We start from the raw sequence: 57,671 nt of genomic DNA on the forward strand, positions 1-57,671 counted from the left end.
AAGCTTAGCCCTATATTTTTATTTGTTGACAAAAAATCAAATAAATCATTGGCCTTTCTTCCCTTTTCCAAAACCCTCACCGGATTCGGTATAATTGTTAAGCACACTTTATCAAATCCATTTTTTAAATAATAGGAATTGATTTGGTTTAATTGCTTTTCTAAGGAAACTTTTTCCATTTCACTTAAATAAGAAAATGAATTTCCTACCTGACTACCTTCTACGGTTTCTGACAAATACATAAAGGATCCATCAGAAGAATACCGGACACCAGGTATTTCTTTTTTCAAGAAGTCCTTCCAAATATAAGTTTTCAATTCTTTGAATGGCCTAAAAAATGCATGATCAAACAAAATAGCTTCTAAATTATTTTCCACTAAAAATGGATTTTCTTCGTTTAAAGTGGTACCCGATTTTTCAGGAGATAAACGTTTTTTGGTAAAAGATAATTGCAAATGATCAAATGCATTTCGTTCAACAACCTCAATCAGCAATATCCTTTTTCGATTACTTTTTGGAGGTATTTGCAAATTTGTTTTATCCGACCAACGAACAAAATCAAATTGTTTAATTCGTTCAAAGTTATTGGCATTAGTTTGAAAAAAACTATAAAAATAACTATCTCCCAGCATTACCAAATCTAAATCCTTTGAATCTACAACAAAGCTATCCAACAATTTTAAGGTATTTTCAGGTTTGGGTATTCTAAATTTAGCATCATTCGAAAGTCCATAAAGATCCCCGTATTGATATCTGGTAGATGCAAATACGCCACCATTTTCTCCAAAAAAATGGGCTGTTCTTTTTAACAATTCAGGACTGTAACAAATTAAAAGCAACAGACTTGAAAAAATTAAAATAAAATATGCACCAATTTTTTTCATATTAAAACTGGAAATAAATAAACTGCTTGGCATTGAACACGCCAAACAAATATATAACAAAAATGGCAAGGCTTGCTTTAAACCAAAATCCCCCTGCTGGCCACTTTAATTTACCCTTATCAACTAAAAATAAGCCCCCTATCAACAAACAAGAAAAGCCAATTTCTCGCAAAGAAAAATTGCTCTGAAATGGTAATTGCCAATTATGCCAAAGGCCTTCAAAAAACAACTTGATATCTGAAATATGATTTAAGCGAAAGAAAACCCAGGTGAAATTAACCAACAAGAAAGTCCAAATTTGATAAACTAAAACTCCAAATTTAGATTGCAAATTAGCTACCGATAAAGATGGAAAAATGCGATTTATTTGCAAGCCCACAATTTGTAAAATGCCATGTAAGATTCCCCATATCACAAAATTCCAATTCGCACCATGCCAAATTCCCGACAATAAAAATACAATTAAAATATTTCCATACCATTTTGGAATAGAAACCCGATTCCCCCCTAAGGAAAAATATACATAATCTTTGAACCAGGTACTTAATGAAATGTGCCACCTTCTCCAAAAATCGGGTAAGGATTTGGCTAAATACGGAGCATTGAAGTTTTTCATTAAATCAATACCCATCACTTTAGAGGCACCAATGGCAATATCAGAATACCCCGAAAAATCGCAATAAATTTGGAAGGAATAAAATATTGAAGCCAGCAATAAGGAAAAAGAACTTTGATTTGAAATATCAGAATAGGTAAAATCAACAAACTGTGCTAAACGATCTGCGATGACCACTTTTTTGAACAAACCTTGCAGCATTTGCAAAATTCCGGAATGAATTCTAGCTTTATCAATGGTATGTTTTTGATAAAATTGGTGAATTAAATTTTGGGGACGCTCAATAGGTCCTGCCACCAATTGTGGATAAAACATCACATACAAACTATAAATCCCAAAATGCCTCTCTGCTTTTTGATTACCACGATATACCTCAATCGTATAAGACATGGCTTGAAATGTATGGAAAGACAAACCAATCGGCAATACTATTTCCCAAGTTGGCCAATGTAAATCACTACCTAAAAGATGTGAAAATTTGACAAAAATATCTCCCGCAAAAAAATAATATTTAAAGACGGCCAAAACCCCAACATTGGCTAATAAACTAAGTGACAAAAAAGCTTTCCGTTTTGCGCCTTTTGCATTTTCAATTAGTATGCCAGCATAATAATCGATGAGAATTGTAAAGCCCAAAATAAGAATATATTCGGGCTTAAAAATCATGTAAAAATAGCATGAAGCTATCAACAAAAGTACCCAACGAAATTTATGGGCCAATAAAAAATAGGCAGATGTTACAATTCCAAAAAATACTAAAAAGTGTAAGGAATTAAATACCATATTTTATTTTCGAATTTGGACGAATAAATTCACATCTTCCATATTCACTTCTGTTGCTCCTTCCAATTGGTTCTTCCATTCAATATCCAATGCCTGAACCTCTTGAGAAATATAGCTTTTAAACTCGTTAATACTTTCTTTCCAATCCAAAGGACCTTCTTGAATAGTGATATAAATTTTATCCGTCACTTCAAAACCTGAATCTTTTCTCAAATTCTGGATTCGATTCACAAACTCCCTAGCCATCCCTTCGCGAACTAATTCAGGGGTAAGCTTATTATCCAAAGCGATGGTCAATCCACCTTCAGATGCCGTCAAATAACCTGGCATATCTTCCGTCATAATTTCAACTTCTGCCAAACCGATTTCAAATCCATTCATTGTTACAACAGAATTTGCTTCTAAATTGGCTAAGGTTTCTGCATTCATTTGGGAAATTAAATCTGCCACTTGCTTCATATCTTTTCCAAACTTAGGACCTAATGCTTTGAAATTTGGTTTCACTTTTTTACTCAAAACCCCTGAGGCGTCATCTAAATAATTCACCTCTTTCACATTTACCTCTGTTTTGATCAAACCATCCACACGGCGAATTTGCTCACGGGTTTGTTCATTCAATACAGGCACTAAAATTTGTGCCAATGGTTGTCGAACCTTTAATTTATGGGTCTTTCTTAAGGAGTGTACCAAAGAACAAATTCTTTGTGCTAAATCCATCGATTGCTCCAAGGATTCATTTTGTAAACTTTTATTTACCTGTATAAAATCTGATAAATGTACAGATTCTTTTCCTGTCAAATTTTTATACAACCACTCACCATAAAATGGCGCAATTGGCGACATCATTTGTGCCACTGCTTCCAAACAAGTATACAAGGTTTGGTAAGCCGCTATTTTATCATCACTTAAGCCATTTGCTGCTGATTCCGGATTCCAAAAACGACGTCTCGACAAACGAACGTACCAGTTAGACAAATGATCACAAACAAAATCTTGAATTGCACGACCTGCTTTAGTTGGTTCATATTGTGCATAAGCCTCGTCAACCTCTGCAATCAAGGTCATTAATTTAGACAATACCCAACGATCTAATTCTGTCAAATTTGCCTCATTCAGTGAACCTAATTGTTTCGGATCAAAACCATCCAAATTGGCATAAAGAGCAAAGAAATTATAGGTATTTGTTAAGGTTCCGAAAAACTTATTTCGAACCTCTGTGATACCAGCTAAATCAAATTTTAGGTTATCCCACGGTTGAGCATTGGTAATCATATACCAGCGAGTAGGATCTGCACCGTATTTTTTAAGGGTTTCAAATGGATCAATTGCATTGCCTAAACGTTTAGACATTTTATTGCCATTTTTATCCAAGACCAATCCTGTAGAAACTACATTTTTGAAAGCTACCGAATCTTCCACCATACTTGAAATGGCATGAAGTGTAAAGAACCAGCCTCTTGTTTGGTCAACCCCTTCTGAAATAAAATCAGCTGGATAATTAGCCTTAAAAATCTCTTGATTTTCAAATGGATAATGCCATTGCGCAAAAGGCATCGCGCCTGAATCAAACCACACATCTATCAAATCTGCCTCTCTGCTCATAATTTGGCCATTAGGACTGATTAAATAAATATCGTCGACGTACGGGCGGTGTAAATCGGCTTCTCCTTTGGCAGCCGCCGCAAGGAAAGCTTCATTTCCTTTTATTTGGCCTGCATCCAATTTACCTGATTCCAAAGCTTTTTTCAATCCTGCTAGTAAATCGGCTAAAGAACCCATACACACTTCTTCGCTCTCATCTTCAGTTCTCCAAATTGGAAGTGGGGTTCCCCAATATCTTGAGCGCGACAAATTCCAATCCACTAAATTCTCTAACCAATTGCCAAAACGACCCGTACCGGTTGATTCTGGTTTCCATTGAATAGTTTTGTTTAAAGCAATTAACTTATCTTTTACAGCAGTTGTTTTGATAAACCAAGAATCCAATGGATAATATAAAACAGGCTTGTCGGTCCGCCAACAATGTGGATACGGGTGATCGAATTTCTGTACATTGAACGCCTTATTTTCCGTTTTCAATTGAATGGCAATTCGTTCATCAACCGATAAATATTTATCTCTTCCCTGCTTTGCCTTTTCAATCTCTTTTTCTTCCTCACTCAAATAGGCTTCCTTTACAAATTCCAAGGCATAATCTGTCACTTCTTTCACAAACTTACCTTGTCGATTCACTAATGGTACTTCTTTGCCATTTTCATCCTTTACAACTATGGCTGGAATTCCATTTTGTTGGGCTACTCTAAAGTCGTCTGCACCAAAAGTTGGAGCTGTATGGACTATACCTGTACCATCTTCGGTAGTTACGAAATCTCCTAAAATCACACGAAATGCTGGCGCTTCCGGCTGAACATAAGCCATCAATTGCTCATATTCTACACCTTCTATTTCACTTCCTTTAAAGGTTTTTAAAATCTGATAAGGAATAGCTTGAGGCTTTTTATCTGCAGCAGCAAAGGCATCAAAATCTCCATTTTCAGCCTCAGCTTTAAAATAATTTTTTATCAAATCTTTTGCCAAAACAACATTGACAGGCAAAAATGTGTAGGGATTAAATGTCTTTATTAAAACATATTCAATGTTTTTCCCCGCTGTTAGGGCAGCGTTAGAGGGCAAAGTCCAAGGGGTAGTTGTCCAGGCTAAAATGTAAACCTCTGAACCTGCAGCATCAAACAAGAAAGTTGATTTTTCCGTATTTTTCACCTTAAATTGGGCCGTCAATGAAGTATCCTTCACATCTCGGTAACAACCAGGCTGATTCAATTCATGAGAAGAAAGTCCTGTGCCGGCTGCTGGTGAATAGGGCTGAATGGTGTAACCCTTATACAACAATCCTTTTTCGTACAATTTCTTCAACAAATTCCAAACTGATTCAATATACGTTGCATGATAGGTTACATAAGGATCTTCTAAATCTACCCAATAACCCATCTTTTCAGTCAAATCATTCCATTGATCGGTAAATTTCATTACCGTCTCGCGACATTTTTGATTGTATTCTTCTACTGAAATACTCTTTCCAATATCTTCTTTGGTGATGCCTAATTCTTTTTCTACTTGCAATTCAACCGGCAAACCATGGGTATCCCAACCGCCTTTTCTTTTTACTTGTTTCCCTTTTAAGGTCTGGTATCTACAAAAAATATCCTTGATGGTACGCGCCATTACGTGGTGAATACCCGGAGTACCATTGGCTGAAGGTGGACCTTCAAAAAAGGTAAAAGTCGGGTGTCCCTCGCGAGATGTAATTGATTTTTCAAAAATTTCGTTGGATTTCCAAAACGATAAAATTTCATCAGCAACTTGGGCGTAATCAAGATTTTTGTATTCCTTAAAACTCACAGTAATTCCTTTTTAATTTAATTGGTAAAATTACAAAAAATTAAAAAGACTTCCTTGATTATTTTTGCCAAAAAAATCGATTGAAATTTTTCTGAAACAAGATAGAGGTTCCAAAGGTTTGATTAATTTGATAGGAATTTAAAGACCCTGCCAAAGTAGTTTGAACGTTTCTGTTGTAGGCTTTCAAGCGGAGGGTTCCCTCTTTGTTTGCAAACCACTCCATGGCCCAATCCCCTAATAACAATTGTGGACTCGTCTGATTTCTTGCATCGGTAAATCCGCCACTTCTTGTTATTCGTAAACGATCATTCAAATTATAAGAAGCACGCAATTGCAAATTCGATAACAAATCAGTTCCAAAAGTTCCTCCTCCTAGGTATACATCTACATTCAAATCTTTGTCAATCTTTGAGGCTAAGTTCCCTAACTGATTAGAGAGCATCTCTGTAAAATTTCCCATCAAATTCCCCAAAGTCAATCCAGACCCTCCAAATGGCGAGGCCAATTGCCCAAACAATAAAACATTACTAACCTGTTTGGTCAACTCTTGCTCATCCGTTTTAATTCGATTGGCAAATGCAGTTACAGAACCATTAAAGGCAACATCTTTGGGATAATCTCGGATGTTGATGTCGAAATTAATATCCGGACTCAACAACCTATTTTTAACTAAAATAGATACATCCACCGGATATCTTTTTTTGTATTCTGGCAAATGTCCTTTATTGGTTGTATCTAACAAAATTGGAAATAATGAAGCATATTGCGTATAAACGGCCTTAATATCTACTTGGGCACCTAAAGGATCTCCCGACCAAGAAATTTTAGAATTTCGTTCAATGGCAAATTTCTTATTGATGATGTTTTGCAAAGAAAAAGTATAATCTCCCTGCTCAATTTTATAATCCCCATTCATCAAAAATTTACCTTGTTTATCCAAAGTCATTTTAATTTGACCATTTCCATACAAACGCATTAGGTCTCCTTTTTGGGAATCAAACAAGACCTCTCCATAGGCCTCAGGGGTCAAGCGTAAATTCAAATCCAGCTCTATTCCGTCTTGTTTCAATTGAGTACTTACCGTTTCTTTTTTCTCAATCTCATTTTCGGCCTTGATGTATTGGCTAAATAATTGATAATCCTCGGTGCCAGAAGTACCATAATCCCTGTCTAAAGGAATGAACAAACGCGTACCTTTTTCGGTTTTTAAATCGGCAAATACTAACAAATCTTTTAAAGTTCCACTTACTCTAAGGGGACCCGTGCCATATCCTAAACCATAGTAAATAGAGTTCAGACTTCTCTTGGTATTCATCAATTTGAACCGATTCAATTCGGCCTTGACATCCAAGTTAAAGTCTTGTCCTTTCGGAAATTCTACCAACACATTCAATTTAGACTGGTTGCCATCCGTGTCTTTCACGGTCCAGTTATTAGCTACTATTTTTCTAGGCAAAAATTGAACCGTATCTGAAACGGTCAAATTTGTATTCAGGTAGTCAAAGGTTACTCCACCTTTATTTACCCATACTTTTCCTTCCAATTCAGGCTCTTGCAAATGGCCTTTGATTTTTATTTTACCTAATGCGGTTCCCGTTAATCCAGAAAAAACACCTTCTGTAAAGGGTTCTAAAATTTTCAAATCTGTCCGATTCAAATCTGCTTGCAAATCTAATTTTTGTTCGCCGCCACTGGGTTTATACAAACCTGTAACCGTCAAAACGGTGGAGTCCATTCGAGTTACATTCATATTCAAATCCATAGCATTTACCTCTGAAGAGAAGTTTCCAATGGCCTGCACATTTCCTATATAAACCTTCCCAAAATGCAAAGAATCTATTTTAAACCAAGAATCCATTTCAGAATTTTGGTACCAATTTTTTAAATTCAATTCGCCATTTAAAACGCCTGTAGATTTCACCTTAAATAATGGCCCTAAGGTAGACAATTGAAAATTATTTGCTTGCAAACTTAATATAGCAGAAGAGTCTTTCGACAATCGTCCGTTCATAGCAATCGACTGATCTTGATTGCTCAAATACAAATTTTCTGCCTTCCAATCACGGCCCATCAAACTCAATTGATTTCGTGGATCAATGGCCCAATCTTGCCCCAAAATCCGGAAATAAGAATCTTTGAATTTTAATCCAAAACCTTCATTTTCAAAATCCCAAGCACCCGTCAAATGAGCAGAATTTTCCTCCCCTTGCTGCTTTAAATCCACATTAAAATTGATCCGGTTTTGATCCCACAAGGCATCCACTTTCAGCAATTCGGTAGGTGATAAAAAGTTTAATTTTTGTTTTCTCGACTGAAATAACAAACTGCTTGACAACTCAGGAGACCCTAAAAACTTAGAGCTTTGGGAAGAAAAAATAGTTTGATAAAACTTATATGCTCCAAAAACTAGCGTATCTGGATAGGCCTCCAAACTCACATTAAATGCTCTTGCCGAATTAACTACTCCAAACAATACGGTATTTTTCGACATCTGCATCGTAGGGAACCAGCGATTCAAAATAGGTTGAGGTTCATGTAAGGTAAGCGTAAAATCGGCATTGTATTTTTGAAAAGCATTGGGTTTTGATTCGGCATAATAAGCCAATCTTTCCAATTGATTTTGTTTAAAATACAAACTAATTTCTTTTGTAAATTGCTGCAAATCGCCAATTAATTTACTCGGAACAAAGGTGCCGTCCAATTGGGCAGAAACTATATCTGAGTTAAAATGATATTTTCTTTTACCTGTCTCCGACAAATCTGCATGGAAAGATCCTAGTCGAATTGGCAAATCTGCCATCCCTGGTTTTGACAAAATTATATCATTCATATTCACTTTGCCTTCCAAATCATCGATATCATTCATCAATAAATCCAATTCAAATTCAGAGGCTATTCCCATGGGCTGATCCATCCATTTCAGGGCCTTCAAATCTGCTTTGTTTATAATTCCATTCATTTGATAATGCGCTTTCGAACCCCGCAAATTAACCTCTCCAATCATGTTTCCAATTAAATTAGAATCACGAACCGACACAATCCCTTTAAATAGTTGCTTCTGCAAATTGCCTTTAAGGTTTACCCTTTTGTAGGCATAATTATGAAAATTAATTTCTGAAATTTGCCCATCAAAATCAATTTTAGCTGATTTGTTCGAAAACCCTGTTCCTTTGATATTGCCCTTTAAATCTATGGTTCCCAAATAAGGTTCCAAATCAACCATTTTGCCTAACTTAAATTTGCGCAAATTGATTTGCCCTTCATAAGCAGAAAGTGCCATAGAATCCTTCAAATTCATTTTCACTTTTCCATCCAAAAACCCTAATCCAGTTTTTAGTTTACCAGTGGTAAAAAAATTATTAGGTATACCTGAGAAAGTTCCTGAAAATGCTACAGGACCCAATATTTTCATTTTATTAGCAGCAGAACTTGAAATAAAAACTGCCAAATCATTCGGCAAAAAAACAGAAGAATTCATCTTAAAATCCATCTGGGTTTTAGCTAAATTCGGTAGACCCTTGAACGAAAAATCCCCTCGTAAATTACTTTGTTTGCCAAACTGCATATTGAAATTTCGCAAGCCTAATTTTTCAACTGTGCCTGCCAAATTTCCATTCAATTTATACAATCCAGGATATTGGTACATTGCATTCACAAACCTTCCCAAATCTTCTCCCCGTAAACGAGCAGATTTGAAATTTGCTTGCATAAAAACCTTATGATTCCAGTCGGTTAAATCTGAGAATTTTTTATACGTCATCGTCACCTTATCACCCAACCAAGATTGATTGAAAAATAAATTCAATTGGTCAAAACGCATTTGTTTTTCACAAATCATAAACCTAGTATCCAAACGATGTACCTTGAATTTTGTCAAGGGCTCCAAAGCATGGAACCCCTGGGTTTGCAAACCAAGAGAATCTCCCAAGACCCAAAAATTCTTCACCTTTGAATTGATTTGAACAACAGAAAAATGGGAAATATCGAAATTTTTAGGCGTGCCTAAATTTTTCACTTGATCATCATCCAACAAAAACGTTCCGTTGATTACATCGACCTCTTTGATTTTAAACAAGGCACTTGGTGCATCAGGTTTTGCCTTCGGATCCGAAAGCCATTTGGTAAGTCGAACAATGAATTCATCCATGTTCATTTTACCATCCTTTTTATCAAATATCAAATGAACTCTAGGTTGTACTAATCGGGCGAATTCCATGGTTGGTTTGTTTCCATGAAGAATCAAATCGGTCAAATTAAAATTGACATCTATTTGTTCAATTTTAATCATCTCTTTACCCCAAGGATCTTTAACCTGTAAATTCCAAAAGCTTAATTCATCGAAAAACTTAAATTGAATGCGCTCAAAGGTTAATGGATACCCAATAGCTTGTTCTAATTTGGGAGAAAAATACTTAGCTAATAACGTTTGATTGGCAGGAGCTTTGAGTAAAACTGTTACCGAAAATAACAAGAAAAATACGATCACTAAGAAATAGAGAACCGTTTTTGCCAGTATTTTGATAATTTTAACCATCTTTGCCGAATGATTCTTTTAGCCATCGAATCTTCTTGTGATGAAACTTCTGCTGCTGTAATGGTAAACGGAGAATTGATGTCAAATGTTATTTCGACTCAATTAATCCATACCCAATGGGGCGGTGTTGTGCCCGAACTTGCCAGCAGAGAACATCAAAAAGCCATTATTCCGGTGGTTGAAGAAGCCCTACATAAAGCAAATATAAGCAAAAATCAACTGAATGCGATTGCTTTTACACGTGGACCCGGATTATTAGGTGCACTTTTGGTAGGAACTTCATTTGCAAAATCTCTTGCGCTTAGTCTGAATATCCCTTTAATTGAAGTAAATCACATGCAGGCGCATGTATTAGCCCATTTTATCGAAGAGCCTAAGCCGAAATTCCCTTTCATTTGCCTGACGGTTAGTGGGGGACACACCCAATTAGTTTGGGTTAAATCGGCCCTTGAAATGGAAATCATCGGAGAAACTTTAGACGATGCAGTAGGTGAAGCTTTCGACAAAACTGCCAAGTTAATTGGACTTCCTTACCCCGGCGGACCCCTAATTGACAAATTGGCAAAGGAAGGAAATCCCTTAAAATTTGCATTTCCCATGGGAGAAATCCAGGGTTTAAATTATTCCTTTTCAGGCATAAAGACTTCCATTCTTTATTTTTTACAAAGAGAAACCAAAAATAATCCCAATTTTATTGAGGAAAATAAAGCTGATATTTGTGCATCGGTGCAACATACGCTCATCGAAATTTTGCTAAAAAAAGCCAAACGTGCCATGCGCGAAATGAATTGCAAACAAATCGCCATTGCTGGCGGAGTTTCCGCCAATTCAGGCCTTCGAAACCGTTTGCAGGAAATGGGAAGTAAAGAAGATTGGGATGTATTCATTCCTGCATTTTCTTACTGTACAGATAATGCAGGAATGATTGCCATGGCCGGACACTTCAAAGGTTTAGCCAAAGAATATTGCGGACAGGATGTAAGTCCTATGCCGCGTATGGAAATTTAAAGGCTTCCTATTTTTTCCAGTAATTCAGCTGCATGTGAATCACTCACCGGAATTTCTATTTCACCAATTTTAATTCGTTGGTGCTTAATAGAATTTATTTTGCGAAGATTTACAATGAAAGATTTGTGCACACGCATAAACATAAAATCCACCACACGTGCCTCAATAGATTTCATGGTCATCTTGGTCAATATTGGCCTTTTTTCTCCTTCCAAATAAATTTTAATGTAATCCTTTAGGCCTTCAATATGGGTAACTTGTGGAATAGGTATTTTAACTAATGAGTATTCAACATTTACAAAAAAGAAATCTTCTTTGGAGGCTTTCTGACTGCCAACAACTGACGCATGTTCCGTTTTTTCAGCTAAAAATATTTTATAAGCCTTGTGACAGGCCAAGCTAAAACGCTCCATAGAAACAGGCTTCACCAAATAATCCACCACATCCATTGAAAAACTTTCCACAGCATATTGATCATAAGCTGTAATAAAAATCACCAAGGGTTTATTCGTTAAAGATTGAATAAATTGAGTGCCTAACATACCTGGCATTTGAATGTCTGAAAAAATCAAATCTACTGGCTCCTTGGCCAAAACTTCCATAGCTTCGAAAGCATTTTTACAAGAACCTACTAAATTCAAAAAAGGAATTTGTCGTACATTTTCTTCTACCAATTTACGACCCATGCTTTCGTCGTCCAGCACAATACAATTCATTTTTTCCATATTAAATCTTTTTGTCTAAAGTCATATTTAACTTAACTCTAAAATCTTCACCCTTTTCGCAAATTTCCAAGGTATGTTTTTCAGGATAAAGTAATTGCAATCGCCTGCTCACATTTTTCAAACCAATTCCTGAGCTCGGCTCCTGAGAATCATTATGCGTTACTCCCTTTTGGTTCTGAACAATAAATTCCAAATCTCCATCTTCAATCGAAAAAAATATCTCAATTTTAGGGTTCAAAACTTGATTAATTCCATGTTTAAATGCATTTTCCACAAAAGGAATTAGCAACATCGGCTCAATCATGCAGGCCCGAACAATCCCATTTTCTTTAAAACTAATTTCTACATCCTCGCCAAATCTAACCTTTTGCAAATCAATATAATTTTTCAAATAATCCAATTCCTTGCCCAATGGTATCATCGTTTGATCTGAATCATATAACATATACCGCATCAAAGAAGACAATTTCAAGGTCACCGATTCGGCTTCTTGATGTGCCTTGGTCCTCACCAAATAAACAATACTGTTTAGCACATTGAAAATAAAATGGGGACTTATTTGTGATCTCAAAAAAGACAATTCCGATTTCAATTGCTCTTGAGTTTCTTCTGCTTTAATGGCTTGAATTTTAATAAACTCAAGCAAAAGTCCATAGGTTGAACCAATCCCAGCTATAAGCACTAAAGGAAATAAACCTTGAGGCCCTAAAATATTTCGTTCATCATGTTCAAATTGAATCACGTAAGTTTGAATGAAAGATTCCAAGTAAAAAAAGGCAAGTACAGATAAAACCAATCCGCCCAAGTAGAAAAACACGCCTCTCGTTTTAAATATTTTTGGTACTAAAAATAAGGTAATCCAATAAAAAAGAGGAACAACAACTGACAATTCAATGTAAATATGTTCCGAAAATTCTGGACTTGCATGCGGATGTGGATGGGTATTCTCATGGGGTTGGTGTACTGGACTTAAAAGTGGAAGCCCAATCCACATACTCCAAAGTATGAGATTGAATAATATTTTAAAAGTTGTAATGGTTCTTCGGGAACTCCAAACTTGCCACATAATTGATTTATTCTATACAAAACTACCTATTTAAGTCAATTTAGAAAAAGGTTACATCTCCACAATAACCTAATTTGTCCACATGGCCTATGATAAACATATTTCTTTTTTAGATTTGTAAAAATTTAACACCTAATACAAATGAAAAAATTAGCCTTAGTGATGCTTGTCGGAACTCTGTTTACACATTCAGTTTCTGCCAATTTAGTACAATTATCGGACACTGTTAAAGTAAGTCATAAAAAAGATGAAATGAAAACGCTAGTTGGGGTTGGAAGCAAATTGAAATCTTGGGGAATTTCAGCTGGGCCAATGGCTCAATTTGGATCCATGGGATCACAATCTGGATTTCAGGTTTCTTTCCATGCCAACAATAAACTTTCAATTGGTATGGCAGGTTTGTTTTCAACAAAAAGAAACAATACTCCAATGATTGGTGCTTATGGCCCTGAACTTCGCCAACATTTCATGGGTTTGAATTTAGAATATACACCGAAAGCAAATGCTTTGGTACATTTAAGTTTCCCATTAATGATAGGTACTATTGCCCAAGAAGACCCTTTGGCATATATTCAAAACAGAATAGACCCAACAGGTCAACCTGTCTATGATTTTGTCGATAACATGTACGGCAGAAATGATTTCAATAGACATTATTTAAAATCACTAGGCGTACAACCCGGTATAAATTTAGAAGTAAATTTATTTAAATATGCAAAGTTGTTTGGAGGCCTTAATTACCGTTTTGCTTTCGGAGAAAATGCTAATTCGGATATTCAAGGAGTTTCTGGACAATTTGGATTCAAGTTTGGCGTTTTCAACAAAAAAATCAAGAAATAACCTTTCTACTCTTAATAAACAAAAATAGCCGGGTGACCGGCTATTTTTTTGTTTTATATCTTCTAGAAATTCCGATCTCCGACCTCTCGCTTGCCCAGCATAACCGAGCCCACCATGGCTACAAAGAAAAGAACTGTTACCAATTCAAATGGCAATAAATACTCTGAATAAAGTACCTTTCCTAGATTTTCAACCATCCCATTGTTAGGGTTAAAAGTTGATTCGTCTGGGGTAGGATATTGAATAGTTCTAAAAGCAGCTACCAAAATAACCAATACAGAACCTGCTACAACCGTACCTGCCAATTTGGTTAGGTTGGTTTTAGAATCTGGAATATTCTTTTTCAAATCAAACATCATGATCACAAAAAGAAATAAAACCATAATAGCACCGGCATAAACAATGATATTTACAGCCATTAAAAATTGTGCATTTAACAACACATAATGTCCGGAAATACAAAAGAATGTAAATACCAAATACAATACACTATGAATAGGATTTTTTGAAAGTACAACCATCAATGCGCTCAAAAGCGTTAATCCAGAAAGAAAATACCAATAATTTGAAACTTCCATATTTTTTTATTTCCAACCGTCGCGTAAATAGCGTTGGTCCATTTTTTCAACTAATTTATCTTTTCCGTAAATAACCTCATCTCTTTCAAGGAAGGCTGGAACAATTTTATCATGACGTAGGTAAATTGCCTGCTTTGGACAAGCCTCTTCACACAAGCCACAGAAAATACAACGCAACATATTGATTTCATAAACCTGCGCATATTTCTCTTCACGATACATATTTTCTTCTCCTGCCTTTCTTTCTCCTGCAACCATTGAAATGGCTTCAGCCGGACAAGCAACTGCGCAAAGTCCACAAGCTGTACATCTTTCAGCACCATTTTCATCACGTTTCAAAATATGGTGACCGCGATAAATTGGTCCTAAATATCTTTGTTGTTCAGGATATTTAATGGTTACAGGTTTTTGGAAAAAGTGTTTCAAGGTAGTAGCCATACCTCCCACAATTGCCGGAAAGTACAAACGCTCTGCCAAGGTCATTTCACCTTGCTCCAAAACTTTAGTTCTATTCGTTAATTTCATATTAGGCAATTTTTTTCTTTACAGTTAATTGGTCATAAATGATCAGTCCTAAGATCAACAAAACAAATCCAGCTATACCTGCAATAATTGGCTGACCAGACAAGATACCAATGCCTGTTACTAAAACGTTATAAATAGATAGAGGGATTAAACCTGTCCATCCTAAATTCATTAATTGATCATAGCGGAAACGAGGTAAAGTCCAACGCACCCACATAAATACAAATACAAAGAATAATGCTTTACCAATTAAGGCGCCCGCACCAATGAAGGCAGCCGGAGTTTCACCCAATTTATTTGCTACGAACTCATAACCTGGATAATCATAACCTCCGAAGAACAAGGTTGCCATTACAGCTCCAGAAATGAACATGTTGATGTATTCTGCAAATAGGTAAAAACCTAATTTCATGGAAGAGTATTCTGTATGGTATCCACCAATTAATTCAGTTTCGCATTCTGGCAAGTCAAATGGTGTTCTATTACACTCGGCAAAAGCGCAAACAATGAAAATGATGAATCCGAGCGGTTGGTAAAAAATATTCCAATGTCCATTTTGTTGTGCCTCCACAATTGTTTTGGTGGAAAGCGAGCCAGAGAACATCAAAATGGCAATGATGGAAAGTCCCATAGCCAATTCATAGGAAATATTCTGTGATGCAGCACGTATACCACCCAACAAAGCATATTTGTTATTGGATGCCCAACCACCAATTAAAATCCCATAAACGCCCAAAGAAACGATTCCAAATACCCATAAAATTCCGATATTCACGTCAATTCCTTGTAAATCAAATGTTACTCCGGCAACGGTTACAGTATCACCAAATGGAATAACTGCTGAAGTCATTAGAGCTGTTAACATAGACAAACAAGGCCCCATGATAAACAACCACTTATTGGCATGAGAAGGAATAAAATCTTCCTTCATGAACATTTTAACCGCATCTGCTAAAGGTTGTAAAATTCCGAAAGGACCCGCTCTATCTGGACCCACACGGTCTTGCATAAAAGCTGCAATTTTTCTTTCGAAGTATGTAGAATAAGCTGCGACTCCTAAAGTGATTGCAAACACCACTAGGATAATAACAGCTTTAGCCATAAATAATGTATTTGTAGGTTCCATAGTTTATTTTTCAGCTGCTGGTAAAGATGTTGGAATATTCAAAAAGCTTCTGTCTCTATCATCTTCAATTTGCTTGAAATTCTGAGCAGCATGTTGAATTGGAAAAGCAGGACGAATCAAATTTGCACCATATTTATTTGCAGAAATGACTGAGTTTCTTGAAATCTTAGATGGTCCTTCAATCGTCCAATCAGAGGTCTTTTTCCGATCAAAACGACATGTGTTACAAATAAATTCTAAGGATTCACCCCACTCATTTTTACGGGAAGTAACGCGAATGACTTCATCTCCACGATACCATAAAATCACATTTCCCGAGCATTTATCGCAACTACAATGTGCATCTACTGGCTTGGAGAACCAAACACGACTTTTGAAACGATAGGTTTTATCTGTTAATGCTCCAACCGGACAAACATCAATCATGTTTCCTGAGAAATCATTATCTACTGCTTGTTCGATATAAGTGGAAATTTCGGCATGGTCTCCACGGTGCATAACCCCATGAACACGTCCGTCTGTAATTTGGTCAGCTGTATAAACACAACGGTAACACAAAATACAACGATTTTTATTCAATTTAATATGAGGTCCTAAATCTGTTTCCTCAAATGTATTTCTCTCTTCTACGGTACGCGTTGAGGCAACGCCATGTTCAAAAGAAAAGTCTTGTAAATGGCATTCTCCTGCTTGGTCACAAACAGGGCAATCTAGTGGGTGATTTAACAACAAAAACTCCACTACTCCTTTTCTTGTTTCAATTACCTGCTCATTGATTGCATTTTCAACAATCATCCCATCTTGAACCTGCGTAATACAAGCTGGAACTAATTTAGGCATTGGTCGAGGGTCTTTTTCAGAACCTGCAGTAACCTTAACCAAACAGGCACGACATTTTCCACCTGAGGACTTTAATGGCTCATAATAGCACATTGCAGGCGGGGCAACCTCCGGGCCAATTTTCCTTGCGGCCTGCATGATCGTTGTACCTGCTTCTACCTCAATGGTTATATTGTCTATGGTAACTTTCATATTTGTTTCTTTATAACCTTATTTAAACTAACTCACTTTCTATTTTTTCCCAACGAGCTACAAATGATTGCAATTCATACCCTTTCACTCGTTGTTTTAATTCATTTGAAATTTCTTCTTTTTGTTTCTGAGAAATATTCAATTGTTGCCAAATTAATTCAGCTGCATCGTTTTCTTCTAAATTTTCCACTAACACATTTTCCAAGCCTTCTGAAAAATCTTCAATCCCCCCTGTTCCTCTAAATCCAACTATTTGTAATCCAATGGAAGCCGCCTCCAACATTACCAAAGGGAATGGATCTTCACGTGAAGACAAGAAAAATATATCTGCCAACTCAAAATATGGTCTAGCATCAGATTTTACTGGCACCAAATGTATTTTTCCGTCAGTATCAAACTTTCGAATTTCAGCTTTAATTTCTTCAGAAAATAAATTATCACTAATACCCAACCACACAAAATGCAAATCAGGACTTTTCTTAATCAACATTCTGGCAACTCGGATAAATACATCCGTTCCCTTTCTCCATTCGGCCAAACCACAACCAAAAACTACTTTTGCTTCCTCCGGAATTTCCAATTCCATTCGCAATATCTCAGCAGATTTTGCCTTTGGATTCTTAGAGAACTCCACCATTGGCGACAATAGTGTTATTTTATTTTCATTTATTTGGCACCTTTTTTGAAGAACATCTCCTACTTTTTTAGACACCACCCAAATATGTTTCACTTTTTCGGCTAAAAATTTCAAATCAGCCTCAGAAGCATACATAGACAATGAAAAATCTAATTCATGCACATAGCAAGCAAGATTTGCACGCAAACCTTGAATTTTCTGCATGACATTCAAGGAGGCTACCGTATTGCCAATAATTAACTCAAAACGTTCCTTTCGAAGTTCCCGAATCAATATGGCGATTTCCTCTCTGGATGGTTCTTCAATCACCATTTCCTCTCGTTTGAGAAAAGGTATTTTCTTTAAAATTTTATTTCCTTTATCTCGCTCAACCTGCCAAACCCAAACTTTGGCATATTTTTGGTATTGTTGCAAAAGTACTCCTCCTCTTTCCAACAACAAATAATTCTCAATACCTCTTTTCTTTTGTTCTTTAAGCCAATTCAATAACACAAGCTGTGCTCCAGCTCGGTTTGCATCATGGCCTATAAACAAAATCTTTTTAGACATATCAAAATTAATTAGACCAACTAGCGCCGGGTCTCATATAAACAGCTCCTGGTTTTGTTGCCAATTCTGGGTGCTCAATATGCCATTCAAATTCATCCCTAAAATGTCTAATAGCTGCTGCTACCGGCCAAGAAGCGGCATCTCCTAGTGGACAAATTGTATTCCCTTCAATTTTTTTGGCTACATCCACCAATAAATCTACATCCTCTTTTCTACCTTCTCCACTTTCTATTCGGTGCAACACCTTGTCCATCCAACCTGTACCCTCTCTACACGGAGAACATTGTCCACAAGATTCATGATGATAAAAACTTGCAAAGGTTAAGGTATTATGAACGATACAAGTAGTTTCATCCATTACAATAAATCCGCCAGAACCTAACATGGTTCCTGTTGCAAATCCACCATCAGAAAGTGACTCATACGTCATTCTTCTTTTCTCTCCATTGGCAGTAGTCAAAATTAATTCTGCAGGTAAAATAGGTACAGAACTTCCTCCAGCAATTACTGCTTTTAGTTTATGACCATCTCGTATGCCTCCACACCATTCCTCTGAAAAAATAAAATCTTCAACAGTGATACCTAAAGGAATTTCATAAACACCTGGCTTTTTCACATGTCCTGAAACCGAAATCAATTTCGTTCCTGTGCTTCTTCCTTCTCCTATAGCTGCATAGGCATCGCCACCGTTATTTACAATCCAAGAAGTCGCAGATATAGATTCAACATTATTAACAACTGTTGGGCATTGCCACAATCCTTTTACTGCTGGGAATGGTGGTTTGTTTCTAGGATTTCCTCTTTTACCTTCTAAAGATTCCAATAAGGCTGTCTCTTCACCACAGATATAAGCTCCTCCACCAGGTTGAACATATAAATCCAAATCATAACCTGAACCTAAAATATTCTTCCCCAAAAATCCTTTATCATAAGCCTCTTGAATGGCTTTTTCCAAAATATGGATCACATACATCAATTCACCTCTTACATATATATAAGACGTGTTGGCACCTAAAGCGAAGGACGATACAATCATTCCTTCAATTAAAGTATGAGGACTTTTTGCCATCAAATAATGGTCTTTGAAGGTCCCTGGCTCCGATTCATCCGCATTACAAACCAAGTAACGAGGTACCCCTTCTGGCTTTGCCAAAAAAGACCACTTCATTCCTACTGGAAATCCTGCACCACCACGACCTCTCAATCCGGACTTTTTCACTTCTTCCGTTACCTCATCCGGACTCATATTTTTCAATGCCTTAGTTACTGCTTGATAACCACCGTGCTTCATAAAAACATCGATTGTTTCAATATTGGGGACATCAATATGTTCAGTTAATATTTTCATTCGAACTTATTTTCCTAATTCATCAATAATTTGATCCACCTTTTCTTTGGTAAGGTGCATGTAATATTTTTCACGGATTTGAAATACAGGTCCCCAGCCACATGCAGCCAAACACTCAACTTCTTTGATAGTAAACTTTCCATCAGCAGTTGTTTCACCCGTTTCAATACCCAATCTTTTTTTCAAGTGGTCATATACTTCTACCCCACCCATTAAGCAACAAGGACCCGTTCTGCAATATTCAATCACATGCTCACCCACTGGCTCCAAATGAAACATGGTATAAAATGTCGCCACTTCATAAACCTCCACTGGTTGAATATTTAACAAGCTTGCCACATAGTCCATTACCTCCGGACTACACCATCTCCACTCAGCTTGTGCAAGATGTAAAATTGGCAACAAAGCCGATTTCTGTTTTCCCTCCGGATAACGGGCAATAATTCTTTTAACTAATTCTAAGGTCTCTGCCGGAAAGGCTACCTGTGTTTTCGCTTCCATCCTTTTCAATTATGTATCTAATTCTCCTGCAATCACATTCATTGACGACATCGTAACGATGGCATCTGACAAAGTTGTTCCTTTAATCATTTCTGGGAATGCCTGATAATAAATAAAACAAGGTCTTCTAAATTTCAAACGGTAAGGACTTCTTCCTCCATCTGACAATAAGTAAAATCCTAACTCACCATTTCCACCTTCTACAGAATGATATACTTCCCCTACGGGTGCATCTATCTCACCCATAATGATTTTAAAATGGTAAATCAAAGCTTCCATGTTTTTATAAACATCTTGCTTTTCTGGTAAATAATAATGCGGAGCATCTGCATGGAAAGGACCTTCAGGCAAATTTTTCATTGCCTGTTCAATAATTCGCAGACTTTGCCACATCTCCTCCTGGCGAACCAAGAAGCGATCATAGGTGTCTCCTTTCGTTCCAACAGGCACCTCAAATTCAAAATCTTCATACGATGAATAAGGATTCATCACACGAACGTCGTAATCAACTCCGGCAGCACGTAGATTGGGTCCTGTAAATCCGTAGTTCAAAGCTCTTTCTGCTGAAATACCTCCCACGTTTTGCGTACGATCCATAAAGATTCTATTACGCATTACTAAGCCTTCAAATTCCTTTAAAACCTTGGGAAGGCCTTCTATTACCTTATTTATTTTTTCAATCGCTACTGGAGAAAAATCTCTTTCCATTCCTCCAAAACGACCCATATTCGTAGTCAATCGTGCTCCACACAATTCTTCGTAGATTTCATAGATAAATTCTCTCCACTGAAAAATATATAAAAAACCCGTTAATGCACCAGTATCTACTGCCAAAACTGAATTACAAATGATGTGATCAGCAATACGTGCCAATTCCATCATAATCACACGCATGTATTGTGCTCTCTTAGGTACCTCAATACCTAACAATTTTTCCACAGTCATGTGCCATCCCATGTTGTTGATGGGAGCCGAACAATAATTCATTCGGTCAGTCAAGGTGGTAATTTGGTATAAGGGTTTTCTTTCTGCAATTTTTTCAAATGCTCGATGTATGTACCCTACTGTTTGCTCTGCATCTACAATTGTTTCTCCATCCATGGTTAGGATATTCTGGAAGATACCATGTGTTGCAGGGTGTGTAGGACCCAGGTTCAAGGTTGTTAACTCATTTACATAAGGACCACCTGTTGCCGTTTTGTCGATACCTACATTAGGATTATTTACTAAACTTATTTCCGACATATCTTTTCCGTCTTATCTACCGAATAATTCATCAATTTTATCATGACGCGTAGCATCTTCCACTGGATATTCCTTACGCATTGGGAAGTAATCCATTTCGTCCATATTCAAAATACGCTTTAAATTGGGATGACCCTCAAAAATGATTCCATAGAAATCAAAGGCTTCTCTTTCCATCCAGTTGGCAGTAGCATAAAGCCCTGTAATGGTAGGAAAAACTGGATTTTCGATAGGTGCATACGCTTTAATCCAAATACGCACATTGTTTTCCAAGCTGTGCAAATGGTATATCACACCTAATTCTTGACCTTTTGCATCTGGAAAATGAATTCCAGCCAAATCGGTTAAAAACTGAAATTTAAATGCAGAATGTTGGTATAAATAATGAATCAGGGGAACAATTGTATCTGTTCCTACTGTCACCTGCAAAATACCATGCGATTCACCAATTCCATAAATAGCAGTTTCCCCAAATTGCGATTGAAGGTCTGCGATGATTTGTTGATTTGTAATCTTCTCCATCTTCAATTATTCAATGCCATAAGAGGCTAATAAAGCTTTATATTCGGGAGTATGGCGACGACGAGTCGATTCATTTTTCGCCAATTCCTGAATTTGCATAAATCCTTCTAAAATTTGTTCTGGACGTGGTGGACAACCTGGAACATAAACATCCACTGGAATTACACGATCAATACCTTGCAATACAGAATAGGTATCAAATATACCTCCAGAGCATGCACAAGCACCTACAGACAACACCCAACGAGGTTCTGCCATTTGTAAATAAACTTGCTTAACAACCGGAGCCATTTTCTTGGAAATGGTTCCCATTACCATTAACACGTCTGCTTGGCGAGCCGAAAAACTCATACGCTCTGAACCAAAACGAGAAATATCGTAATGTGCGGCCATGGTTGCCATGAACTCAATTCCGCAACAGGAAGTAGCAAAGGGCAAAGGCCACAAAGAGTTTGACCTCGCCATACCCACTAAATGGTCTAAACTGGTTGCAAAAAATCCTTGCCCCTCAATTCCTGGAGGCGCTTCTGCCAACTGGATATCTGAATTACTCATATTTTGAATTTACTTTGTCTTAATAAATAGGGATTATTTCTCCCACTTTAAAATTCCTTTCTTAATCACATAAACGAAACCTGCCAATAACAAGCCCATAAAAACAGCCATTTCCCAGAAACCTGTCCATGACAATTGCTTGAAATTTACAGCCCATGGGTACATAAACACAATTTCAATGTCGAACAAGACAAATAAAATAGCCACTAAAAAATACTTGATTGAGATTGGGGTACGGGCATCACCTTGTGACTCAATACCACACTCAAATGCCTCATCTTTTAATTTCGTGCTTCTTCTTGGGCCTAGAATATGAGTTACAATCATTGTAAAAACAATGAAACCCATAGCCGCTGCCAATTGAACAAAGATTGGCAAAAAATCAGAAGGTTGGTAATTCATAAAAATCTTATCTTAAATCAAGACGCAATTTACTCACTAAAATTCAAATATGAAGTTTTTTCATTAAAAATACTTTGTTTTTCCAGGGACAGCCACTGGATACAATCCGTTCTCATCTGGCTTCAATGGCATTTCAGCATCCCAAGTGAATTGAGAAGGTGCCAAACTTAAACCCGAATTAATTGCAGCATCCCATTCAATCTCCTGTCCGGAATAGGTTGCCATTCTTCCTAAAATGGATGTCATTGTAGAATAAGCCCCATTTTCTGCATCAGCAAACTTATAATTTCCAGCGGCAACTTCGGCCCATAATTCATCATGCTCTGTTTGATAAGGATTATTTTCCAATGTTTTTTTATCATACCCAAATTTCAGATTTCCTTTTGAATCTAAAATTTTTGCCGCATCAAATTCCACCTTCCCTTTAGTCCCGACTAAAAGTTCATCTACTTTGGTCCAAGTTCCAGGTATGTGACGACATTGGCTATTCAAAATTGTCCCGTCTGCATATTCAAATTCAACTAAGTGATGATCGAATATCTCCCCATAATTTTTTCCTTTTCTCACTTCTCTTCCGCCTGTTCCTCTAGCACGTACAGGATATCCGTTTTTTGCCCAATTTATTACATCTATATTATGGATATGTTGCTCAGTAATATGATCCCCACAAATCCAATTGAAATAATACCAGTTACGTAATTGGTATTCCATTTCAGTTTGACCTGCGGTTCTTGGTTTTACCCAAACACCATCATTGTTCCACCAACAGGAAGCAGAAACAATTTCGCCAATCTGTCCATCCTGAACCCGCTTCATCAACTCTCTGTATGAATTTTGGTAATGTCTTTGCAATCCTACCACCACATTTAATTTTTTCTCCTTGGCAATTTTAGCAGCAGCCAAAACTCTTTGAACTCCTGCAGGATCTGTGGCAACAGGCTTTTCCATAAATATCTGCTTGCCTTGCTTTACAGCTTCCTCAAAATGAATAGGTCTAAATCCAGGAGGAGTAGATAATATTACCACATCAGCCAATTCCATGGCTTTTTTATAAGCGTCAAATCCTACAAATTTATGATCTTCGGAAACTTTAACCTTCTGGTTAACCATAATTTCCTTAGGCGATTTATCTTTTACCTTAGAGGTCATTATGCTCTTATAACATCCGTCTAGTCTATCCTTAAAAACATCTGCCATCGCAACCAATTGAATATTCTCCTTAGTTGACAATGCCTGTACAATTGCACCCGTACCACGCCCACCGCATCCTATTAGTGCTACCTTAATGGTATCATTCACATTGCTCTGCGAAAAACTAACATTGGATAACCAAGGAGCAATCGTTAAACTACTAGTAATTAAACTAGATTTTTTCATAAAATCTCTTCTTGAATTTTTCATAGATATAGTTTTAAAGGTTTTTATTTATTCATCTAAATATTTTGAAAAAAACGCATTAATTTCCTCTTTACTAGGTTGCTTCTCAGGTCTAAGCACCCTAAATCCAACAAATGGAGAGTCTGCATTCCACCATTTACTTTTAGGGATTTGTGGATCTCTCCTATTCCAAATTGGATCTGCAGCCTGTCGAAAACCTTTTGTTAGTTCTGATTTGGGCGACCTAAAATTTCCTCCTTTTACCAAGGCATCAGCATCCTTTTCAATAAATACAGCCTGATTAGGTGGCAATGTGGATTTTTTTGCTTGATAATGATCCAATACCCATTCCGAGACATTACCCATCATATCATAAATACCTAAAGCATTAGGCAATTTTTGAGCCACTTTTCTGTATTTATTTCCTGAATTTTCCTCGAACCAAGCCTCATTCATTACATTAGAAATCGCAGCACCTTGGGTACCCAAGTCATAGGCATATTCCCATTCGGCTTCCGTAGGAAGTCTGTAAAAAACATTTGTTTTGGCATACAACCACTTACAATACATTAATGCTGCAAACTGTTGCATGGAATTAGCGGGGAATCCTCCTACTTTTCCCATCCCCAAAGTAAAATCAATGTAAGGTGGACTTGGCCGCGTAATTGCATCGGGACCCTCGATAGGTGGCTTGGGTTCAGGATCTCTTTCTTCTTCAAAAAACAATTGGTATTCATCATAAGTTACCTCAGTTTTTCCAATCCAAAAAGCACTCATCGACTGATTGTCTATTTTTCCCGAGGGAACAGCAATCATTTCAAATTTTACTAATGTACCAGGAATTTGTTGAACATAGTTTTTATTCGATTGAGCATACAATTGAATGCATAAAAAAAGCCCAAGAACAATGCATAAAACTCTTAAATAAACAAAATTCATTCTTTATAATAGGTTATTATTAAAATTGATTTCTAATTTACCGGCATTTTTTTGCCAAACCAAAATTTTCAAATCTTTAAATTTACCAATAATTTCTTTTAATAATTCAATTGGTACAATTGTTGCAGCTGTGGCTATCCAATCTGCTCTTGCACCATCATCTGAAAGTACAGTTGCTGATTTTGAATGCTCAAGTGCCCAACCCGTTGTAGGGTCTAACACATGTGAATACACCTTCCCATTTAATGAAAGAGTTTGGTAGGTATTTCCTGAACTTGCAATGGCAGAATTACTAACTAAGATGAGTTTGTCTGCAAGTTCTTTACTTTGAGGCAACTCTAATCCCACCTTCCATTTTTCCCCATTTTCGTTTACTTGCGTGCAAACTATTTTACCACCTGCATCAACAAGTACCTGAGGAAATCCACTTTTTACTAAAAAATTCACCACCTCTTGAGCAACAAAACCTTTCCCAATTGACCCAAAATCTATTTGACAAGTAGAATTTATTAAACGAATCGAGGAACTATCTTTTGAAAATTCAATACAGTCTCCGGCGATATCCTTACTCATTCGAGCAAGCATCAGAGAGTCCGGTAAAATTTTGTTTTTTCTGGATTTCCTCCACTCCTGAACCAATTTACCTGCAAACACATTTAATCGACCCTGGGATAAATTCTTAGCTTCTAAGGATTCAATAAGAATAGCTTTAAATTGCTTTTTTATGGCATAAAAATGTCCCGTTCCCGCCAATTTATTAACGATTGATACATCCGAAGTAGCCCGATAATCACTTAATTGATTTTCTAAATCCTCAGCATAAGAAAAAGCCTCTCCTACAACCTTAGCTAAACCTGTGGAATCTGCCGTTGAAACAATAATTTTAAAGGGCGAACCCATCTTACCTGTTTCAAAATCATACTTTTTAAATTGAGTAAACCCGGTATTACATAAGAAAACTAACAAAATAGTACAGAAAGTTAATTTTTTCATCATATTCGAAAAATTACAATTTTTTTTTCGTAATTTTGTCCTGCAAATAAGGGTATGATTTCCCTACATCAACATTAGTACCATTACCCAATACAAATTATTTGCCATGTTAGATACATCCAAATTCCTTTTTGAAGCTTTAACCTACGATGACGTATTGTTATTGCCTGCCTATTCTGAGGTTTTACCCCGTGAAGTAAGCACTCAAACTCGACTGACAAAAAACATTTTGCTAAACACGCCAATCGTTTCAGCAGCAATGGATACAGTTACCGAAGCTGACTTGGCAATTGCCATGGCACAAGAAGGTGGAATTGGAATTATCCACAAAAACATGAGTATTGAAAAACAAGCTGCTCAAGTTAGAAAGGTAAAAAGATCTGAATCAGGAATGATCATTGATCCAATTACTTTAAACGATTCACAAAACATTGGCGATGCCCAGCGTTTGATGAAAGAAAATAAAATCGGTGGAATCCCAGTAATCAATAGCGCAGGTATATTAGTAGGTATTTTAACTAATCGCGACCTTCGTTTCCAAAAAGATGCTTCCTTGAAAATCTCAGAAATCATGACCAAGGAAAATCTAATTACTGCTACTGAAGGAATCAGCATGGAATCTGCAGAAAGCATTTTACAAGAACATAAAATCGAAAAATTACCTATTGTTGATAAATCTGGAAAATTAATCGGATTAATTACGTATAAGGATATTTTAAAGCGTAAAAGTCACCCTTTAGCTTCTAAGGATTCTCTGGGACGTTTACGTGTAGGTGCAGCTGTTGGAGTAACACACGATTTATTAGACAGAGTTCGTGCCTTAGTACAAGTGGGTGTGGATGTGGTTAGTATTGATACCGCCCATGGACACTCATTAGGCGTTATTAATGCCTTGAAATCCGTTAAAAAAGAATTTCCAAACTTGGATGTGATTGTTGGAAATATTGCCACAGGTGAAGCCGCAAAGGCATTAGCCGAGGCTGGTGCTGATGCAGTAAAAGTGGGTGTAGGACCAGGTAGTATTTGTACAACTCGTATCATAGCTGGTGTTGGAATGCCTCAATTAACTGCAGTATATGAAGCAGCTAAAGCAACTGAAAAATACAATGTACCAGTTATTGCCGACGGAGGAATTCGTTATTCTGGAGATATTGCCAAAGCAATTGCTGGTGGAGCTAGTACTGTGATGATCGGTTCTATGTTGGCCGGAACGGAAGAGGCGCCAGGTGAAATGATTATTTTAGAAGGAAGAAAATTCAAATCATATCGGGGAATGGGTTCATTAGAAGCCATGGAAGATGGTTCTAAAGATCGTTATTTCCAAGATGCTGAAGATGATATCAAAAAATTAGTTCCCGAGGGAATTGTAGGTCGCGTACCTTTCAAAGGCTCAGTTGTTGAAATCCTATACCAAATGGTAGGTGGTTTAAAAGCTGGTATGGGCTATTGTGGTGCTAACAGCATTCCAAACATGCAAAAAGCAAAATTTGTTAAAATAACTGCTGCAGGAGTTAAGGAATCTCATCCACACGATGTAAGCATTTCAAAAGAAGCTCCAAATTACTCTGCCAAGTAAATGAATAATTTAAAAAACGACTTATTAATTCGCGCCGCAAAAGGTGAAGCTGTAGAACGTGTGCCCGTTTGGGTAATGCGACAAGCTGGTCGAATATTACCCGAATACCGTGAAGTGAGAGCCAAAGCCGGTTCTTTCATCAACCTTGCAACTACCCCAGAACTAGCCGCAGAAGTGACTATTCAACCCGTAACACGATTTGGAGTTGATGCTGCTATTATTTTTTCAGATATTTTGGTAGTACCAGAGGCAATGGGACTACCCTACCAAATGGAGGAACAGAAAGGCCCCGTTTTTCCTGAGGTAATTCGATCAGCAAAAGATCTTGAAAAACTTCGTTTAGCTGAACCAGAACAAGATTTATCTTACGTATTGGAGGCAATTAAAATTGTAAAAAAGGAATTAAACAATAAAATCCCTTTAATCGGTTTTGCGGGTGCCCCCTTTACCATTTTTTGTTACATGGTAGAAGGCAAAGGATCCAAAACATTTTCTCAAGCAAAGAAAATGCTTTATGCTGAACCTGCCTTAGCTCATCAATTATTGCAATTAATAACGGATTCAACCATAAAATACCTAAAATCTCAAATTGCTGTAGGAGCTAATTTGTTGCAGATTTTTGATTCTTGGGCTGGCATATTAAGTCCAGCGCAATACTCAGAATTCTCTACCAAATACCTTTGTCAAATTTGTGATGCAATAGAGGAAGTTCCAGTAACCTTATTTTCAAAAGGCGCATTTTTTGCCCGGGAAGAAATGGGCAAATTAAATTGCAACACAATCGGTTTGGATTGGAATATGGACATTGCTGAGTCCAGAAAATTAGTTGGTCCAACAAAAACCTTACAAGGCAATTTAGATCCATGTGCCTTATATGGAGATTTTGCTACTATTAAAAAAGAAACAATTCACATGTTAGAACAATTTGGCAGACAAAGAACCATTGCCAATTTAGGACATGGAGTTTATCCAGATATTGACCCAGACAAGGTTGCTTGTTTCATAGATACAGTTCAATCTTGGTAAAATAAAAACAACATGGAAATTAAAAGTGCAAAATTTGTGATGAGTAATTCGGAATACCAAAAGTGTCCCCCACCTCATCGTGCTGAATTTGCATTTATCGGAAGATCCAATGTGGGAAAATCCTCTTTGATCAATTCACTGACCTTTACCAAAGGATTAGCCAAAACTTCACAGACACCAGGTAAAACCCAATTAATTAACCATTTTCTAATCAACGATCGCTGGTTTTTGGTTGATTTACCAGGATACGGATATGCAAAGGTAAGTAAGGAGATTCGTCAAAAATTTGAAAAAATGATTTTTGACTACCTTTTAAAAAGAGAGAATCTAGTTTGTTTATATATTTTGGTAGATATCCGACACAAACCTCAACCCATTGATGTAGAATTCATGAATCGAATGGGGGAGGCACAAATACCATTTTATGTTGTATTCACAAAGGCGGACAAGCTGTCAAACAAACAAATTCAAGAATCAGTAGAAACCTATCAACAAATATTAGGGGAAACCTGGGAAGAGCTTCCAGAAATGTTCATCACTTCCGCTGAGAAACATCTGGGACGTGAAGAAATTCTTCAATCCATTGAGGATTTAATTAAATCTTCGCCATACAAATAAAAAATTCTTATTTTTGCATCGAAATAAACAAATTGAATGGAATTATTAAATGAAATCGCCCATATATCTGGGAAAAGTGGACTTTACAGAGTTTTAAAACCTACTCGTACAGGAGTTATTGTTGAAACATTAGACGCTGCTAAACAAAAATCTGTGGTTGGGGGACAAACTAGAATCTCAGTGTTAAAAGACATTTCTTTGTACCTAGATGACCACCAAGACAGCACTTTACCATTAGGCGATTTATTTCTTGCATTACATGCAAAGTTCAATGGAGTTTTACCATTGGATCCCAAAAAAGCAAATGATGCAGAATTATTTGGACAATTAGAGCTTGTAGTTCCCAACTACAATCAAGACAGAGTTTATGCCTCTGACATCAAGAAAATCCTTTCTTGGTATGTAATTTTATTTAACAACCTTCCTGAATTATTTCCTGCCCCTGAAAAGAAAGTGAAAGTGGAAAAAGAAGAGAAAGCAGAAAAAACTGAGAAAGCTGAGAAAAAAGAAGCTAAGCCTAAAAAAGCAGCAGCTAAAAAATAAAAAAAGGAGCCAATTGGCTCCTTTTTCTTTTATGATTCAATTTCTTATTTCAAAGAATTAATCCATTTTGCAATTTTCACTGCATCATCCTTAGGTACAGTCATGGGTGCCATTGGAGGATAACCTGGCCAATTAGATGGCTGAGGTTTAGCCATTAAACCTACAATTTTATCAACAGAATATTTCTTTTTTGCTACGTCTTTATAAGCAGGACCCACTAAACGTGCATCTACTTTATGACAAGCAAAACAAGTATATTTTTGCATTAAAGGCTTGATATCAGCAGGAAAATCTTCTGCTTTTGCCTGATTTCCAAATGCTACTAAAGCAATTACGGCGGAAAAAATAAGTTTAGAAATCTTTTTCATCAAAGGTATTTGTTTAATTAATATGCAAATAAAAGAGTTTTTTATGAATTATGAGTTATGGGTTATGAGTTATGAGTTAAAAAATTAAAAAAATATCCATAACCCATAACTCATAACTCATAACCCATAACCCATAACTCATAATTCATAATTCAAAACAGCCTCCCGCACACTACCATATTTCTCCAGCAAGTCAGCAGCTGTTTCATCATCCGCACCTGTTGCCTCCTTCACCATTCGAATCGCACGAAGCACCAATTTATGGTTACTCAATTGCATGTCGAACATTTTATTCCCCTTCACACGACCCAATTGAATCATAACAGCTGTTGAAATCATGTTTAAGACTAATTTTTGTGCCGTACCTGACTTCATGCGAGTACTTCCTGTTACAAATTCGGGACCAACCACTACCTCAATTGGACACTCAACTTCTTTCGACAAAGCTGAATTTTCATTGCAAACAATACAAGCCGTAAAAATCCCTTTCTGCTTTGCGGTTCGAACACCTCCAATTACATAAGGAGTTCTTCCCGAAGCAGCAATACCAATCACAGAATCTAATTCATTGATTTGATGGGCCTCCAAATCCTTCCAAGCTTGTTCTAAATCATCTTCTGCATTTTCAACAGCTTTTCGAATAGCCTTGTCACCGCCTGCAATCAATCCAATCACCCATTCGTGTGGGACGCCAAAAGTTGGGGGACACTCAGAAGCATCCACAATTCCTAATCGACCACTGGTACCAGCACCTATGTAAAACAAACGTCCCCCTTGCTTCATTCTTGTAGAAACTTCTTCTACAACTTTAACAATCTTTGGAATCACTTTTTCCACTGCCAAGGGTACTGTTTTGTCCTCGGCATTGATATTTTGTAACAAAGTTAAAATACTCTGTTTTTCCAAGTCTTCGTATTTGGAAGAAGATTCGGTAGCCAATTGTCCTAAATTTTCTATCATTAGGAATGTAATTGTTTAAATTTTTGAAAGAAATAAGGAATTGTTTCAATCCCTTTATAAAAATTAAATAAGCCAAAATGCTCATTTGGCGAATGGATATCATCTGAATCTAATCCAAAGCCCATTAAAACCGACTTAATACCTAGTTCTTTTTCAAACAAAGCCACAATAGGAATACTTCCACCACCTCTGGTTGGAATAGCTGGTTTCCCGAAGGTTATTTCCATAGCCTCGGATGCCGCCTGAAAGGCCACATGGTCTGTTGGCATAACATAGGCCTCCCCACCATGATGAGGTGTTACCATAACCTTTACTCCCTTAGGTGCAATTGATAAAAAGTGCTTCGTAAACAATTCCGTAATTTTATTAGACGATTGATTAGGAACTAAACGCATAGAAATCTTCGCATGGGCCACTGAAGGAAGCACCGTTTTTGCACCTTCACCAATATACCCTCCCCATATTCCGTTTACATCCAAAGTCGGACGAATAGAGGCTCTTTCCAAAGTTGTATAACCTGATTCACCATGAACCGCAGCAATATCTAATTCCTTTTGGTAGGCTTCTAGGTCAAATGGAGTTTGAGCCATTGCTGCACGATCAGAAGCACTCAATTCTTCCACATCCTCGTAAAACCCTGGAATGGTAATGCGATTAAACTCATCTTGTAATGAGGCAATCATCTGACACAAAATGTTTACGGGATTGGCCACTGCACCCCCATAGACTCCTGAGTGCAAATCTTTATTAGGTCCTTGAACTTTCACCTCCAAATAACTCAATCCGCGCAAACCACTTTCAATTGATGGTATATCATTTGCGATCATTGCAGAATCAGAAACCAAAATAACATCTGCCTGCAATCGTTCTTTGTTATTTTTTACAAAAACTTCTAAATTATCAGAACCAATTTCTTCCTCTCCTTCAATCATAAATTTTACATTACAAGGCAATTCTCCTGATTGGTTCATGGCTTCAAAAGCCTTGATGTGCATATAAACTTGTCCTTTATCATCACAAGAACCACGAGCATATATTTTTTCATCTCTGATGGTCGGTTCAAAAGGTGGGGTTTCCCATAAATTCACTGGGTCTGCAGGCTGCACATCGTAATGTCCATAAACTAAAACTGTGGGTAAGGTAGAATCAATTAATTTTTCCCCATAAACCACCGGATGTCCTGGTGTTTCTTCTAAACGAACATTATCTGCACCTGCTACTCTTAATTTTTCTACAATCCACTCGGCCGCTCTTCGAACATCTCCCTTATAGGCAGGATCTGCCGACACTGAAGGGATGCGTAAAAGCTCAAAAAGTTCTTGTAAAAATCTTTCTTTATTGGAATTTATAAATTGTTGCGAAGCTTGCATTTTGTGACATTTAATTCGTCACAAATATACAAAAATGATTACTGCTTTTTGGGAATAAAATACATTCTATTTTCAGTACCTTTTAAAATCCTACTTATATTCTTTCGGTGTGTGAAAAGAACTAAAGAGGTTACAAAAAATCCAAAAATAATCATCAATGGATATTCTTTTCCAAAGGTTTCAAACAGTAATAAAATGGGAAAGGTAAAGGATCCAACAATAGAGGCTAAGGAAACAAAATGGAAAATAACAAAGGTAATTACAAAAAATAAAATACTTAGGAAGGCTGCGAGCGGATGCAAACAAATGACCATTCCCAATAAAGTGGCAACACCTTTACCTCCTTTGAAACTGTTAAAAGCAGGCAACAAATGACCTAATACAGCCAGAAATCCAAAAATAATTTGTAGAGTAATACAAGTTTCCAAATCTACCAAACCAATCCTATATAAAATTACAGCTTGAGCAGTTGCAAAAAAGCCCTTCCAAGCATCAATTAATAAAACAATAGTTCCAGCTTTTTTACCGAAAACACGAAAGGTGTTAGTGGCTCCTGCATTACCTGACCCAAGCGTTCTGATATCCACCCCATAAAATCGTCTTCCATACCAAACAGCTGTAGGAATGGAACCCAATAAATAACAATAGACAGAAATTAAAAGAATGAGTAAAATTAATGCCATAGAAAACGTTTAAAAAGAGAAATTAATTGAAGCCATCAATCGAAAGGCTGAAACATTGGGTCGATCCAAATAAGTCAATCGGTGGAAGGCTTGCACCCTAAATAACTTAAAAATATTATCAATTCCATAACCTGCTTCAACAAAAGGTTTGTTAGGGTCTAAGGAATCAAATGCATAATTTTCCAAAAACTTAGATCGCAAAGGATTATTCACATCCTTCATTAATTCTTGATTTGAAGACGTTTGTGAACCTACAACTGCATTTGCACTAGCGATAAATCGCCATTTCAATTTTTTAATCAATGGAATTCGATTGAAAAACAAACCTTCAAAATTATGGTTTATTTGTATGCTTGCATACTTATCACTGACAAATTCAAAGTAATTCATTGTAGAAAATGCGGATCTCACAAAAAAGAAAGTTTCATTCCCTAAGTGTGGAAATAATAAGGGAGCGGGTAAGGTAGATGGGGTATATCCTGCTGAAAAGGTATAATCTGAGTGTCCAATTTTTCCAAAATTAAAGGTCTGATAGGCCTTAAATGTCCACTTTTGATAATTAAAGTCTCCACCAAACAAATCTTTAAAACCTTGCTGATAAGTCAATGTCAAAACCGGAATACGCTTGGTGGCCAAGGTAATTCGCTCATTGCCATTCATGATAAAAGTCTCATTTTTCGCATAACGAGCCTGAATGGTCAAAAATGTTTCGTTCAAATTATCTTTAACCGGCGAGGCCAACCCTAATTCAGGTTGTATTCGATAATGGAATCTAAACAATGGATCAAAAGACCTTGTTGCCATGGAGGTATTAATAGAGAAACCTTTTACCAATTCTGAATTAAAAAAGATTTCTGAGGATCTTCTAAAAAATGCTCCGGAAAAAGCGCCCCAACGAGTAAAGGCATAGAACAGCCGATTATCCCCTATCAATTCTGGAGTCAACCCTACACGTTCAATATCATACGAATGTTTTATTCCACCTATTGTCCATTTTTTCTTTGAAAACAAATAATTAACTTCTAATTGGTACTTAGGAATTAGGTCTTTCGTTCCAAAACCAACATTACCCCGCAAAATCCAATTCTTATCAAATTTAGCATTGGTTCGAAAACCCACTCTAAAACGGGCTCCTTCCACTTTGTTTATGGCAAAAGATGAAATATAAGGTCCAACTTCAATGTCATTGAATTTTTTGTAACCACTTAAAATTAATTCGGCGATTTCAACATAAGTCTTTACCGTTGGCAAATTTTTCACAGAATCGACTAATGCAAAAGCCTCATAATCTTGGGTACTTAAGGATTCATGTCGTGCGTATTTCCAAAATTCTGGATCGGGTTCTCGGGCATCTTCTTTAACCTCCGACATCAAATCATAAAAGCCTGTTTCGTGCGGTTTATTCACCACAAAATTTTTATTAGAAACAAAAATCTTGAGAAGCATTCCAGCAGAATTTTTAGTCAATTCCTCCACATCAATCATAAATCGAGTTTTGGCAGGCAGCCAAGCACCTTCTTTAGTTTCTTCTAATTCTTGGGAAATTTTAATTTTATCAATGAAATTCAAATTCGCTTCTTTACCTACTGTTGCATCAATTTGAACCAATGCAAACGAAGTGGTATCCACCCAAATTTGTCCATTAAACAAGAGGTCCATTGAATTTTTGGGCTCATAATCAATTTGATAACACGTATGGTTATCCACTTTGACTGTGTCGCCTATGAAATACCGGTAATTTGATTTCCAGGTTTCGCCAATGGGACTAGCAAAATCCTTTCCGAAAAAGGGAACAAAATTGCTATAGAAGTTATAATTGGCAAATAGGTTACCTCCCAATAATTGAGAAACAAAGCCACCATCTTGCACACCAACACCTTTAATATTCGTTTTTAAAATATCTTCTTTTTTCCGATTAGGACTATTCAGAAAATAAAACTTAGAAATCGTTTCAGAAATATAGGTCGGGATAACCAATTTACCATCTTCTCCAGCAATTTTTTGAAATTTTCGAATAGAAGATTCCACCTCTTTCATAAATTTCTTTTCCCTAAATTTTTCTGAAATATTATCAACATCCAATTCAATTTTGGAATAGGAATCGTATTCAAACGCATCTAATTTAGCTCGATCGTTTTTTGATTTATGCGCTAAAAGTTTTTTAATAATTTTATGTGCTGGATTTTCGCCTGAATATACAATCACCTCCTCTAAGGCTTTTTGTGCAGACTCTAATTGGAAATCAATTGTTTGCGAAGCAATGCGAGCGACACTTTTCACTCTTTTTTTATACCCAACAAAGGAAACGAATAAGGAATCAGAAAGACTTTTAGCTTTCAATTCAAAAAAGCCATCAAAATTCGTGTTGGTACCATAAGGCAGCCCTTTTAAGCCAACAGAGGCAAACGGAATGGGGTCGCCATTGGAGGCGTCCGTCACTCGGCCTTTGATAGTAAATTGTGCATTTAAACCAAAAGTTATGAATAGCGTAACTACCCATAAAATAGATTTAAAAAACCTACACGACATATTTAAGAATCTAATTTTTACCTAAATAAATAAAAAATTATAACAATTTTACTCAAAATTGCTAAAATTTGTCTGTTCGTCGATAAATTTCAAGAACTTATCCAAGGCTTTTGCCCGATGGGCGATAAGATTTTTCTCCTGCATAGACATTTCTGCAAAGGTTTGGTTGAAACCTTCGGGAACAAAAACAGGATCATAGCCAAAACCACTATTTCCTCTTTCCTCTTCGATAATTTTACCTTGAATTTCGCCTTCAAATTGAATAAATTGACCCCGGTTGTGAAAGGTTAAAACGGTTACGAAACGCGCATTTTTGTTCTTATTAGTAGCTAGTTTATTTAGTAATAATTGAATGTTGGCTTTATCATTTTTTTCTGGTCCTGCAAACCGAGCAGAATAGACTCCTGGCGCCCCTCCTAATGCTTCCACTTCTAAACCAGAATCATCTGAAAGACAGGTTACGCCATATTTTGAAGCAATAAATTGGGCCTTTTGAAGCGAATTTTCCGAGATTGTTTTTCCTGTTTCAGGAATTTCTTCCTCAAGACCTAAATCAAAAACTGATTTTATTGAAAAACGGCCCTGTAAAAGGGCCGATAATTCTTCAATTTTATGTTTGTTTTGAGTAGCCAGGTAAATTTCCATGGTTAAGGAATTGGGACTTCTAATTCGAAATAGATTGGACAATAACCCGGAATAGTGGAATTTCCTGTCGTTCCGTAAGCTAAGTTATAAGGAATAATTATTTGAATTTTTTCCCCTTCATTCATCAGCAAAAGTGCTTCTTCAAATCCTTTAATAAAACTACCTGAATTCACAGATAAAGTTAAACCTGTTCCTTTATCAAAAATTGGATTATAAACTACTGCACTAGTTGCAGCATCGTAATGGTTATAGTTGAATCCAAATTTACCAACATAATTGAATTTCCCCGTATAACCGTAATCTAATTTTTTCCCTGTAGGATTCTCCTTAATTTTCTTATAAATCAAACCAGAAGTTGTAGTCTTAGCATCCAACATATTGTTGTCCGATTTCATTCGTTCTAACAATTGTGCTTGGGTCAATATTTTTACAATTTGAACATCTACTCGAAAGCAAGAATAAGCTGGGTATTGGTCTGTCGAATTACCTCCATAGGCCAAATTTGAGGGTAAAAGAAAAATTCCTTTTTCTCCAACATTCAAATAACTTAAAGGCAAATTATAAATACTATTGCTAAAACCACCTGCTATTAATGTCCTAGGTTGATTTTTTGAAGTAAATGAAGAATCAATTAATGAACCACTTAGGAGAGTTAATTTATTGTAAAACTCTATCAAATCCCCCACTTGCGCCTTTCCAGTTTGTCCGCTTGGAGTAATTTGGTAATACATTCCATCAGTAGTCTTTTGTACAGTTAAATTCTTAGACTTGATATAATTTTGAATTTCTTGATCATTATCCAAAATTTGAGCTTGATATTCATCTTTAAGACAAGATGTAAGCAATAAAGTAAGGGAAAGTAAAAAGGCGTATTTCATTTTATTTTATCTTCAACAAATTCAATTCAAATACCAATGGGGTGAAACCAGGAATGGAACTGCTTCCTTTTTCTCCATATCCAACAGTAGATGGAAATAGAATGACAGATTTTTCACCTAATTTCATTTTTTCAGCCCCCAATTGAAAGCCAATTACAGTAGAGGTTCCTCCTGAAGTCACTTGAAAAGTATCCGTTTTCGCCAAATTACCATCAAAAATTTTATCCGTAGTAAATCGACCTGTATATTTAAAATACATAACTTGACCAGATGTAGCTGCTGCTCCCGTCCCTTCTTTCAAACGAACAATTCGAATACCACCGTCTAGCACTTCTGAAACAGTATAACCTTTGTATTTTATGTATTCATTAATCAAGTCATTTTGACTTCTAACCTTTAACGACTTAATTGTTACTTTAAGAGGAGTATAGGCTGGTAAACCGGGAAAAGATTGCGAGGTTCCTGGGATACCCATTACAGCTTGCTCACCTTCCTTCATCGCACCCATAATACTTCCAAAAATTGGATTTGAAAATCCATATCGATAAATCAATGGAGAATTTGTTGCTCGATTGGTGCTATCTAACACTTGACCCGTCAACAAGTTCGCTAATTCATAATGAACAATGATGGAATCGCCTTTGCTGGCCAATTCTCCAGTAGAATTGGTTTTGGTCAAACCATAATATGCGCCATTAGCAAGTGCAACTGGAATCAAAGAGGCTTTAGAAAAATATGCCAAAATTTGAGAATTATTTTCAGCAGCTTTTACTTCATCTTCTAATTGTACATTCGACAAACAAGAAATCATTCCAATGGAAAATCCAACACCAACTAAACCCAACAATAAACTTTTTAAACGCATTATATTTTTCTTAAAACCAATAAAACGAAAGAGAATTGAAATTATTTTTTGGCGTGCAATTTAACTTCAAAAATTAAAACAGAATTTGCTGGAATCGGACCTCTTGGCTCAGCACCATAAGCTATGGCAGAAGGAATCACAAAAACTGCTTGTCCACCCGGCTTCATTAAAGTTAAAGCTTCATTAAAACCTGGAATCATTTGTCCAATTGGCATGGCCACTTCATTTCCTTTGTCAAATTCCTTTCCATCTAAGAAAGTTCCGCGGTAACTAACCGACCAAGTTTCTCCCATTTTCGGACTTTGACCAGCGCCTGTACCTTGAATTGAATACAACAACCCTGAATTCGTTTTTTGGAACGTCTTGCCAGATTTCTGTACATAAGCTGCAATTTGTGTTGGTTCCTGAGATAAACGTTGAGAAGCTTCCGCTTTAGCTTTAGACGCCTCTGCATTCATTTCTTTTTCAAATTCTGCACGAGATTGTACTTTCAAAATCTTAACAGTATATTTCAAATCTGTTCCTTTTTTCAAGAATGGAGGCAATGGTCCTTGATTTTGCGTAATCAAACTATCAATTGGCACCAAAATTGTTGCACTATCACCAGCAGCTAATAAACGAAGTCCGTTTTCAAATGCCCCTTTAAATCCTTGCAAAGGTTGGATCAAAGCTTTTGTTGGATTTCCATCCTTATAGGTGTCTTGAAGCGTTGAATCCGCATGATTTTTGATGACTACATGAAAGGTTAAAACATCCCCGTCCTTCAACTTGTGAGCCTTATCGTCGTGTTTGAAAAATTGAATTTTCACACCATCAACAACTTCTACTTTGGTATCACAAGCAGAAAACAAGGCCGCTGCTGCAAAAAGGGTAATAATTCTCTTGAACATAAAATATTTGTTTATACTATTTTTTTAAAGATTTTTTACTTGATTTATTTGGTCAAGCTGCAAAGGTAACACATCCATAAGAATTTTCTTTGCATCTTCCATATTAGATTTTGGAATTCTTCCGCCAGAAGCATTTTTATGTCCACCTCCCTCAAAATATTGGGCTGCGAACTGATTTACAGCAAATGGCTCAATCGATCGAAATGACAATTTCACTCCATCATTTCTTTCGATTAATAAGATGGCCCAAATTGCGCCTTCCACTTGCAATCCATAATTTACAAATCCTTCTGTATCTCCAGCTTGCGAATGAAACTGCTTCTGATCCTCCTCGGTTAACCACATCAATGCCAAATGATATTCAGACAAATATTCTAATCGCTTACTTAACAAATGACCTAAAAAACGCAAACGGTCAATAGAAGAAGAATCGAAAATTTTGCGATGCACTCGGTTGGTATTCACTCCTAAATCTATTAACTCAGCTACGATTTTGTGAACCTCAGATGTTGTGTTTGGATGCCTAAATGAACCTGTATCAGCCATAATTCCGGCGTACATACAAGCACCTAATTCTGAATCTATCAAACTTTTATCTCCCCAGTCCTGCATTAATCGAAAAATCAATTCACAGGTGGAAGCTGCTTTTGTATCGTGTAAATAATAGTCAGCAAAATTTTCTGGATCCAAATGATGGTCTATGATCACCTTAGGAGTTGAAGTGTTTTTAATTAAATTTGATAATCCATGAATCCGACCTATTCCCGAAAAGTCTAGACAAAAAATCCAATCAAAATCTCCAATGGAATCTTGCATTATTTGTCGATCAGCTGCCTTTTCAAAATCCAACACTTCCTGCGCTCCCTTCATCCAAGAAAAGTGATGCGGCAAACTCGATGGCAACCAGACCTGAGGTTTCAAACCAATTTTGTCGAAATAATTTTTCAAAGACAAACTAGAACCAATTGCATCAGCATCGGGATTGTAATGTGTGGTGATTAAAATCTTTTGTCCTTCTTTGAACAATTTTCTATTGGCAAGCAATGAATTCATTTCGAAATAAAGCCCTTAAATTTGGGCAATTACAAAGATACCAATAAATTTGAGAAAAAATTTACTATGCCTACCAATAGAACTTTTACAATGATAAAACCGGATGCAGTTGCAGACGGACACAGTGGAGCCATCATTCAACAAATAGAAAGCGCTGGATATAAAATTGTAGCCATCAAGAAAGTCCTCTTAACCAAGGAACAAGCTGGACAATTTTACGCAATACATAAAGAAAGACCGTTTTTTGAAAGCCTATGCAATTACATGACCTCAAATGTCATCATTCCAATGGTATTAGAAAAGGGAAATGCAGTACAAGATTTTAGAACGTTCATAGGTTCCACTAACCCTGAATTAGCTGAAGCAGGAACCATCCGCAAACAATTTGCTAAATCCATGGAAGCTAATGCTATCCATGGCTCAGATTCCGATGAAAATGCTGAGATTGAAGGGAAATTCTTTTTTTCTGAAAAGGAGTTGGAGCAAAGACTCTAAAAGCTGGGCCTCTGGCCCAGCTTTTTGTAAAACAACCACCCATTCTCCTCCTTCAACAATTCCAAATTAGGATGGTATTTCAATCGATCTTCCTCTGTTACTTTCATGATAAAATAGCATGGACGATCAAGCGATTTGGCATTCAATAATGCTTCCGCAGTGGGAGAAGGCCCTTGTTTTTGAAAATACAACAAATGAGCATAGGATTTAAATCCAAGTGTTTCAATATAAACTTTTTGGCCCAATTTGGATTCATAAAAATCAATAGGTGCTGCTTGCGTATATCCTTCAATTTTAGGCACAACAATTGCCATATAGGCCACCAATACACCAATGCCAAGGTTCATAAGTCGAAATACATTCTGAATTTTAGGCTGTTTCTTATTCAACATAAGATACCATAAACCGACCAAAAATAGAATGCCTAGGTATTTTTCAAATCCAGACCAATACACTGGGGCTTGTAAATTACCTTGTACAAATGCATCTTTAATGTAAGGCGAAAATACACTTGCAAATTGACCAATTATTGGGACAAGGGTTAGTACTAATCCAAAGATTGTTCCAACAAGCAAAAGCCCGAAGGTATAGGATTTTTTCCAAACCCAATTTCCAGATTCCCAATCAGCAAGAATTTCTGCTGATACATAGGTTAAAGGTATCCAGCAAAGGGAAGAGTAATGAACAATTTTGGTTTTTACGATACTAAATAAAATTAGAGTAACCCAAAAAAGAATTTTCATTATGAATGAAAAATCAATTTCTCCGGTTCCCTTTTTCAGCACATTTTTAAAATTGAATAATCGTGCCCCCGCCCAAATGGAAATCGGAAAACAGCCAATCAAAAGAACAACAAAATGATAATAAAAAGGTTGCCCGTGGCCAGCATCACCTGTTGTCATGAGTCGGACCTGGTAATCAAAAAAATCTTTGATTATTTGAATGCCATATTTTTGGGCAATTAAAGCATACCAAGAAGTAAAAATTAGGCAAGAAATCAGAACACTAACTATTCCAGCTAAAAATATTTTACCAAAATTCGGAATGGAGAACTTATGCCAAAGTACATAAACTGTCCATACCAATCCCCACATTAATAAGGCAACGGGACCTTTAGTCAACATTCCTAAGCCGATAAATATCCCACTCAAAACCACCGAAGCCCAATTTTCCACTTTCCACTTTCCACTTTCCACTATCAACTGCCCACTTCGCACTACTTTCCAAAATTGATACACCCCTAAAAAAATCAACAAATTAAACAATGGGTCAATGATACCTGTGGAGGCATAAAGATGTGGGGTAAAAGCTGCCAGATAGGAGAATGCCCACCAATGTCCCAATCGTGCATTTTTTTCTTTTTTTCCGATGTAATAAAAAACTACCAAAGAGATTGCCCCTATTAAAGCATTTGGAAATCGGGCAGCAAATTCCATAGATACCCAAGCGTTTTGCGTGAAGATTCCAAAAAAATCAAAACTAAGGGCTTGCAACCAAATAAAAAGCGGGGGTTTTTCCCAAAAAGGTTTGAAATTGATTTGAACACCAAGGAAATCGCCAGAAACGATCATTTCTCTTGCCGACTCAGCAAAATTCACCTCGTCCCAATCGAACAAATGGGAAGCTCCTAGAAAAGGTGAAAAAATGCACATCCCAATAAAAAACCATCCAATAAATGGGAATTTCTGTACGATTTTAAGCATGTTTTTGAAGTTTATCTGCATAAATTAAATTCATAAGCAGGGAAATCAAGCAACCCAAGGCAGCCCCAACCAAGGTATCTATGGGAAAATGTTGAAACAAATAGACTCGTGAATAGGCCACGCTAAAGGCCAAAAGACCCATCCCAATTCCCATCCATTTTTTAGGCAATAAAAAGGCCATCCAAAAATACATCCACCAAGCAGCATTTGTGTGTCCGGAAGGAAAACTATTTATTGTATTGATAAATAAACCATCTTTTAAATGCCAAGACACTTTTGCATCTGCCAAATAGGCAATAGGACGTAAGGCGCCAGAAAAGATCCAATGCTTCAAGATTTGAACAAAAAATGTTGAAATTAGGTACGAAAACACATAAGGTTTTAATAAATCCTTTTGTTTTTTCCATAGGTAAATGAGAAAAGTAAGAGGTAAAATATACTCTGCTGTTTGAGTGATTCCCCAAAAAAACCAATCGAAAAATGGTGAATTGAAAGAATTGACCAATTTCATTTGTTCTAATTTTGAAAAATTTGAAACAAATAAAATTCCCAACATTTCAAAGGTCAAAAAGGCAATCAAATACCCTAAAATTGATTTTTTGATAATTTTCATCCAAACAAAGGTCGTAATTTTTGTGAAATTCCTACAACACAACTTGCCTTTTCCAAAAATAATTGATAATTTTGCAATCCTTTTTTAAGCAAAAGAAAAAATGAAGCCATTCGCAGCCTACCAGATTCCAATCATAGCTTTGGAAAACAAGGTGTACGAATACCAAATGGATGGAAATTCCGATTTCTTCCAGGCATTTGAGCAAGAATGGATTGAAAAAGGATCTTTTAAAGTAATGGTCAAATTAGACAAATCACCAACAATGATTCAAGTCTATTTGCACATTGAAGCAGTTTTGCAGCTTATTTGTGACCGATCTTTGGAAGAATTTGATTTCCCAATCGAAGTAAATGAGAAAATTATTTTCAAGTTTGCTGATCATTCGGAAGACATGGGCGACAATCTGTATTTGTTAGACAGAAAAGAGCCCTACCTCGATTTATCGCAGGACATTTACGATTTCATTGCCTTACAAGTTCCTATGAAAAAGTTACATCCTCGATTTATCAACCCAGAAAATACATCGCAAGATGATGTGTTTTTATACACAACAGAAAAAGAGGAGGAAGCCGAAGAAAGAGCACAAGAAACGGACCCTCGCTGGAATATTTTAAAGAATTTAACAGACAAAAATTAAAAATTACATAAAATGGCACATCCTAAACGAAGACATTCGACAACACGCCGCGACAAAAGAAGATCTCACGATTTCGGCACTCCGAAGCAAATCGCTGTAGATAAAATGACAGGTGAAACACACTTATACCACCGCGCACACGTTCACGAGGGTAACTTATATTACAAAGGTAAAATGATCGTTGAAGGATATTCTGCATAAGAATCCTGATTGATTAGTTTGGATTTTTATTTTTTTTGAAAATCCCAATAAAATGCTATTTTTAAACTAAAAAAAGTACTATTTTTGTGTAACGCTTCAAATAGTCAACCTTTTAAATGAAAATAGCCGTAGACGTGATGGGTGGCGATTTCGCCCCAATTTCTGTGATAGATGGAATTTTATTGGCGATTGATTCTTTAAATTCAAACGAGAAAATACTTGCTGTTGGTCCCCAACAAACGATTGAAAAACTTTTGGCAGAAAGAAATTATTCGGGAAACCAAATAGAAATTATTTCTGCAGAACAAGTAATCGAAATGGGCGAACACCCAACAAAGGCTTTATCACAAAAACCCAACTCCTCCATAGGGGTTGGGTTTAGTCTTTTAAAAAGCGAGCAAGCAGACGTATTTGCTTCTGCTGGTAATACCGGCGCCATGATGGTCGGATCTTTGTTTTCTGTTAAAACAATCCAAGGAATTCAACGTCCCGCTATCGCAGGTTTCGTACCGCAAGTAAATGGCGAATTTGCCGTGATGCTAGATATTGGTGCAAATGCCGATTGTAAACCTGAAATGTTGGAGCAATTTGGTATCCTGGGTTCCATATATTTTGAAGCAACAACTGGTAAGAAAAAACCTCGGGTTGGCCTCATGAATATCGGAGAAGAGGAACAAAAGGGTTCAATTTTGGCTCAAGCTGCACATACTTTGCTCAAAAACAATAAAAATATCCATTTTATTGGTAATTTAGAGGGCAAAGATTTATTCAGAAACAAAGCTGATGTAATAGTTACCGATGGTTTTACTGGAAACATCATGCTTAAAATGGCTGAATCTTTTTATTTCATTATGGAAGAACAAGGGGTTAAAAACGACTTCATTGAATTGACCAACTATGAAACCTATGGAGGAAGTCCCATTATTGGAATCAACGGAAATGTAGTAATTGCACACGGAGCTTCCACACCTAAAGCCATTCAACAAATGATTAAATTATCAAAATCACTGGTAGAATCCGGGGTTTTGAAAAAAATCAAAAAGGCTTTGGAAAACTAATATTGAAACAAAATTAAAATGAGTAATAAAATTTCTGCAGCCATAACTGGTGTACACGGATACGTTCCAGATTACATCTTAACCAATCAGGAGTTAGAAAAATATGTTGATACCAACGACGAGTGGATCACTTCTAGAACTGGTATCAAAGAGAGACGAATTTTAAAAGGCGAAGGTTTAGGTACTTCCTACATGGGAGCGCGTGCCGTAGAAGGTCTTTTGGAAAAAACAAATACAAAACCAGAAGAAATTGATTTGTTAATTTGCGCAACCGTAACGCCAGATTACCTTTTCCCTAATGCTTCTAATATGATTTGCAAAGAAGTAGGTATCAGAAATACGGCTTCATTTGATATTTCAGCAGCATGTTCTGGATTTTTAAACGGTTTAGGTGCAGCCACTTCATTCATTGAATCCGGTAGATACAAGAAAATAGTAGTGGTTGGTGCAGATAAAATGTCGGCAATTGTTGATTATAAAGACCGCACAACTTGTATTTTATTTGGCGATGGAGCCGGTGCTGTTTTAGTGGAAGCTTCAGAAGATGGTTTAGGAGTTCAAGATTATATCTTAAAATCTGACGGTGAAGGTTGTGAAAGTTTAATGCAAAAAGGTGGTGGCAGTGCCTACCCTCCTACGCACGAAACAATCGATTTAGGATGGCATTACGTTCGCCAAGAAGGCCAAGCAGTGTTTAAATTTGCTGTAACTCGTATGGCAGATGTTTCCGCCGAAATCATGGAAAGGAATAATTTAACGGGCGATGATATCGCTTGGTTAGTTCCTCACCAGGCCAACAAAAGAATCATTGACGCTACTGCGAACCGAATGAATGTGGGAGATGACAAAGTGATGTTGAACATTCACAAATACGGCAACACAACTGCCGCAACAATTCCCTTGTGTTTATGGGATTATGAAAAACAATTGAAAAAAGGTGATAATTTAATTTTAGCAGCTTTTGGTGGAGGTTTCACCTGGGGTTCTGCTTTTGTTAAATGGGCTTATAATTCTTAATATTTTATTTTTATGGCAACTACAGCTGACATTAAAAACGGTATGGTTATTAATTTTAATAATGACTTATATTCAATCATAGAGTTTTTACACGTAAAACCAGGTAAAGGACCCGCTTTCGTACGTACAAAATTACGTTCTTTAACCAATGGAAAGGTAATTGATAATACATTCAACTCGGGTGTATCCATTTACCCAGTTCGTGTAGAAAGAAGAAAATACCAATACCTATATGAAGATGAGTTTGGTTACAACTTCATGGAAAACGAAACTTTTGAACAAATCTTATTAGACAAGGTGATGGTTGAAGGTGCGGATCTAATGAAGGAAGGACAAGAAGTTGAAATTTTAATCAATACTGAAACGGATAAAGCAATCTCTTGCGAGTTACCTGCTTTTGTTGAATTAAAAATCACTTATACGGAACCAGGTGTGCGTGGAGATACAACTAACACTCCGAAAAAGCCTGCAACCGTTGAAACAGGTGCTACTATTACTGTACCTATTTTCATTGAGCAAGACGAAGTTATCAAAGTGGATACGCGTACATATAGTTATGCCGAACGTGTGAAGTAATTGTAAAACAATTTCATACATTTGTAATTAGACCTTATCATATTCGAAATATATAATAAATGGATACCAAAGAAATTCAGCGATTATTGGATTATATTGCAAAATCGCCCCTAGCAGAAGTAAGTATTGAAACGGAAGGATTAAAAGTAGCCGTTAAGAAAAATTCAGAAGCTGCATCTATTGTTTATGCAACACCGGCTCCTCAAGCGGCAGCACCAGTTGCTCAAGCTCCTGCAGCGGCTCCAGCGGCTCCAGCAGCGGCGGCTCCTGCCCCAGCAGCATCTGACAACTTGGTAACAATTAAATCCCCTATGATTGGAACATTTTACCGTGCACCTGGTCCAGAAAAACCAGACTTCGTTGAAGTAGGTTCAAGCATCGAGGCAGGAAAACCAGTTTGTATCATTGAAGCGATGAAATTATTTAATGAAATCGAATCAGATGTTACAGGTAAAATCGTTAAGATTTTAGTTGAAAATGCAAGTCCGGTTGAGTTTGACCAACCTTTGTTTTTAGTGGAAAAGGCTTAATTGCTAACTTACCAATTTAATTAAAGAATAATGTTTAAGAAAATACTCATTGCCAACCGTGGGGAAATCGCATTGCGAATTATTCGTACCTGCCGCGAAATGGGAATTAAAACAGTGGCTGTTTTTTCCACTGCAGACCGTGAAAGCCTACATGTTCGCTTCGCAGACGAAGCAGTTTGTATTGGACCTCCACCAAGTCGCCAATCATATTTAAGCATCCCAGCAATTATTTCAGCTGCTGAAGTAACAGGTGCAGATGCCATTCACCCTGGATATGGCTTTTTATCTGAAAATGCAGAGTTCTCTCGCATTTGTGCAGAGCATGGCATCAAATTTATTGGTGCATCTGCTGAGATGATTAATGCCATGGGTGATAAAGCAACAGCAAAAGACACCATGAAGAAAGCTGGAGTTCCAGTAATTCCAGGCTCAGATGGCTTAATTGACACTGTTGAAGAAGCTAAAGTTTTAGCAAAAGATATAAAATATCCGGTAATCATCAAGGCAACTGCCGGCGGTGGTGGGCGTGGTATGCGTATCATCCGTGAGGAATCAGAATTTGAGAAATTATGGGATGATGCCAAAATGGAAGCAGCTGCAGCCTTCGGAAACGATGGTTTATACATGGAGAAATTTGTTGAAGAGCCTCGCCATATTGAAATCCAGGTTGTAGGAGATAAATTTGGTAAAGCTTGTCACCTTTCAGAAAGAGATTGTTCGATTCAAAGAAGACACCAAAAACTTTGTGAAGAAACCCCATCTCCTGCTTTAAATGATGAATTAAGAGCCAAAATGGGAGAAGCTGCTATCAAAGGTGCTGCAGCCATTGGCTATGAAGGTGCAGGAACCATTGAGTTCTTGGTTGACAAAAATGGTGATTTCTACTTCATGGAAATGAATACGCGTATTCAAGTAGAACATCCAATTACAGAAGAAGTAACTGATTTCGACTTAATTAAAGAACAAATCAAGGTAGCAGCAGGAATTGCCATTTCTGGACAAAACTACTTCCCTAAATTGTATGCTTTGGAATGTCGTATCAATGCAGAAGATCCTGCAAACGGATTTAGACCTTCTCCTGGTAAAATCACAAATCTTCACTTGCCAGGTGGACACGGTGTTCGTGTAGATTCACACGTATATTCTGGTTATACAATTCCACCAAATTACGATTCCATGATTGCGAAATTAATTGTTAGCGGTCAAAGTCGTGAAGAAGTTTTAAAAAGAATGAAACGTGCCCTTCAAGAATTCGTTATTGAAGGTATCAAAACTACCATTCCGTTCCATATCAAGTTGATGGACGACCCTGGTTTCCAATCGGGCAAATTCACAACTGCATTTATGGAGACGTTTGATATGTCAGGTATTTGAGAATTGGAGAATAGTAGAACATTAGAATCGGAGAATTGAAGAATTGAAGAATTGAAGAAATTTTTTATTTTCTTATATTCTCCAATTCTTATATTCTCCAATTCCTATATTCTACAATTCCTATATTCTCCGATTCTTATATTCTCATTTTCATAATTTGCATATTTGAAAACTAATTCCTAATTTTGCATTCCCAATTTTCGACTGATGCCCAAATGTTGTAAAATAGGTCAAAATCAGGAATGTTAGTGTATTCCGTCACACGAAGCAGGAAAGATAAAACATTAAAAAAGAATAGAAAGTGGATACTTTAAGTTACAAAACCGTCTCTGCCAATAAAGCAACCGTTCAAAAGGACTGGATAGTGGTAGATGCTGAAAATCAAGTATTAGGTCGTTTATGTTCAGAAATCGCGAAAATTATTCGTGGAAAGCATAAGCCTTCTTTTACTCCACACGCAGATTGTGGAGATCAGGTAATTGTTATCAATGCAGACAAAATTCGTTTGACTGGTAAGAAATTAACTGATAAAGTATATACACGTCATACTGGATATCCAGGTGGACAACGTTTTGCTACTCCAAGAGAGGTATTAGCAAAAAATCCAAGAGGTGTTATTGAAGCAGCCGTAAAAGGTATGTTACCAAAAAACCGTTTGGGAAGAGCATTGTTCAACAACTTGTATGTATATGCTGGTACGGAACACCCACACACTGCACAGCAGCCAAAAGAAATTAAATTTTAACGGAAATTTTGATCTGAAAGATCTATTCGATACAAATGGCAGAATTAACTAACAAAATAGGAAGAAGAAAAACAGCTATCGCTCGTATTTCTTTAACTCCGGGCAAAGGTGAGATCCTTGTAAATGGTCGCGCCTTCACAGAATATTTCCCATCTGAAATTCTTCAGATTGTGGTAAACCAACCATTCGCTTTAACAAATACTTTAGGTTCTTTCGACGTAAAGGCAAATGTTGACGGAGGTGGTATCAAAGGTCAAGCGGAGGCACTTCGTTTGGCTATTTCACGCGCTTTACAAACACAAGATTCTGAGTTACGTCCTCCTTTGAAGAAAGAAGGTTTCTTAACTCGTGACCCACGTATGGTTGAGCGTAAGAAAGCAGGTCGTAGAAAAGCACGTAAGAGATTCCAATTCTCTAAACGTTAATATTTATACGTTTTTATTACCGTGGAAAAGGCTTGCATGTTGCCGATGCCTTTTCCACATTTTTATTTTTACTTTTAAAACTTAAAAAATGGCACAAGTAAGCTACAAAGACCTGTTAGACGCAGGCGTTCACTTCGGTCACTTGACTCGTAAGTGGGATCCAAAAATGGCTCCATTTATCTTCATGGAGAAAAATGGTATCCACATCATTGATCTTAACAAAACTATTTCTTGCTTAGACGAAGCTTCTAACGCTATCCGTGCAATCGTTCGTTCTGGCCGTAAGGTTATGTTCGTTGCTACGAAAAAACAAGCTCAAGAAATCGTTTCTACAGAGGCAGAAAAATTGAAAATGCCATACGTTACTGACCGTTGGTTGGGTGGTATGTTGACAAACTTCGCTACTGTACGTAAGTCAATCAAAAAAATGTCGAGCATCGACAAAATGTTGAAAGACGAAACAATCATCAAGCAAATTGCTAAGCGTGAGCGTTTAATGATGACACGTGAGGAAGAAAAATTAAAGCGTGTATTAGGTGGTATTACTGACCTTACTCGTCTTCCTGCTGCATTATTCATCGTTGACGTAAAGCGTGAGCACATTGCAGTTAAAGAAGCAAAAAAATTAGGTATTCCAGTTTTCGCAATGTGCGATACGAACTCGAATCCAGATACAGTTGATTTCCCAATCCCGGCAAACGACGACGCATTCAAGTCAATCTCTATCATCGTATCTGCAATTAGTAAAGCTATCGAAGATGGTTTAGCTGAAAGAAAGCAAGATAAGGATGAGGCTAAAGTTGCTGAAGAGGAAGAAGCAAAGCGTTCAGTTGATGAGGATTCTCAAGATGCAGCGAAAGTAGCTGCGAAATACGAAAAAGAAGCAGATAACGATTAATATTAATACAATGTCAATTACAGCAGCAGATGTAAATAAATTACGCCAAATGACTGGCGCTGGTATGATGGATTGCAAAAAAGCTTTGACTGAAGCTAATGGAGATTTCGATGCAGCTATCGATTTCTTAAGAAAAGCAGGTCAAAAAGTTGCAGCTAAACGTGCCGATAATGAAACAAATGAAGGTGTTGTTTTAGTAGCTCTTAGCGGAGATCACTCAAATGGTAAATTAATTGCTTTAGCTTGCGAAACTGAACCAGTTTCTAAAGTAGCTGATTTCAATAATTTAGCCAATGATATCTTAGCTGCCGCAGTAGCAACTCACGCTCCATCATTGCACGATTTATTAGCACAACCATTAGCAGATGGTCGTTCAGTAGAAGGACACATCATTGAATTGACTGGAAAAATCGGTGAAAAAATCACTTTAGCAGCTTATGAAAATGTATCAGCTGAGAAAGTTGTTTCATACATCCACTCAAATAACAAAATTGGCGTTTTAGTAGCATTTGAAAATGTTCAAGGCGCTGATGTGTTAGAAGTTGGAAAAGATATCGCAATGCAAATTACTGCAATGAAGCCAGTTGCTCTTGATAAAGACGGCGTTGACGCTGAAACAATCGAAAGAGAAATTGAAATCGGAAAAGATCAAGCTCGCCAAGAAGGAAAGCCTGAAGCAATGCTTGAGAAAATTGCAGTTGGTAAATTAGAGAAATTCTACAAAGAACAAACTTTATTGAACCAACAATTTGTAAAAGATTCTTCTATCAATATCAAACAATTGTTAGAGCAAACACAAAAAGGATTAACAATCACTTCTTTCAAAAGAATTGCATTAGCTTAATTTTTGAAATAGTGTGACAAAAAAGACCACCTCAATCGGTGGTCTTTTTTTTGTCTTTACAATTTCCCAAAGTTTATTTATCTTGTAGTAAATTTCATCTAAATTTCGTCAATGGCAAAAATTGCAATCCTCGGGGGAGGGGAAAGTGGTGTAGGTGCAGCTTTACTTGCACAATCGAAAGGATTCGAGGTTTTCCTGTCTGATTCAGGCATTCTGAAAGATGAATACCAATTAACACTTACCAATAATAATATCCCGTTTGAATCGGGTCAACATACTTTGTCAAAAATCCTGGATGCAAATGAAATAATCATTTCTCCAGGTATTCCAGAAAAAGCAGATATCGTCAAAGAAATTAAGAAATTAAATATCTCATTAGTTTCTGAAATTGAATTTGCCTCTAGATATACCTCTGCAAAAATTATTGCTATTACAGGAAGTAATGGTAAAACAACCACTACCCTTTTAACCTATCACTTGCTAAAAGAAGCTGGACTAAAAGTGGGACTAGCAGGAAATATAGGTCAAAGTTTTGCAAAACAAGTACTGGATAACCAAATGGACTATTTTGTTATCGAAATTTCTAGCTTCCAATTGGATAGATGTTTTAAATTCAAACCAGATGTTTCAATTTTGTTAAACATTACTCCAGATCATCTAGACAGATACGAATATAAGTTTGAAAATTATATTCAATCCAAATTACGTATTTTCCAAAATGCTAGTGACGAATCTCAAAATATTATTTGGGAGGATGATGAAGTATTAATTTCTCATAAAAATCAATTGCCTTCCAAAAATCTTCAAACAATTAGTTTTAAGAATAAAAATGCAACTGCATTTATTCAAGATCAGCAAATTGAATATTCAGGTAATTGGAGTTTGAATAAAAAGGACTCGCCAATAAAAGGTCCACACAATGCCATAAATTTATCCGCAGCTATTTTGGCAGCACAAGCAGTTGGAATATCTCGAGAACAAATTTTAAAGGCATTACCAACTTTCATCAATGCAGAACATCGCTTAGAACCCTGTGGAATTTGGAATGGTGTAGAATTTATCAACGATTCAAAAGCAACCAATGTAGATGCCGTATTTTATGCCTTAAATAGCTTTGAGAAGGGCATAATCCTTATCATTGGTGGTGTTGACAAAGGAAATGATTATTCAGTTTTAGATAATTTAGTAAAGAAAAGAGTCAAAGGAATTGTTTGTTTAGGGACGGATAATGAAAAACTTATTGCTCATTTTGGACCTAAAATCTCAACGATAATATCTACAACTTCCCTCAAAGAAGCTGTAGAAACCAGTGCCAAATGGGCCATTGAAGGTGACACCATTTTGCTTTCCCCCGCTTGCGCTAGTTTTGACCTCTTTAAAAATTACGAAGACAGAGGTAAGCAATTTAAAGAAACAGTAAAAAATTTCATCCATGCACAGAATTAAATCTTTCAAACTTGAAGAGTACATCAAAGGAGACTACCAAATTTGGTTTATTGTTATCCTTTTAAACTTATTTGGATTTTTAGTTCAGTTTTCTGCTAAGGGTAGAATTACTATGGACTCACCCATTGACCCGATTGCGTCCCTCATAAAACCCATTGGGATTTTAATTGTGTCTTTTTGGATCATGGCTTTTTTTTCCAGACAAGATTATTTCAAATTTTCAAAATTTGCAGAAATAGGTCTTTACACTTCTTGGTTGCTCATTTTCATTGCTTATCAATTTGGAACAAGTAAAGGTGGTGCCAGTAGGTGGATTGAATTAGGTCCCATCTCTTTCATGCCATCTGATATGGCTAAACTATTTCTCACTGCAAGCCTGGCCAAAGATTTTTCAAAAAAACAGGTAGTGGAATATACGCCCATCAACCTAATTGTAATTATATTAAAAGTTGGTATTACCTGCTTTCTTATAATGCTATCAAATTTTTCAACTTCTGTTCTTGTATTTGGCTCAAGTTTGGTTTTGATGTTTTTTGGTAGAGTTCCGTATAAACACATTGGATCAATTATTGTAGTTTTTGTGAGCATGGTAGGAATCGTGGTGATGTTAGGTTTAGGTCAAAGAGCTCAAACCATTCAATCGCGTATCAAAAACTTCTTAGAGCGTAGAGAAACCTCCAAAGAATTAAACATTGATAAAAAACAAGGAGAAGATTACCAAATTACAAGGAGCTTGTATGCCATAGCAACAGGTGGAAAATCCCCAAAAGGCCCAGGAAAAAGTCAACAAAAATATTTTTTATCTCAAGCTGAATCCGATTTTATATTTGCCATAATCATTGAAGAATATGGCATTGTGGCAGCTATTTGTATTCCATTGTTATTTTTACTTCTACTTTATAGAGGTGCAAAATCACTCCAAGAATCCATGGCACCATTTGGTGGACTTTTAGCGGCAGGCCTAACCTCATCAATTGTTTTCCAAGCATTCATCAACATGTTTGTATCTGTAGACGCTGGACCGGTAACTGGGCAACCCATGCCGATGATTTCTGCCGGAGGAACTTCCCTAATTTTTACAGCCATGTCTATTGGTTTAATTTTGGCTGTAAGCGAGGACAAAAAGAAACAAAGCAAATTAAAAGAAGTTTAAAGTGAGTATTCAACGCGTAATTATTTCTGGTGGAGGAACAGGTGGACATATTTATCCGGCCATTGCAATTGCAAACGCTCTTCAAGAACAAAATCCTACAATTGAGATTTTATTTGTTGGCGCCGAAGGGAAAATGGAAATGGAGAAGGTTCCTAAGGCAGGATACCAAATAATTGGGCTACCCATCGTTGGCATCAATCGCTCCAATCCACTTAAAAATCTTTTGTTTCCTTTCAAATTAGCTAGTAGTTTTAATAAGGCTATGCAAATTATAAAGGACTTTAATCCTGATATTGCCATTGGAGTTGGAGGATATGCCTCAGGACCACTTTTGTTGGCAGCAAGCCTTAAAAATATCCCTATTTTCATACAAGAACAAAATTCATTTGCAGGAATTACCAATAAATTTTTGGCAAAAAAGGCAAAAAAAATATTTGTTGCATACCCCAATATGGAACGATTTTTCCCAAAAGAAAAAATAAATTGGCTAGGAAATCCCGTTCGAAAAGACTTGATTCAATTGGATGGCAAAAAAGAAAAAGCAGTAGATTTATTTAAATTATCTGCCAATAAACCCTGTTTATTGGTTATTGGTGGGTCTCAAGGTGCAAGAAGCATCAACAAAGCCATTGCCGAAAACATTTCAAAAATAGCTTCATCCAATATCCAACTGATTTGGCAAACGGGTGTAGGCTTTGAAAAAGAAGCAAAAGAAATTGTAAACAAACATCCAAATTTAGAAGCTTACGTTTCGGCTTTTATATATGAAATGGATTTAGCCTATGCTGCTGCAGACTTAGTTTGTTCACGCGCAGGAGCTCTTTCTGTTTCAGAAATCTGTTTAGCTGGTAAACCTAGTATCCTAGTGCCTTTTCCCGCAGCCGCAGAAGATCACCAAACCGAAAACGCCAGAAGTCTAGAAAAAGAAGGTGCTGCCATTTTAGTGAAAGATTCTGAAGCTTCTCTAAAAATGGTGGATGAGGCTTTAAAAATAATGCAACAACCTGAAAACCTTCAGAAAATAGGATTTGCTGCTAAAAAACTTGGAAAACCAATGGCCTCAACAGAAATTGCTCAACAAATTTTACAATCAATCAACTAATCACATGAATCCAAAAATAGAACTAAATAAAGTAAAATTTGTATATTTTTTAGGTATTGGAGGAATTGGGATGTCTGCCATTGCACGTTGGTTCTTGAAAAATGGGATTCAAGTTTCTGGTTATGATAAAACCCCAAGTACCTTAACAAATACACTTTCTGAGGAAGGCATAAATATTCATTACGAAGATGATGTACGTTGTATCCCTCAGGAAATTTTAATAAACAGAGACTCTTGTATTTTCATATATACCCCAGCAATCCCTAAAGACCATTTAGAAAAGAATTTTTTACTAGATCAAGGAATACCTCTCTATAAACGTTCAGAAATATTAGGTTGGATAACTGAGCAGATTCCGACTTTAGCAGTTGCCGGCACACATGGTAAAACAACTACTTCCTCCCTGTTGACACATATTTTGAAAAATGCGAACAAAAATGTTACTGCATTTTTAGGAGGAATTACCCAAAATTATGGAACTAATTTCCTTCCAAATGAAGGTCCAGAAGACATAATTTGCGTGGTTGAGGCAGATGAATACGATCGATCGTTCTTAACACTATTTCCTTATGCTGCAGCAGTAACTTCAACGGATGCTGATCATTTAGATATTTATGGTGACGACTCTTCAGTGAAAGAATCCTTTCAACTTTTTGTAAATCAAATCCAAAATGAAGGATATTTGATTCAAAAGAATGGTCTAGGCCTAAAATCAAGTATAAATCAAGATTCATTTGGTTTAGAAAATGGGAATTTCCATGCCCGAAATATTCGCATAGAAAACCATAGAATGGTTTTTGATATGGTTTATCCAAATGGAATCATTAGTGACATTCCTATGAGAATTCCGGGATTCCATAACATTGAAAATGCCCTAGCTGCAAGTGCCTTGGCGATGCAAGTGGGAGTTTCGGCTGAAGAAATAAAAGAAGGAATTGCTAGTTTCAAAGGGGTAAAAAGGAGATTTGAATACCATTTAGAGAGTAATGAGCATGTATTTATTGATGATTATGCGCACCATCCTACCGAAATAACTGCATGCCTAAAATCAATAAAGGCGCTTTATCCAAACGAAAAATTAACAGCCATTTTTCAACCTCATTTATTTTCCAGAACCAAAGATTTCTTGGAAGATTTTGCGGAAAGCCTGACACTGGCAGATGAAGTTTATTTATTAGATATTTACCCAGCTCGAGAATTACCCATACCTGGAATTAATTCTGAATTATTATTGAGCAAAATTAATCACCCGAACAAGCAAGTGATTTCCAAAAAAGATTTTGTTCAAAAAATGAAAATCGACAAACCCAAATTATTAGTTACTATGGGGGCGGGCGATATCGATACTATTTTGGGCGATATCAAAAATGCCATAATTTCCTTGTAAATTTGTAGGATGCAAAGTAGAAATGTACGCTTTATTAAACGAGTAATCTCCCTGGTAATTTTATTGATTATTTGGGTGGGCGCTATCGTTTACGCTGAAATTTCCTACAAAGAAATTACTTGCACAGGAGTTTCCGTAAAAATTGAATCGGAAAATGAGAAATCCTTACTGAATAAAAATGACATAAACGAGGTGGTAACCAGTCAGGGAACTCAATATTATCTCGATAAACCGTTGGACGAGATTTCCCTAAAAAAAATGGAAGATCGCGTCAAACGAATTCCATTAGTTAAAGAATGTGAAGCACATGTAGATTTTAGTGGAAAAATAGTATTATCCGTTCAAGAATATAGCCCAATAGCTCGAATATTAAATAGAACCTTAGGCACCAATGAGCAACCCGACCAGTACGTAACTAATGATGGTGAATTTATTGGCACTAGCTCACTTTTTACGCCAAGGGTTTTAGTTGTTTCGGGGCCCTACTTTGAAAATTACAGAAAAGACCTTAAGGACGAAAAATCAAAAACCTTATTACCACTTTTCAAATTTATTAATTCTGATGAATTTTGGAAGGCACAAATTGCTGAGGTAGAAGTGGCAAGAGATGGAGGTATCGTTTTATACTCGACCATAGGCAATACCAAAATTGATTTTGGACTACCAATTCATATTGATTCAAAATTCAAAAAATTAGCAGTTTTTTATAAACAAATTGTTCCAAATAAGGGTTGGAATAAATACGAGTGGGTTCGTTTAAAATATAAGAATCAGCTTATTTGTGAATAATTTTTAAAATCAGTATTTTTAAGTTTTAGTTGTCATCACATCTTTTGTGTGTTCATTTTAATAGTTTTCTTTTATGCCAAATGAAATTGTAGTTGGAATTGACCTTGGTAGTACTTTCATCCGTGCTGCTGTTGGAAAACAAGATTCAGAGGGGAATATCGAAATTTTATCCATTGCCAAAGTTCCTTCCATGGGTCATGTGCACAATGGAGAAATTTTCAATATTCATAAAACAGCTTCTGCACTTTCTGAGGTTTTAAAAAAGGCAACTTCAACAGTTAATGGCAAATCGCAAGATGTTTATTATGTAACTAATATTACTGGACCACATATACAGGTTCGTAATTTTTCAGTAAACCAAAACAGAGAAAATCCTTCTGAACCAGTAGCTGCTGAAGAAATTATTCAACTAGGGGCACGTGCAAATAATTCAATATCCGATAGCAATAATCACTTATTGCATGCCATCCCACTAGGTTTCAAAGTAGAT

56 protein-coding genes (2 of these 56 running past the window's edge) are annotated in these 57,671 nt (G+C 36.6%); 24 read left to right on the top strand and 32 right to left on the bottom strand.

The window, feature by feature from the left end; genetic code table 11:
* The 4 genes in view from EOJ36_RS07655 to EOJ36_RS07670 are tightly spaced (at most 58 nt apart) and all read right to left on the bottom strand, a layout consistent with a single transcriptional unit that may run on beyond the window.
* Positions 1-884: the 5' portion of a hypothetical protein gene (locus EOJ36_RS07655; RefSeq protein WP_127804005.1), read on the bottom strand. 136 nt of this gene lie to the left of the window's left edge; only the first 884 of its 1,020 coding nucleotides appear in the window; its start codon is at positions 882-884; its stop codon lies off the left edge, out of view.
* A gap of 1 nt (position 885) precedes the next feature.
* Positions 886-2,283 carry an MBOAT family O-acyltransferase gene (locus tag EOJ36_RS07660; RefSeq protein WP_127804007.1) on the bottom strand — a complete coding sequence of 466 codons (1,398 nt, stop codon included), beginning with the start codon at positions 2,281-2,283 and terminating at the stop codon, positions 886-888.
* 3 nt (positions 2,284-2,286) lie between these two features.
* Positions 2,287-5,682 (bottom strand): isoleucine--tRNA ligase, encoded by a 3,396-nt coding sequence (gene ileS / locus EOJ36_RS07665; protein WP_127804009.1) that lies wholly within the window; start codon positions 5,680-5,682, stop codon positions 2,287-2,289.
* A 58-nt stretch (positions 5,683-5,740) separates the two neighbouring features.
* A complete protein-coding gene (locus EOJ36_RS07670) occupies positions 5,741-10,216 on the bottom strand; it encodes a translocation/assembly module TamB domain-containing protein (protein WP_127804011.1) in 4,476 nt (1,491 codons plus the stop codon).
* A 9-nt stretch (positions 10,217-10,225) separates the two neighbouring features.
* Between EOJ36_RS07670 and tsaD the strand changes: the two genes are divergently transcribed.
* Complete coding sequence (gene tsaD, locus EOJ36_RS07675) at positions 10,226-11,224, top strand: tRNA (adenosine(37)-N6)-threonylcarbamoyltransferase complex transferase subunit TsaD (RefSeq protein WP_127804013.1); 999 nt, start codon at positions 10,226-10,228, stop codon at positions 11,222-11,224.
* On the opposite strand, the gene EOJ36_RS07680 is transcribed toward tsaD, so the two are convergent.
* Together EOJ36_RS07680 and EOJ36_RS07685 are read right to left on the bottom strand one after the other, a co-directional pair.
* Positions 11,221-11,949: a LytR/AlgR family response regulator transcription factor gene (locus tag EOJ36_RS07680; RefSeq protein WP_238944438.1), complete on the bottom strand. Its 729-nt coding sequence runs from the start codon at positions 11,947-11,949 to the stop codon at positions 11,221-11,223. The two genes, tsaD and EOJ36_RS07680, sit on opposite strands and share 4 nt — an antisense overlap.
* A 1-nt stretch (position 11,950) precedes the next feature.
* On the bottom strand, positions 11,951-12,943 hold the full coding sequence (locus EOJ36_RS07685; RefSeq protein ID WP_164847870.1) for a sensor histidine kinase: 993 nt from the start codon (positions 12,941-12,943) through the stop codon (positions 11,951-11,953).
* Positions 12,944-13,156: 213 nt separating this feature from the next.
* Between EOJ36_RS07685 and EOJ36_RS07690 the strand changes: the two genes are divergently transcribed.
* On the top strand, positions 13,157-13,855 hold the full coding sequence (locus tag EOJ36_RS07690) for a hypothetical protein (protein ID WP_127804017.1): 699 nt from the start codon (positions 13,157-13,159) through the stop codon (positions 13,853-13,855).
* A 62-nt stretch (positions 13,856-13,917) separates the two neighbouring features.
* Here EOJ36_RS07690 and EOJ36_RS07695 read toward each other — a convergent pair whose 3' ends face one another.
* From EOJ36_RS07695 to EOJ36_RS07760, 14 genes are all read right to left on the bottom strand, one after another.
* A complete protein-coding gene (locus EOJ36_RS07695; protein WP_127804019.1) occupies positions 13,918-14,433 on the bottom strand; it encodes an NADH-quinone oxidoreductase subunit J family protein in 516 nt (171 codons plus the stop codon).
* Between the two features lie 6 nt (positions 14,434-14,439).
* Positions 14,440-14,958 carry a NuoI/complex I 23 kDa subunit family protein gene (locus EOJ36_RS07700; RefSeq protein ID WP_127804021.1) on the bottom strand — a complete coding sequence of 173 codons (519 nt, stop codon included), beginning with the start codon at positions 14,956-14,958 and terminating at the stop codon, positions 14,440-14,442.
* Position 14,959: 1 nt separating this feature from the next.
* The gene (nuoH, locus tag EOJ36_RS07705) at positions 14,960-16,084 is read right to left on the bottom strand and encodes an NADH-quinone oxidoreductase subunit NuoH (RefSeq protein ID WP_127804022.1); all 1,125 of its coding nucleotides are present in this window, start codon (positions 16,082-16,084) and stop codon (positions 14,960-14,962) included.
* Positions 16,085-16,087: 3 nt separating this feature from the next.
* Positions 16,088-17,116: a 2Fe-2S iron-sulfur cluster-binding protein gene (locus EOJ36_RS07710; RefSeq protein WP_127804024.1), complete on the bottom strand. Its 1,029-nt coding sequence runs from the start codon at positions 17,114-17,116 to the stop codon at positions 16,088-16,090.
* A 22-nt stretch (positions 17,117-17,138) separates the two neighbouring features.
* Positions 17,139-18,302, bottom strand: a complete 1,164-nt coding sequence (locus tag EOJ36_RS07715) for a glycosyltransferase (RefSeq protein WP_127804026.1) — start codon at positions 18,300-18,302, stop codon at positions 17,139-17,141.
* Positions 18,303-18,309: 7 nt separating this feature from the next.
* Entirely contained in the window at positions 18,310-19,650 is a 1,341-nt protein-coding gene (gene nuoF / locus EOJ36_RS07720; protein WP_127804028.1) for an NADH-quinone oxidoreductase subunit NuoF, read from the bottom strand.
* Positions 19,651-19,656: 6 nt separating this feature from the next.
* Positions 19,657-20,151, bottom strand: coding sequence for an NADH-quinone oxidoreductase subunit NuoE family protein (locus EOJ36_RS07725; RefSeq protein WP_127804030.1), 495 nt, complete (start codon positions 20,149-20,151; stop codon positions 19,657-19,659).
* A 9-nt stretch (positions 20,152-20,160) separates the two neighbouring features.
* Positions 20,161-21,396: an NADH dehydrogenase (quinone) subunit D gene (gene nuoD / locus EOJ36_RS07730; RefSeq protein WP_127804032.1), complete on the bottom strand. Its 1,236-nt coding sequence runs from the start codon at positions 21,394-21,396 to the stop codon at positions 20,161-20,163.
* Between the two features lie 12 nt (positions 21,397-21,408).
* Positions 21,409-21,918: an NADH-quinone oxidoreductase subunit C gene (locus EOJ36_RS07735; protein ID WP_127804034.1), complete on the bottom strand. Its 510-nt coding sequence runs from the start codon at positions 21,916-21,918 to the stop codon at positions 21,409-21,411.
* Positions 21,919-21,924: 6 nt separating this feature from the next.
* On the bottom strand, positions 21,925-22,473 hold the full coding sequence (locus tag EOJ36_RS07740) for an NADH-quinone oxidoreductase subunit B (RefSeq protein ID WP_127804036.1): 549 nt from the start codon (positions 22,471-22,473) through the stop codon (positions 21,925-21,927).
* A 33-nt stretch (positions 22,474-22,506) separates the two neighbouring features.
* Positions 22,507-22,875 (bottom strand): NADH-quinone oxidoreductase subunit A, encoded by a 369-nt coding sequence (locus EOJ36_RS07745; protein ID WP_127804038.1) that lies wholly within the window; start codon positions 22,873-22,875, stop codon positions 22,507-22,509.
* A 63-nt stretch (positions 22,876-22,938) separates the two neighbouring features.
* The gene (locus EOJ36_RS07750) at positions 22,939-24,276 is read right to left on the bottom strand and encodes a Gfo/Idh/MocA family protein (RefSeq protein WP_127804040.1); all 1,338 of its coding nucleotides are present in this window, start codon (positions 24,274-24,276) and stop codon (positions 22,939-22,941) included.
* Between the two features lie 24 nt (positions 24,277-24,300).
* Positions 24,301-25,191 carry a formylglycine-generating enzyme family protein gene (locus EOJ36_RS07755; protein ID WP_127804042.1) on the bottom strand — a complete coding sequence of 297 codons (891 nt, stop codon included), beginning with the start codon at positions 25,189-25,191 and terminating at the stop codon, positions 24,301-24,303.
* Between the two features lie 3 nt (positions 25,192-25,194).
* Complete coding sequence (locus EOJ36_RS07760; RefSeq protein ID WP_127804044.1) at positions 25,195-26,187, bottom strand: FAD:protein FMN transferase; 993 nt, start codon at positions 26,185-26,187, stop codon at positions 25,195-25,197.
* Between the two features lie 103 nt (positions 26,188-26,290).
* On the opposite strand from EOJ36_RS07760, the gene guaB reads away from it, so the two are divergent.
* From guaB to EOJ36_RS07780, 4 genes are read left to right on the top strand one after another with little or no spacing between them, the layout of a single operon-like run.
* A complete protein-coding gene (gene guaB / locus EOJ36_RS07765) occupies positions 26,291-27,760 on the top strand; it encodes an IMP dehydrogenase (RefSeq protein ID WP_127804046.1) in 1,470 nt (489 codons plus the stop codon).
* The gene (gene hemE / locus EOJ36_RS07770) at positions 27,761-28,786 is read left to right on the top strand and encodes a uroporphyrinogen decarboxylase (RefSeq protein WP_127804047.1); all 1,026 of its coding nucleotides are present in this window, start codon (positions 27,761-27,763) and stop codon (positions 28,784-28,786) included.
* Positions 28,787-28,798: 12 nt separating this feature from the next.
* On the top strand, positions 28,799-29,404 hold the full coding sequence (gene yihA / locus EOJ36_RS07775) for a ribosome biogenesis GTP-binding protein YihA/YsxC (protein ID WP_127804049.1): 606 nt from the start codon (positions 28,799-28,801) through the stop codon (positions 29,402-29,404).
* Positions 29,405-29,440: 36 nt separating this feature from the next.
* Positions 29,441-29,947: a DUF5606 family protein gene (locus tag EOJ36_RS07780; protein WP_164847871.1), complete on the top strand. Its 507-nt coding sequence runs from the start codon at positions 29,441-29,443 to the stop codon at positions 29,945-29,947.
* Positions 29,948-29,991: 44 nt separating this feature from the next.
* Here the strand turns inward: EOJ36_RS07780 and EOJ36_RS07785 are convergent, their stop codons facing one another.
* The 10 genes from EOJ36_RS07785 to EOJ36_RS07830 form a co-directional block, all read right to left on the bottom strand.
* Entirely contained in the window at positions 29,992-30,315 is a 324-nt protein-coding gene (locus EOJ36_RS07785) for a c-type cytochrome (RefSeq protein WP_127804051.1), read from the bottom strand.
* A gap of 138 nt (positions 30,316-30,453) precedes the next feature.
* Positions 30,454-31,275: an N-acetylmuramic acid 6-phosphate etherase gene (gene murQ / locus EOJ36_RS07790; protein ID WP_127804053.1), complete on the bottom strand. Its 822-nt coding sequence runs from the start codon at positions 31,273-31,275 to the stop codon at positions 30,454-30,456.
* Positions 31,275-32,645, bottom strand: coding sequence for a dipeptidase (locus EOJ36_RS07795; protein WP_127804055.1), 1,371 nt, complete (start codon positions 32,643-32,645; stop codon positions 31,275-31,277). The genes murQ and EOJ36_RS07795 overlap by 1 nt, the downstream gene beginning before the upstream one ends.
* Positions 32,646-32,683: 38 nt before the next feature.
* Complete coding sequence (gene plsY, locus EOJ36_RS07800) at positions 32,684-33,328, bottom strand: glycerol-3-phosphate 1-O-acyltransferase PlsY (RefSeq protein WP_127804057.1); 645 nt, start codon at positions 33,326-33,328, stop codon at positions 32,684-32,686.
* Positions 33,329-33,337: 9 nt separating this feature from the next.
* Positions 33,338-35,857, bottom strand: coding sequence for a DUF5686 and carboxypeptidase-like regulatory domain-containing protein (locus EOJ36_RS07805; RefSeq protein WP_127804059.1), 2,520 nt, complete (start codon positions 35,855-35,857; stop codon positions 33,338-33,340).
* Between the two features lie 48 nt (positions 35,858-35,905).
* The gene (gene rdgB, locus EOJ36_RS07810; RefSeq protein ID WP_127804061.1) at positions 35,906-36,502 is read right to left on the bottom strand and encodes an RdgB/HAM1 family non-canonical purine NTP pyrophosphatase; all 597 of its coding nucleotides are present in this window, start codon (positions 36,500-36,502) and stop codon (positions 35,906-35,908) included.
* A gap of 2 nt (positions 36,503-36,504) precedes the next feature.
* Positions 36,505-37,380 (bottom strand): FKBP-type peptidyl-prolyl cis-trans isomerase, encoded by an 876-nt coding sequence (locus EOJ36_RS07815; protein ID WP_127804063.1) that lies wholly within the window; start codon positions 37,378-37,380, stop codon positions 36,505-36,507.
* Between the two features lies 1 nt (position 37,381).
* A complete protein-coding gene (locus EOJ36_RS07820; RefSeq protein WP_127804065.1) occupies positions 37,382-38,245 on the bottom strand; it encodes an FKBP-type peptidyl-prolyl cis-trans isomerase in 864 nt (287 codons plus the stop codon).
* A gap of 41 nt (positions 38,246-38,286) precedes the next feature.
* Complete coding sequence (locus EOJ36_RS07825) at positions 38,287-39,135, bottom strand: FKBP-type peptidyl-prolyl cis-trans isomerase (protein ID WP_127804067.1); 849 nt, start codon at positions 39,133-39,135, stop codon at positions 38,287-38,289.
* Between the two features lie 24 nt (positions 39,136-39,159).
* On the bottom strand, positions 39,160-40,188 hold the full coding sequence (locus EOJ36_RS07830; RefSeq protein ID WP_127804069.1) for a DHH family phosphoesterase: 1,029 nt from the start codon (positions 40,186-40,188) through the stop codon (positions 39,160-39,162).
* Positions 40,189-40,254: 66 nt separating this feature from the next.
* Here EOJ36_RS07830 and ndk point away from each other — a divergent pair, with 66 nt between their 5' ends.
* Complete coding sequence (ndk, locus tag EOJ36_RS07835) at positions 40,255-40,683, top strand: nucleoside-diphosphate kinase (protein ID WP_127804071.1); 429 nt, start codon at positions 40,255-40,257, stop codon at positions 40,681-40,683.
* Here the strand turns inward: ndk and EOJ36_RS07840 are convergent.
* The gene (locus EOJ36_RS07840) at positions 40,680-42,386 is read right to left on the bottom strand and encodes an ArnT family glycosyltransferase (protein ID WP_127804073.1); all 1,707 of its coding nucleotides are present in this window, start codon (positions 42,384-42,386) and stop codon (positions 40,680-40,682) included. The genes ndk and EOJ36_RS07840 overlap by 4 nt on opposite strands.
* Positions 42,379-42,999, bottom strand: a complete 621-nt coding sequence (locus EOJ36_RS07845; protein ID WP_127804075.1) for a phosphatase PAP2 family protein — start codon at positions 42,997-42,999, stop codon at positions 42,379-42,381. The genes EOJ36_RS07840 and EOJ36_RS07845 overlap by 8 nt, the downstream gene beginning before the upstream one ends.
* A gap of 100 nt (positions 43,000-43,099) precedes the next feature.
* On the opposite strand from EOJ36_RS07845, the gene EOJ36_RS07850 reads away from it, so the two are divergent.
* The 17 genes from EOJ36_RS07850 to ftsA all read left to right on the top strand — a co-directional run.
* Positions 43,100-43,636, top strand: a complete 537-nt coding sequence (locus tag EOJ36_RS07850) for a YceD family protein (RefSeq protein ID WP_127804077.1) — start codon at positions 43,100-43,102, stop codon at positions 43,634-43,636.
* Between the two features lie 12 nt (positions 43,637-43,648).
* Positions 43,649-43,837 carry a 50S ribosomal protein L32 gene (rpmF, locus tag EOJ36_RS07855; protein WP_127804079.1) on the top strand — a complete coding sequence of 63 codons (189 nt, stop codon included), beginning with the start codon at positions 43,649-43,651 and terminating at the stop codon, positions 43,835-43,837.
* 116 nt (positions 43,838-43,953) lie between these two features.
* Positions 43,954-44,895, top strand: coding sequence for a phosphate acyltransferase PlsX (gene plsX / locus EOJ36_RS07860; RefSeq protein ID WP_127804081.1), 942 nt, complete (start codon positions 43,954-43,956; stop codon positions 44,893-44,895).
* Positions 44,896-44,913: 18 nt separating this feature from the next.
* Positions 44,914-45,912, top strand: coding sequence for a beta-ketoacyl-ACP synthase III (locus tag EOJ36_RS07865; protein WP_127804083.1), 999 nt, complete (start codon positions 44,914-44,916; stop codon positions 45,910-45,912).
* 12 nt (positions 45,913-45,924) lie between these two features.
* Positions 45,925-46,488 (top strand): elongation factor P, encoded by a 564-nt coding sequence (gene efp, locus EOJ36_RS07870; RefSeq protein WP_127804085.1) that lies wholly within the window; start codon positions 45,925-45,927, stop codon positions 46,486-46,488.
* 59 nt (positions 46,489-46,547) lie between these two features.
* The gene (accB, locus tag EOJ36_RS07875; protein WP_127804087.1) at positions 46,548-47,018 is read left to right on the top strand and encodes an acetyl-CoA carboxylase biotin carboxyl carrier protein; all 471 of its coding nucleotides are present in this window, start codon (positions 46,548-46,550) and stop codon (positions 47,016-47,018) included.
* Between the two features lie 30 nt (positions 47,019-47,048).
* Complete coding sequence (gene accC / locus EOJ36_RS07880; RefSeq protein WP_127804089.1) at positions 47,049-48,392, top strand: acetyl-CoA carboxylase biotin carboxylase subunit; 1,344 nt, start codon at positions 47,049-47,051, stop codon at positions 48,390-48,392.
* Positions 48,393-48,693: 301 nt separating this feature from the next.
* Positions 48,694-49,137, top strand: coding sequence for a 50S ribosomal protein L13 (rplM, locus tag EOJ36_RS07885; RefSeq protein WP_127804091.1), 444 nt, complete (start codon positions 48,694-48,696; stop codon positions 49,135-49,137).
* A gap of 35 nt (positions 49,138-49,172) precedes the next feature.
* On the top strand, positions 49,173-49,562 hold the full coding sequence (rpsI, locus tag EOJ36_RS07890; protein WP_127804093.1) for a 30S ribosomal protein S9: 390 nt from the start codon (positions 49,173-49,175) through the stop codon (positions 49,560-49,562).
* An 88-nt stretch (positions 49,563-49,650) separates the two neighbouring features.
* The gene (gene rpsB, locus EOJ36_RS07895; protein WP_127804095.1) at positions 49,651-50,460 is read left to right on the top strand and encodes a 30S ribosomal protein S2; all 810 of its coding nucleotides are present in this window, start codon (positions 49,651-49,653) and stop codon (positions 50,458-50,460) included.
* Positions 50,461-50,470: 10 nt separating this feature from the next.
* Positions 50,471-51,304, top strand: coding sequence for a translation elongation factor Ts (gene tsf / locus EOJ36_RS07900; RefSeq protein ID WP_127804097.1), 834 nt, complete (start codon positions 50,471-50,473; stop codon positions 51,302-51,304).
* Positions 51,305-51,415: 111 nt separating this feature from the next.
* Positions 51,416-52,750, top strand: a complete 1,335-nt coding sequence (gene murD, locus EOJ36_RS07905) for a UDP-N-acetylmuramoyl-L-alanine--D-glutamate ligase (RefSeq protein WP_127804099.1) — start codon at positions 51,416-51,418, stop codon at positions 52,748-52,750.
* Positions 52,737-53,903, top strand: a complete 1,167-nt coding sequence (locus EOJ36_RS07910; RefSeq protein ID WP_127804101.1) for an FtsW/RodA/SpoVE family cell cycle protein — start codon at positions 52,737-52,739, stop codon at positions 53,901-53,903. The genes murD and EOJ36_RS07910 overlap by 14 nt, the downstream gene beginning before the upstream one ends.
* 1 nt (position 53,904) lies before the next feature.
* A complete protein-coding gene (gene murG / locus EOJ36_RS07915; protein ID WP_394342709.1) occupies positions 53,905-55,005 on the top strand; it encodes an undecaprenyldiphospho-muramoylpentapeptide beta-N-acetylglucosaminyltransferase in 1,101 nt (366 codons plus the stop codon).
* 4 nt (positions 55,006-55,009) lie between these two features.
* A complete protein-coding gene (murC, locus tag EOJ36_RS07920) occupies positions 55,010-56,392 on the top strand; it encodes a UDP-N-acetylmuramate--L-alanine ligase (RefSeq protein WP_238944439.1) in 1,383 nt (460 codons plus the stop codon).
* Positions 56,393-56,401: 9 nt separating this feature from the next.
* Positions 56,402-57,181: a cell division protein FtsQ/DivIB gene (locus EOJ36_RS07925; RefSeq protein ID WP_127804103.1), complete on the top strand. Its 780-nt coding sequence runs from the start codon at positions 56,402-56,404 to the stop codon at positions 57,179-57,181.
* Positions 57,182-57,254: 73 nt separating this feature from the next.
* Positions 57,255-57,671, top strand: the beginning of a protein-coding gene (ftsA, locus tag EOJ36_RS07930) for a cell division protein FtsA (protein ID WP_127804105.1). 933 nt of this gene lie beyond the right edge of the window; only the first 417 of its 1,350 coding nucleotides appear in the window; the start codon lies at positions 57,255-57,257; its stop codon lies off the right edge, out of view.

Source organism: Sandaracinomonas limnophila (genome assembly GCF_004005965.1).
GTDB classification, from domain to species: Bacteria; Bacteroidota; Bacteroidia; order Cytophagales; family Spirosomataceae; genus Sandaracinomonas; species Sandaracinomonas limnophila.

Coding starts and splice junctions, on each gene's coding strand:
- EOJ36_RS07660 (WP_127804007.1), bottom strand. CDS start 2,283: ATGGTATTTAATTCCTTACACTTTTTAGTATTTTTTGGAATTGTAACA.
- EOJ36_RS07670 (WP_127804011.1), bottom strand. CDS start 10,216: ATGGTTAAAATTATCAAAATACTGGCAAAAACGGTTCTCTATTTCTTA.
- tsaD (WP_127804013.1), top strand. CDS start 10,226: ATGATTCTTTTAGCCATCGAATCTTCTTGTGATGAAACTTCTGCTGCT.
- EOJ36_RS07680 (WP_238944438.1), bottom strand. CDS start 11,949: ATGGAAAAAATGAATTGTATTGTGCTGGACGACGAAAGCATGGGTCGT.
- EOJ36_RS07685 (WP_164847870.1), bottom strand. CDS start 12,943: ATGTGGATTGGGCTTCCACTTTTAAGTCCAGTACACCAACCCCATGAG.
- EOJ36_RS07690 (WP_127804017.1), top strand. CDS start 13,157: ATGAAAAAATTAGCCTTAGTGATGCTTGTCGGAACTCTGTTTACACAT.
- EOJ36_RS07695 (WP_127804019.1), bottom strand. CDS start 14,433: ATGGAAGTTTCAAATTATTGGTATTTTCTTTCTGGATTAACGCTTTTG.
- EOJ36_RS07700 (WP_127804021.1), bottom strand. CDS start 14,958: ATGAAATTAACGAATAGAACTAAAGTTTTGGAGCAAGGTGAAATGACC.
- nuoH (WP_127804022.1), bottom strand. CDS start 16,084: ATGGAACCTACAAATACATTATTTATGGCTAAAGCTGTTATTATCCTA.
- EOJ36_RS07710 (WP_127804024.1), bottom strand. CDS start 17,116: ATGAAAGTTACCATAGACAATATAACCATTGAGGTAGAAGCAGGTACA.
- EOJ36_RS07715 (WP_127804026.1), bottom strand. CDS start 18,302: ATGTCTAAAAAGATTTTGTTTATAGGCCATGATGCAAACCGAGCTGGA.
- nuoF (WP_127804028.1), bottom strand. CDS start 19,650: ATGAAAATATTAACTGAACATATTGATGTCCCCAATATTGAAACAATC.
- EOJ36_RS07725 (WP_127804030.1), bottom strand. CDS start 20,151: ATGGAAGCGAAAACACAGGTAGCCTTTCCGGCAGAGACCTTAGAATTA.
- nuoD (WP_127804032.1), bottom strand. CDS start 21,396: ATGTCGGAAATAAGTTTAGTAAATAATCCTAATGTAGGTATCGACAAA.
- EOJ36_RS07735 (WP_127804034.1), bottom strand. CDS start 21,918: ATGGAGAAGATTACAAATCAACAAATCATCGCAGACCTTCAATCGCAA.
- EOJ36_RS07740 (WP_127804036.1), bottom strand. CDS start 22,473: ATGAGTAATTCAGATATCCAGTTGGCAGAAGCGCCTCCAGGAATTGAG.
- EOJ36_RS07745 (WP_127804038.1), bottom strand. CDS start 22,875: ATGAATTACCAACCTTCTGATTTTTTGCCAATCTTTGTTCAATTGGCA.
- EOJ36_RS07750 (WP_127804040.1), bottom strand. CDS start 24,276: ATGAAAAATTCAAGAAGAGATTTTATGAAAAAATCTAGTTTAATTACT.
- EOJ36_RS07755 (WP_127804042.1), bottom strand. CDS start 25,191: ATGAATTTTGTTTATTTAAGAGTTTTATGCATTGTTCTTGGGCTTTTT.
- EOJ36_RS07760 (WP_127804044.1), bottom strand. CDS start 26,187: ATGATGAAAAAATTAACTTTCTGTACTATTTTGTTAGTTTTCTTATGT.
- guaB (WP_127804046.1), top strand. CDS start 26,291: ATGTTAGATACATCCAAATTCCTTTTTGAAGCTTTAACCTACGATGAC.
- hemE (WP_127804047.1), top strand. CDS start 27,761: ATGAATAATTTAAAAAACGACTTATTAATTCGCGCCGCAAAAGGTGAA.
- yihA (WP_127804049.1), top strand. CDS start 28,799: ATGGAAATTAAAAGTGCAAAATTTGTGATGAGTAATTCGGAATACCAA.
- EOJ36_RS07780 (WP_164847871.1), top strand. CDS start 29,441: ATGGAATTATTAAATGAAATCGCCCATATATCTGGGAAAAGTGGACTT.
- EOJ36_RS07785 (WP_127804051.1), bottom strand. CDS start 30,315: ATGAAAAAGATTTCTAAACTTATTTTTTCCGCCGTAATTGCTTTAGTA.
- murQ (WP_127804053.1), bottom strand. CDS start 31,275: ATGATAGAAAATTTAGGACAATTGGCTACCGAATCTTCTTCCAAATAC.
- EOJ36_RS07795 (WP_127804055.1), bottom strand. CDS start 32,645: ATGCAAGCTTCGCAACAATTTATAAATTCCAATAAAGAAAGATTTTTA.
- plsY (WP_127804057.1), bottom strand. CDS start 33,328: ATGGCATTAATTTTACTCATTCTTTTAATTTCTGTCTATTGTTATTTA.
- EOJ36_RS07805 (WP_127804059.1), bottom strand. CDS start 35,857: ATGTCGTGTAGGTTTTTTAAATCTATTTTATGGGTAGTTACGCTATTC.
- rdgB (WP_127804061.1), bottom strand. CDS start 36,502: ATGGAAATTTACCTGGCTACTCAAAACAAACATAAAATTGAAGAATTA.
- EOJ36_RS07815 (WP_127804063.1), bottom strand. CDS start 37,380: ATGAAATACGCCTTTTTACTTTCCCTTACTTTATTGCTTACATCTTGT.
- EOJ36_RS07820 (WP_127804065.1), bottom strand. CDS start 38,245: ATGCGTTTAAAAAGTTTATTGTTGGGTTTAGTTGGTGTTGGATTTTCC.
- EOJ36_RS07825 (WP_127804067.1), bottom strand. CDS start 39,135: ATGTTCAAGAGAATTATTACCCTTTTTGCAGCAGCGGCCTTGTTTTCT.
- EOJ36_RS07830 (WP_127804069.1), bottom strand. CDS start 40,188: ATGAATTCATTGCTTGCCAATAGAAAATTGTTCAAAGAAGGACAAAAG.
- ndk (WP_127804071.1), top strand. CDS start 40,255: ATGCCTACCAATAGAACTTTTACAATGATAAAACCGGATGCAGTTGCA.
- EOJ36_RS07840 (WP_127804073.1), bottom strand. CDS start 42,386: ATGCTTAAAATCGTACAGAAATTCCCATTTATTGGATGGTTTTTTATT.
- EOJ36_RS07845 (WP_127804075.1), bottom strand. CDS start 42,999: ATGAAAATTATCAAAAAATCAATTTTAGGGTATTTGATTGCCTTTTTG.
- EOJ36_RS07850 (WP_127804077.1), top strand. CDS start 43,100: ATGAAGCCATTCGCAGCCTACCAGATTCCAATCATAGCTTTGGAAAAC.
- rpmF (WP_127804079.1), top strand. CDS start 43,649: ATGGCACATCCTAAACGAAGACATTCGACAACACGCCGCGACAAAAGA.
- plsX (WP_127804081.1), top strand. CDS start 43,954: ATGAAAATAGCCGTAGACGTGATGGGTGGCGATTTCGCCCCAATTTCT.
- EOJ36_RS07865 (WP_127804083.1), top strand. CDS start 44,914: ATGAGTAATAAAATTTCTGCAGCCATAACTGGTGTACACGGATACGTT.
- efp (WP_127804085.1), top strand. CDS start 45,925: ATGGCAACTACAGCTGACATTAAAAACGGTATGGTTATTAATTTTAAT.
- accB (WP_127804087.1), top strand. CDS start 46,548: ATGGATACCAAAGAAATTCAGCGATTATTGGATTATATTGCAAAATCG.
- accC (WP_127804089.1), top strand. CDS start 47,049: ATGTTTAAGAAAATACTCATTGCCAACCGTGGGGAAATCGCATTGCGA.
- rpsI (WP_127804093.1), top strand. CDS start 49,173: ATGGCAGAATTAACTAACAAAATAGGAAGAAGAAAAACAGCTATCGCT.
- rpsB (WP_127804095.1), top strand. CDS start 49,651: ATGGCACAAGTAAGCTACAAAGACCTGTTAGACGCAGGCGTTCACTTC.
- tsf (WP_127804097.1), top strand. CDS start 50,471: ATGTCAATTACAGCAGCAGATGTAAATAAATTACGCCAAATGACTGGC.
- murD (WP_127804099.1), top strand. CDS start 51,416: ATGGCAAAAATTGCAATCCTCGGGGGAGGGGAAAGTGGTGTAGGTGCA.
- EOJ36_RS07910 (WP_127804101.1), top strand. CDS start 52,737: ATGCACAGAATTAAATCTTTCAAACTTGAAGAGTACATCAAAGGAGAC.
- murC (WP_238944439.1), top strand. CDS start 55,010: ATGAATCCAAAAATAGAACTAAATAAAGTAAAATTTGTATATTTTTTA.
- EOJ36_RS07925 (WP_127804103.1), top strand. CDS start 56,402: ATGCAAAGTAGAAATGTACGCTTTATTAAACGAGTAATCTCCCTGGTA.